The organism is Streptomyces sp. NPDC086989, from assembly GCF_044745505.1.
In the GTDB taxonomy this organism is placed as follows: domain Bacteria; phylum Actinomycetota; class Actinomycetes; order Streptomycetales; family Streptomycetaceae; genus Streptomyces.
In genome coordinates this window covers 460,743-515,521 of the sequence record NZ_JBIVAL010000006.1, presented here as the reverse complement: position 1 = coordinate 515,521, position 54,779 = coordinate 460,743, and the positions used below count along the sequence as shown (strand labels likewise).

Annotated in this window: 56 protein-coding genes and 1 pseudogene (2 of these 57 cut by a window edge); 30 read left to right on the top strand and 27 right to left on the bottom strand. The window is 71.2% G+C overall.

The features are described 5' to 3' along the window. Positions 1–47 carry the 5' portion of a copper-binding protein gene (locus tag ACIPK4_RS18010; protein ID WP_402313616.1) on the bottom strand. Its footprint begins 430 nt before the window's first position, so only the first 47 of its 477 coding nucleotides appear in the window; its start codon is at positions 45–47; its stop codon lies beyond the left edge, outside the window. A 161-nt stretch (positions 48–208) separates the two neighbouring features. On the opposite strand from ACIPK4_RS18010, the gene ACIPK4_RS18005 reads away from it, so the two are divergent. The 4 genes from ACIPK4_RS18005 (at position 209) to ACIPK4_RS17990 (ending at position 2,045) form a co-directional block, all read left to right on the top strand. Then, the gene (locus ACIPK4_RS18005; protein WP_402313614.1) at positions 209–778 is read left to right on the top strand and encodes an RNA polymerase sigma factor; all 570 of its coding nucleotides are present in this window, start codon (positions 209–211) and stop codon (positions 776–778) included. Then, positions 775–1,494, top strand: coding sequence for a zf-HC2 domain-containing protein (locus tag ACIPK4_RS18000; protein WP_402313612.1), 720 nt, complete (start codon positions 775–777; stop codon positions 1,492–1,494). The genes ACIPK4_RS18005 and ACIPK4_RS18000 overlap by 4 nt, the downstream gene beginning before the upstream one ends. A gap of 84 nt (positions 1,495–1,578) precedes the next feature. Beyond that, complete coding sequence (locus ACIPK4_RS17995) at positions 1,579–1,758, top strand: hypothetical protein (RefSeq protein ID WP_054221839.1); 180 nt, start codon at positions 1,579–1,581, stop codon at positions 1,756–1,758. Then, positions 1,755–2,045: a type II toxin-antitoxin system RelE/ParE family toxin gene (locus ACIPK4_RS17990; protein WP_402313683.1), complete on the top strand. Its 291-nt coding sequence runs from the start codon at positions 1,755–1,757 to the stop codon at positions 2,043–2,045. The genes ACIPK4_RS17995 and ACIPK4_RS17990 overlap by 4 nt, the downstream gene beginning before the upstream one ends. Positions 2,046–2,066: 21 nt before the next feature. On the opposite strand, the gene ACIPK4_RS17985 is transcribed toward ACIPK4_RS17990, so the two are convergent. Further along, positions 2,067–2,321 carry a Txe/YoeB family addiction module toxin gene (locus ACIPK4_RS17985; RefSeq protein ID WP_402313610.1) on the bottom strand — a complete coding sequence of 85 codons (255 nt, stop codon included), beginning with the start codon at positions 2,319–2,321 and terminating at the stop codon, positions 2,067–2,069. Next, positions 2,318–2,527: pseudogene (locus ACIPK4_RS17980) on the bottom strand (type II toxin-antitoxin system Phd/YefM family antitoxin); the annotation flags it as partial. The pseudogene ACIPK4_RS17980 and the gene ACIPK4_RS17985, both read right to left, overlap by 4 nt. A gap of 583 nt (positions 2,528–3,110) precedes the next feature. Here ACIPK4_RS17980 and ACIPK4_RS17975 point away from each other — a divergent pair. Both ACIPK4_RS17975 and ACIPK4_RS17970 read left to right on the top strand, forming a co-directional pair. Continuing rightward, a complete protein-coding gene (locus tag ACIPK4_RS17975; RefSeq protein ID WP_019434848.1) occupies positions 3,111–3,380 on the top strand; it encodes a type II toxin-antitoxin system Phd/YefM family antitoxin in 270 nt (89 codons plus the stop codon). Then, positions 3,373–3,636 carry a type II toxin-antitoxin system RelE/ParE family toxin gene (locus tag ACIPK4_RS17970; RefSeq protein ID WP_093677539.1) on the top strand — a complete coding sequence of 88 codons (264 nt, stop codon included), beginning with the start codon at positions 3,373–3,375 and terminating at the stop codon, positions 3,634–3,636. The genes ACIPK4_RS17975 and ACIPK4_RS17970 overlap by 8 nt, the downstream gene beginning before the upstream one ends. Positions 3,637–3,769: 133 nt before the next feature. On the opposite strand, the gene ychF is transcribed toward ACIPK4_RS17970, so the two are convergent. Further along, entirely contained in the window at positions 3,770–4,858 is a 1,089-nt protein-coding gene (gene ychF, locus ACIPK4_RS17965) for a redox-regulated ATPase YchF (RefSeq protein ID WP_054221841.1), read from the bottom strand. Positions 4,859–4,992: 134 nt separating this feature from the next. On the opposite strand from ychF, the gene ACIPK4_RS17960 reads away from it, so the two are divergent. Next, on the top strand, positions 4,993–5,520 hold the full coding sequence (locus ACIPK4_RS17960) for a DUF6542 domain-containing protein (protein WP_402313607.1): 528 nt from the start codon (positions 4,993–4,995) through the stop codon (positions 5,518–5,520). 77 nt (positions 5,521–5,597) lie between these two features. On the opposite strand, the gene ppgK is transcribed toward ACIPK4_RS17960, so the two are convergent. Together ppgK and ACIPK4_RS17950 are read right to left on the bottom strand one after the other, a co-directional pair. Beyond that, on the bottom strand, positions 5,598–6,362 hold the full coding sequence (gene ppgK, locus ACIPK4_RS17955; RefSeq protein WP_402313606.1) for a polyphosphate--glucose phosphotransferase: 765 nt from the start codon (positions 6,360–6,362) through the stop codon (positions 5,598–5,600). Between the two features lie 33 nt (positions 6,363–6,395). Then, on the bottom strand, positions 6,396–7,400 hold the full coding sequence (locus ACIPK4_RS17950; protein ID WP_054221844.1) for a 4-hydroxy-3-methylbut-2-enyl diphosphate reductase: 1,005 nt from the start codon (positions 7,398–7,400) through the stop codon (positions 6,396–6,398). 86 nt (positions 7,401–7,486) lie between these two features. Between ACIPK4_RS17950 and ACIPK4_RS17945 the strand changes: the two genes are divergently transcribed. The 4 genes from ACIPK4_RS17945 to ACIPK4_RS17930 all read left to right on the top strand — a co-directional run bounded on the left by ACIPK4_RS17945 (position 7,487) and on the right by ACIPK4_RS17930 (position 11,226). Further along, positions 7,487–8,863 carry an APC family permease gene (locus tag ACIPK4_RS17945; RefSeq protein WP_402313603.1) on the top strand — a complete coding sequence of 459 codons (1,377 nt, stop codon included), beginning with the start codon at positions 7,487–7,489 and terminating at the stop codon, positions 8,861–8,863. Between the two features lie 94 nt (positions 8,864–8,957). Beyond that, positions 8,958–10,178 carry an exodeoxyribonuclease VII large subunit gene (gene xseA / locus ACIPK4_RS17940; protein ID WP_402313601.1) on the top strand — a complete coding sequence of 407 codons (1,221 nt, stop codon included), beginning with the start codon at positions 8,958–8,960 and terminating at the stop codon, positions 10,176–10,178. A 106-nt stretch (positions 10,179–10,284) separates the two neighbouring features. Next, positions 10,285–10,539, top strand: a complete 255-nt coding sequence (locus ACIPK4_RS17935) for an exodeoxyribonuclease VII small subunit (protein WP_402313599.1) — start codon at positions 10,285–10,287, stop codon at positions 10,537–10,539. A gap of 96 nt (positions 10,540–10,635) precedes the next feature. Then, entirely contained in the window at positions 10,636–11,226 is a 591-nt protein-coding gene (locus ACIPK4_RS17930; protein ID WP_376192996.1) for a malonic semialdehyde reductase, read from the top strand. Between the two features lie 124 nt (positions 11,227–11,350). Here the strand turns inward: ACIPK4_RS17930 and ACIPK4_RS17925 are convergent, their stop codons facing one another. Beyond that, positions 11,351–11,872: a DUF4245 domain-containing protein gene (locus tag ACIPK4_RS17925; RefSeq protein ID WP_402313681.1), complete on the bottom strand. Its 522-nt coding sequence runs from the start codon at positions 11,870–11,872 to the stop codon at positions 11,351–11,353. A gap of 212 nt (positions 11,873–12,084) precedes the next feature. On the opposite strand from ACIPK4_RS17925, the gene glpX reads away from it, so the two are divergent. Beyond that, positions 12,085–13,116, top strand: a complete 1,032-nt coding sequence (glpX, locus tag ACIPK4_RS17920; protein WP_054221849.1) for a class II fructose-bisphosphatase — start codon at positions 12,085–12,087, stop codon at positions 13,114–13,116. 99 nt (positions 13,117–13,215) lie between these two features. On the opposite strand, the gene ACIPK4_RS17915 is transcribed toward glpX, so the two are convergent. The 3 genes from ACIPK4_RS17915 to ACIPK4_RS17905 all read right to left on the bottom strand — a co-directional run bounded on the left by ACIPK4_RS17915 (position 13,216) and on the right by ACIPK4_RS17905 (position 15,194). Then, positions 13,216–13,614, bottom strand: coding sequence for a WhiB family transcriptional regulator (locus ACIPK4_RS17915; RefSeq protein ID WP_376192998.1), 399 nt, complete (start codon positions 13,612–13,614; stop codon positions 13,216–13,218). Positions 13,615–13,752: 138 nt separating this feature from the next. After that, the gene (locus ACIPK4_RS17910; protein WP_402313597.1) at positions 13,753–14,352 is read right to left on the bottom strand and encodes a TIGR03086 family metal-binding protein; all 600 of its coding nucleotides are present in this window, start codon (positions 14,350–14,352) and stop codon (positions 13,753–13,755) included. Positions 14,353–14,501: 149 nt separating this feature from the next. Beyond that, positions 14,502–15,194, bottom strand: coding sequence for a DUF1707 domain-containing protein (locus ACIPK4_RS17905; RefSeq protein WP_402313595.1), 693 nt, complete (start codon positions 15,192–15,194; stop codon positions 14,502–14,504). Positions 15,195–15,344: 150 nt separating this feature from the next. On the opposite strand from ACIPK4_RS17905, the gene ACIPK4_RS17900 reads away from it, so the two are divergent. Next, positions 15,345–17,015: a fumarate hydratase gene (locus ACIPK4_RS17900; RefSeq protein WP_402313594.1), complete on the top strand. Its 1,671-nt coding sequence runs from the start codon at positions 15,345–15,347 to the stop codon at positions 17,013–17,015. Between the two features lie 453 nt (positions 17,016–17,468). Here ACIPK4_RS17900 and ACIPK4_RS17895 read toward each other — a convergent pair whose 3' ends face one another. Further along, the gene (locus ACIPK4_RS17895) at positions 17,469–19,037 is read right to left on the bottom strand and encodes a recombinase family protein (RefSeq protein ID WP_402313592.1); all 1,569 of its coding nucleotides are present in this window, start codon (positions 19,035–19,037) and stop codon (positions 17,469–17,471) included. Here ACIPK4_RS17895 and ACIPK4_RS17890 point away from each other — a divergent pair. Then, a complete protein-coding gene (locus tag ACIPK4_RS17890; RefSeq protein ID WP_402313688.1) occupies positions 19,030–19,152 on the top strand; it encodes a hypothetical protein in 123 nt (40 codons plus the stop codon). The two genes, ACIPK4_RS17895 and ACIPK4_RS17890, sit on opposite strands and share 8 nt — an antisense overlap. 198 nt (positions 19,153–19,350) lie before the next feature. After that, positions 19,351–20,115: a glycerophosphodiester phosphodiesterase gene (locus ACIPK4_RS17885; protein WP_402313590.1), complete on the top strand. Its 765-nt coding sequence runs from the start codon at positions 19,351–19,353 to the stop codon at positions 20,113–20,115. A 68-nt stretch (positions 20,116–20,183) separates the two neighbouring features. On the opposite strand, the gene ACIPK4_RS17880 is transcribed toward ACIPK4_RS17885, so the two are convergent. Then, positions 20,184–21,734 carry a ricin-type beta-trefoil lectin domain protein gene (locus ACIPK4_RS17880; RefSeq protein WP_402313588.1) on the bottom strand — a complete coding sequence of 517 codons (1,551 nt, stop codon included), beginning with the start codon at positions 21,732–21,734 and terminating at the stop codon, positions 20,184–20,186. Positions 21,735–21,839: 105 nt separating this feature from the next. Between ACIPK4_RS17880 and ACIPK4_RS17875 the strand changes: the two genes are divergently transcribed. The 3 genes from ACIPK4_RS17875 to ACIPK4_RS17865 all read left to right on the top strand — a co-directional run bounded on the left by ACIPK4_RS17875 (position 21,840) and on the right by ACIPK4_RS17865 (position 26,831). Then, positions 21,840–23,252 (top strand): aspartate ammonia-lyase, encoded by a 1,413-nt coding sequence (locus tag ACIPK4_RS17875; protein ID WP_054221854.1) that lies wholly within the window; start codon positions 21,840–21,842, stop codon positions 23,250–23,252. Positions 23,253–23,355: 103 nt separating this feature from the next. Continuing rightward, positions 23,356–24,054, top strand: a complete 699-nt coding sequence (locus ACIPK4_RS17870) for a DUF402 domain-containing protein (RefSeq protein ID WP_402313586.1) — start codon at positions 23,356–23,358, stop codon at positions 24,052–24,054. Positions 24,055–24,794: 740 nt separating this feature from the next. Further along, on the top strand, positions 24,795–26,831 hold the full coding sequence (locus ACIPK4_RS17865) for a SpoIIE family protein phosphatase (RefSeq protein ID WP_402313679.1): 2,037 nt from the start codon (positions 24,795–24,797) through the stop codon (positions 26,829–26,831). Between the two features lie 75 nt (positions 26,832–26,906). Here ACIPK4_RS17865 and ACIPK4_RS17860 read toward each other — a convergent pair whose 3' ends face one another. Next, the gene (locus ACIPK4_RS17860) at positions 26,907–29,141 is read right to left on the bottom strand and encodes a transglycosylase domain-containing protein (protein ID WP_402313584.1); all 2,235 of its coding nucleotides are present in this window, start codon (positions 29,139–29,141) and stop codon (positions 26,907–26,909) included. 233 nt (positions 29,142–29,374) lie between these two features. Here ACIPK4_RS17860 and ACIPK4_RS17855 point away from each other — a divergent pair, with 233 nt between their 5' ends. Beyond that, positions 29,375–30,283 carry an SPFH domain-containing protein gene (locus ACIPK4_RS17855; RefSeq protein WP_054224114.1) on the top strand — a complete coding sequence of 303 codons (909 nt, stop codon included), beginning with the start codon at positions 29,375–29,377 and terminating at the stop codon, positions 30,281–30,283. After that, positions 30,280–30,552 (top strand): hypothetical protein, encoded by a 273-nt coding sequence (locus ACIPK4_RS17850; protein WP_054224115.1) that lies wholly within the window; start codon positions 30,280–30,282, stop codon positions 30,550–30,552. Before ACIPK4_RS17855 ends, ACIPK4_RS17850 begins: the two co-directional genes overlap by 4 nt. A gap of 118 nt (positions 30,553–30,670) precedes the next feature. Here ACIPK4_RS17850 and ACIPK4_RS17845 read toward each other — a convergent pair whose 3' ends face one another. Together ACIPK4_RS17845 and ACIPK4_RS17840 are read right to left on the bottom strand one after the other, a co-directional pair. Further along, entirely contained in the window at positions 30,671–32,203 is a 1,533-nt protein-coding gene (locus tag ACIPK4_RS17845) for a DUF2079 domain-containing protein (RefSeq protein ID WP_402313582.1), read from the bottom strand. Between the two features lie 370 nt (positions 32,204–32,573). Continuing rightward, positions 32,574–33,521 (bottom strand): hydrogen peroxide-inducible genes activator, encoded by a 948-nt coding sequence (locus ACIPK4_RS17840; protein ID WP_402313580.1) that lies wholly within the window; start codon positions 33,519–33,521, stop codon positions 32,574–32,576. Positions 33,522–33,712: 191 nt separating this feature from the next. Here ACIPK4_RS17840 and ACIPK4_RS17835 point away from each other — a divergent pair, with 191 nt between their 5' ends. Continuing rightward, on the top strand, positions 33,713–34,267 hold the full coding sequence (locus ACIPK4_RS17835) for a peroxiredoxin (protein ID WP_402313578.1): 555 nt from the start codon (positions 33,713–33,715) through the stop codon (positions 34,265–34,267). A gap of 3 nt (positions 34,268–34,270) precedes the next feature. After that, positions 34,271–34,810: an alkyl hydroperoxide reductase gene (locus ACIPK4_RS17830; RefSeq protein WP_054224119.1), complete on the top strand. Its 540-nt coding sequence runs from the start codon at positions 34,271–34,273 to the stop codon at positions 34,808–34,810. 58 nt (positions 34,811–34,868) lie between these two features. On the opposite strand, the gene ACIPK4_RS17825 is transcribed toward ACIPK4_RS17830, so the two are convergent. The 5 genes from ACIPK4_RS17825 to ACIPK4_RS17805 all read right to left on the bottom strand — a co-directional run bounded on the left by ACIPK4_RS17825 (position 34,869) and on the right by ACIPK4_RS17805 (position 40,710). After that, the gene (locus ACIPK4_RS17825) at positions 34,869–35,552 is read right to left on the bottom strand and encodes a hypothetical protein (RefSeq protein WP_402313576.1); all 684 of its coding nucleotides are present in this window, start codon (positions 35,550–35,552) and stop codon (positions 34,869–34,871) included. Beyond that, positions 35,536–36,921, bottom strand: coding sequence for an AI-2E family transporter (locus tag ACIPK4_RS17820; RefSeq protein WP_402313574.1), 1,386 nt, complete (start codon positions 36,919–36,921; stop codon positions 35,536–35,538). The genes ACIPK4_RS17825 and ACIPK4_RS17820 overlap by 17 nt, the downstream gene beginning before the upstream one ends. Before the next feature lie 100 nt (positions 36,922–37,021). Continuing rightward, on the bottom strand, positions 37,022–37,741 hold the full coding sequence (locus ACIPK4_RS17815) for a transglycosylase SLT domain-containing protein (RefSeq protein ID WP_376201292.1): 720 nt from the start codon (positions 37,739–37,741) through the stop codon (positions 37,022–37,024). A 423-nt stretch (positions 37,742–38,164) separates the two neighbouring features. After that, positions 38,165–39,481, bottom strand: a complete 1,317-nt coding sequence (locus ACIPK4_RS17810) for a PhoH family protein (RefSeq protein ID WP_054224123.1) — start codon at positions 39,479–39,481, stop codon at positions 38,165–38,167. Positions 39,482–39,948: 467 nt separating this feature from the next. Beyond that, positions 39,949–40,710, bottom strand: coding sequence for an isoprenyl transferase (locus ACIPK4_RS17805; RefSeq protein ID WP_054224124.1), 762 nt, complete (start codon positions 40,708–40,710; stop codon positions 39,949–39,951). Positions 40,711–40,839: 129 nt separating this feature from the next. Between ACIPK4_RS17805 and mgrA the strand changes: the two genes are divergently transcribed. Further along, a complete protein-coding gene (gene mgrA / locus ACIPK4_RS17800; protein WP_402313572.1) occupies positions 40,840–41,877 on the top strand; it encodes an L-glyceraldehyde 3-phosphate reductase in 1,038 nt (345 codons plus the stop codon). 131 nt (positions 41,878–42,008) lie between these two features. On the opposite strand, the gene ACIPK4_RS17795 is transcribed toward mgrA, so the two are convergent. After that, on the bottom strand, positions 42,009–42,836 hold the full coding sequence (locus ACIPK4_RS17795; protein ID WP_402313570.1) for a prepilin peptidase: 828 nt from the start codon (positions 42,834–42,836) through the stop codon (positions 42,009–42,011). Positions 42,837–42,907: 71 nt separating this feature from the next. On the opposite strand from ACIPK4_RS17795, the gene ACIPK4_RS17790 reads away from it, so the two are divergent. From ACIPK4_RS17790 to ACIPK4_RS17780, 3 genes are all read left to right on the top strand, one after another. Then, the gene (locus tag ACIPK4_RS17790; protein WP_402313568.1) at positions 42,908–43,288 is read left to right on the top strand and encodes a DUF192 domain-containing protein; all 381 of its coding nucleotides are present in this window, start codon (positions 42,908–42,910) and stop codon (positions 43,286–43,288) included. Positions 43,289–43,347: 59 nt separating this feature from the next. Beyond that, positions 43,348–43,965, top strand: coding sequence for an SMI1/KNR4 family protein (locus ACIPK4_RS17785; protein WP_402313566.1), 618 nt, complete (start codon positions 43,348–43,350; stop codon positions 43,963–43,965). A gap of 273 nt (positions 43,966–44,238) precedes the next feature. Then, positions 44,239–45,525: an extracellular solute-binding protein gene (locus ACIPK4_RS17780; protein WP_054224129.1), complete on the top strand. Its 1,287-nt coding sequence runs from the start codon at positions 44,239–44,241 to the stop codon at positions 45,523–45,525. Positions 45,526–45,776: 251 nt separating this feature from the next. Here ACIPK4_RS17780 and ACIPK4_RS17775 read toward each other — a convergent pair whose 3' ends face one another. Beyond that, positions 45,777–46,400 (bottom strand): hypothetical protein, encoded by a 624-nt coding sequence (locus tag ACIPK4_RS17775; RefSeq protein ID WP_402313564.1) that lies wholly within the window; start codon positions 46,398–46,400, stop codon positions 45,777–45,779. Positions 46,401–46,545: 145 nt separating this feature from the next. On the opposite strand from ACIPK4_RS17775, the gene ACIPK4_RS17770 reads away from it, so the two are divergent. Next, positions 46,546–47,712, top strand: a complete 1,167-nt coding sequence (locus tag ACIPK4_RS17770; protein WP_402313562.1) for a serine hydrolase domain-containing protein — start codon at positions 46,546–46,548, stop codon at positions 47,710–47,712. Here ACIPK4_RS17770 and ACIPK4_RS17765 read toward each other — a convergent pair. The 3 genes from ACIPK4_RS17765 to ACIPK4_RS17755 form a co-directional block, all read right to left on the bottom strand. Beyond that, complete coding sequence (locus ACIPK4_RS17765) at positions 47,703–48,026, bottom strand: nuclear transport factor 2 family protein (protein ID WP_402313560.1); 324 nt, start codon at positions 48,024–48,026, stop codon at positions 47,703–47,705. The two genes, ACIPK4_RS17770 and ACIPK4_RS17765, sit on opposite strands and share 10 nt — an antisense overlap. A gap of 224 nt (positions 48,027–48,250) precedes the next feature. Further along, entirely contained in the window at positions 48,251–49,201 is a 951-nt protein-coding gene (locus ACIPK4_RS17760; protein ID WP_402313558.1) for a polysaccharide deacetylase family protein, read from the bottom strand. Between the two features lie 245 nt (positions 49,202–49,446). After that, entirely contained in the window at positions 49,447–51,027 is a 1,581-nt protein-coding gene (locus ACIPK4_RS17755) for an MDR family MFS transporter (protein WP_402313556.1), read from the bottom strand. 120 nt (positions 51,028–51,147) lie between these two features. Here ACIPK4_RS17755 and ACIPK4_RS17750 point away from each other — a divergent pair, with 120 nt between their 5' ends. Then, complete coding sequence (locus ACIPK4_RS17750) at positions 51,148–51,726, top strand: TetR/AcrR family transcriptional regulator (RefSeq protein WP_376205460.1); 579 nt, start codon at positions 51,148–51,150, stop codon at positions 51,724–51,726. A 255-nt stretch (positions 51,727–51,981) separates the two neighbouring features. Further along, on the top strand, positions 51,982–52,992 hold the full coding sequence (locus ACIPK4_RS17745) for an SGNH/GDSL hydrolase family protein (RefSeq protein WP_402313554.1): 1,011 nt from the start codon (positions 51,982–51,984) through the stop codon (positions 52,990–52,992). 3 nt (positions 52,993–52,995) lie between these two features. Here ACIPK4_RS17745 and ACIPK4_RS17740 read toward each other — a convergent pair whose 3' ends face one another. Further along, positions 52,996–53,826, bottom strand: coding sequence for an alpha/beta fold hydrolase (locus ACIPK4_RS17740; protein ID WP_402313552.1), 831 nt, complete (start codon positions 53,824–53,826; stop codon positions 52,996–52,998). A gap of 92 nt (positions 53,827–53,918) precedes the next feature. Next, on the bottom strand, positions 53,919–54,365 hold the full coding sequence (locus ACIPK4_RS17735) for a nuclear transport factor 2 family protein (RefSeq protein ID WP_402313550.1): 447 nt from the start codon (positions 54,363–54,365) through the stop codon (positions 53,919–53,921). Positions 54,366–54,479: 114 nt separating this feature from the next. Between ACIPK4_RS17735 and ACIPK4_RS17730 the strand changes: the two genes are divergently transcribed. Then, positions 54,480–54,779, top strand: partial view of a TetR/AcrR family transcriptional regulator gene (locus tag ACIPK4_RS17730; RefSeq protein ID WP_402313548.1) — the 5' portion only. The gene runs 258 nt beyond the window's last position; 300 of the gene's 558 nt are visible here — the first part of the coding sequence; its start codon is at positions 54,480–54,482; its stop codon lies beyond the right edge, outside the window.

The following is a 54,779-nucleotide window of genomic DNA, read 5'->3' as shown; positions in this document are numbered from 1 at the left end:
GCCAGCCCCGGCCCCACGCGGCCGGTCCGGGTGAGTGTTCCTGTCATGGCTCGGCCCTCCGGTGTTCTCGTACCCACGGGATACGGCCGAGCGGCGCCGGCGGATTGGGCACAGGAACGGGAGGCGGGGGCAGAATTAAGGGGTGTTTCCCCATGAACCGGAACCAATCCATCCGGGGAGCCCGAACGTATCTCCTGATGTGCAGAGAATGGGCCTCCCGCTCGGGCGTGCACCGGACGAGGCATTGCTGTCGGGCTTGGCGACGGGTGATCCCGAGATCGCCGTCGCGTTCGTGCGCCGCTTCCAGGGCACCGTCTTCGGCGTGGCCATCGCAGTGGTCGGCGATGCGCAGCTCGCCGAGGACATCGCGCAGCAGACGTTCGAGCGGGCGTGGCAGCACGCGCAGGTCTACGACTCTCGGCGCGGCTCCGTACGGACCTGGCTGACGGCGATCGCACACCATCTGGCGATCGACGCGGTCCGGGCCCGCCGGGCCAGTCCGGTCGCCCCCGAGGACCTGGACGCCCTCATCGACATCATGACGGAGACCCCCGAACAGCACGCGGTCGCCGCGGAGACCTCGGCCGGGATCCGGGCGGCCGTGGCGGCCCTGCCCCGGGAGCAGGCCCGCGCCCTGGTGATGGCCGGCATCTACGGGCTGACCGCGCAGCAGATCGCCGACATGGAGCAGGTCCCGCTGGGGACGGCCAAGACGCGGATCCGGACTGCGATGCACAAGCTGCGCAGGACCCTGGGGGCCGAGGAGATCCGGCGATGAGCGAGATGAGCTGCGAGCAGCTGAGGGAGCTCGACGCCGAGCTGGCGTTGGACATCCTCCCGGCCCGGGAGCGCGCCCGTGCGGTCGCCCACCTGGACCACTGCGCCGGCTGCCGGGGACACATCGAGCAGCTGGCCCTGGTCGGCGACGGGCTGCTCGGCCTGCTGCCGGGCACGGAGCCTCCGGTCGGCTTCGAGAGCCGCGTCACCGCCGCCCTCCTGCCGCCCCCGGCGCCGGAGCCGTCCCGGGTACCGGCGCCGGCGCGGTCGCCCGGCCGGCGGTGGCTGATGCGGCCCCGGGTCGCGGCCGTGGTGGCGGCCCTGGCCGTGGCCTGCGGTTTCGGCGGCTGGGCGGCGGGCACGGCGATCGAGCAGGCCGCGGCGCCGGTGTCCCCGGCGGCCCGCGCGAACGCCCAGCTGATCCAGGCGCCGCTGATCACGAACGGCCGGGAGGTGGGCCAGGTCTTCGCCCATCCGGGCACGAAGGGCTGGGTGTACATGTCGGTGGACCTGGAGAAGCCGATGCCCGAGGTCAGCTGCGTCCTCGACCACACGGACGGCACGATGACCCGCCTCGGCACGTTCTCGCTCCAGGACGGCTACGGCTACTGGGTCGCGACGGCCGACGTCAACGCCACGACCCTGGCCGGCGCCCGCCTCCTCACCCCGGGGGGCTCGGTCCTCGCGTCGGCCCACTTCACCCGGCCGATCACCTAGAGTGAGGCTCCGAGATGCGTGAGTGACGCCCCGGTGCCAGGGTGGTGGACGTCCCCCTCACCCTCTTCGAGGAGCGAAACCGGCATGGCGAAGAAGCAGCCGCCCCAGGACAAGGCCAACAAGCTCAAGGAGCAGGCCAAGCAGAAGATGCAGGAAGCCAAGCAGGGGAAGAACCCCATGTCCGAGGACATGGACCGGGAGGACATGGGCATGGAGATGCCCCAGGACCGCCCCCGCCCGTCCGACTCCCCCCGCAGCCGCTGACCGCACCCCGTCACCCGGAAGGGGTCGGACTCGTCGGAGTCCGACCCCTTCCGGCTCGCGCGACCGCGACGAAGCCCGTCGCCCGCGCCATGGCACTGCGCATCCTGGCCAAGCTGACCGAGCTGGAGACCGCCCCCCTCGGCTTCAACACCACCGCACTCGTGTCCCAGCCCGAACGGCGCCGTCTGCGCGTCGGTGACCACCGCGTCGTCTACACCCTCGACGACAGAGAACTGGCGGTGTGGGTCGTTCACGTGGGACACCGGTCCACCGTTCACGACACCTGATTTCTGACTCGTAGCCAGCCATCAGTAGCGGTAGCGGGCGGCCAGAACGATGATCTCCCGGTCCGTCACCAGGTAGGCGAGCCGGTGCTCGTCATCGATCCGCCGCGACCACGCGCCAGGCAGGTGGTACTTCAAAGGTTCGGGCTTGCCGATCCCCGAGAACGGGTCACGCCTCACGCCCTCGATGAGCTTGTTGATTCGAGCGAGCACCTTGCGGTCGTTCTTGAGCCAGGACGTGTAGTCCTCCCAGCCCTGATCCTCGAAGACAAGCCTCACGCGGCACCCGCACCCGCGTCCGCCGAGTCCGGATCAATCAGCTCGCGCTCCGACACGTTGATGTTCGCCAGGGCGTTCTCGTACGCCTTGAGGAGCCGGCGAGCGTTCGCCGGAGAGCGCAGCAGATACGAGCCCTCGCGCAGCGCCGCGTAGTCCTCTGCCGAGACGAGCACAGCATTGCCGTGCTTCGAGACGATCTCGATGGCCTAATAACGTACCACTCCCCACACCCCTCGCGCAGGGTGAAGCAGCCAGGGGGACGTCGCTGCGGCACCGAGCGACTTCAGCCCCCGCGACGGACCTGCAAGCACCCCGCAAACGGCCACGATGCAGCCATAAAGAGCAATTGCCGGCTGCGCTACACCCAGTAGGGCCTCGCCGAGATGCGCGTCGTGCGCCCGGCGATGAGGTGACGGACCAGGCGAAGGCGCGGACGGCAGCGCAGAAGCCTCGCCTGCATCCCAGCACGACAGGAGTGAGCAGGGGTGATGAGAGTGACGTGGGGTCACATTTCCCAGCACCATCCCAGCACGGGAAACAGTCAGGGGTCCGACTCCGAAGAGCCGAACCCCTTTGACCTGCACGTTTGCTAGATCATCTGCGTTGCGGTACATAGCTGGCTACACGTTGAAGCGGAACGTTCAGCTCAGAGCTCCGACCTGCGCAAACACGGTTCCGGAAGTGGCTATCCAGCACCTATCCAGCACGGTGCGAGTTCATCCAGCACATCCAGCACCACGCCGCCCGGCAAGGTGGTGTACACATGGCACACTCGGTACGCTTGAGCGCATGACGCAGCCGCTGCCCATAGAGTCCATCCGCGACGTGCGCGCACACCTGGCTGAGGTGGTAGAGCGCGCGGATCGCGACGACGTACCCACAGTGATCACGCGCCGAGGCAAGGAAGTCGCCGCCGTGGTCTCCATCGAGGTGCTGCGCAAGTACCAGGAGTGGGAAGAGCGCGAGATCAACCGGATCATCGACGAGCGCATGGCCAACCCGGCACCTGGCATCCCGATCGAGGACATCATGAGGGAGACGCTGGCGCGCGGTGAGTGAGTACCGAACCGTCTTCCGGCCAGAGGCGCAGGCCGAGCTTCGGAAGATCCCGCGCGACATGGCGCTGCGCATCCTGGCCAAGCTGACCGAACTGGAGAGCGACCCTCTCGGCTTCAACACCACCGCGCTCGTGTCGCAGCCGGAACGCCGTCGGCTGCGGGTCGGCGACTACCGCGTCGTCTACACGATCGACAACGGGGAGCTCGTGGTGTGGGTCGTGCACGTCGGGCATCGCTCCACCGTTTACGACACCTGACGCCAGCTGATCAAACGTCAGAATATCCAGCACCCATCCAGCACGGTGACGGCGAAGGGGTCGACTCCCCGAGGAGTCGACCCCTTCTGACCTGCCCGCTTGACGGATTATCTAGCGTGCAGTAACTGTTCGATTACACGTTGAAGCGGAACTCGACCACGTCGCCGTCCTGCATGACGTAGTCCTTGCCCTCCATGCGGGCCTTGCCCTTGGCGCGGGCTTCGGCGACCGAGCCGCAGTCGACCAGGTCCGCGAAGGAGATGACCTCGGCCTTGATGAAGCCGCGCTGGAAGTCGGTGTGGATCACGCCGGCGGCCTCGGGGGCCGTGGCGCCCTGCTTGATGGTCCAGGCGCGGGTTTCCTTCGGGCCGGCCGTCAGGTAGGTCTGCAGGCCCAGGGTGGCGAAGCCGACGCGGCCGAGGGTGGCCAGGCCGGGCTCGTCCTGGCCGACCGACTGGAGGAGTTCGAGGGCTTCCTCGTCGTCCAGCTCGGAGAGGTCCTGTTCCAGCTTGGCGTTCAGGAAGATGGCCTCCGCCGGGGCGACCAGTGCGCTCTGCTCCGCCTTGAAGGCGTCGTCCACGAGCTCGTCCTCGTCCACGTTGAAGACGTAGAGGAACGGCTTGGTGGTTAGCAGGTGCAGCTCGTGGAGGAGGTCACCCTGCTCCGTGCCCTTGGTGATGCCCTTCGAGAAGAGGGTGTCGCCCGCCTCGAGGATCTTCTTCGCCTCGACGACGGCGGCCAGGACCGCGACCTTGTCCTTCTGGAGGCGGGACTCCTTCGTCAGGCGCGGCTCCGCCTTCTCGATGGACTGGAGGTCGGCCAGGATCAGCTCGGTGTTGATCGTCTCGATGTCGTCCTTCGGCGAGACCTTGCCGTCGACGTGCACGACGTTCTCGTCCTTGAAGGCACGGATGACCTGGCAGATCGCGTCCGACTCGCGGATGTTCGCGAGGAACTTGTTGCCCAGGCCCTCGCCCTCCGAGGCGCCGCGCACGATGCCCGCGATGTCGACGAAGTCGACCGTCGCCGGCAGGATGCGCTGCGAGCCGAAGATGCCGGCGAGGACGGCCAGGCGCGGGTCCGGGACGCCGACGACGCCGACGTTCGGCTCGATGGTGGCGAACGGGTAGTTGGCCGCCAGCACGTCGTTCTTGGTCAGGGCGTTGAACAGGGTCGACTTGCCGACATTCGGCAGGCCGACGATTCCGATCGTGAGCGACACGTTGGCGACTTCCCGTAGCTGGAGGGGGCGGCGGCCCGGGGTGGGCCACCGGACAGTTTACTTTCCGATGAGTGGCAGTCGTTGTACGCGTGTCCCCACACCGGAACCGTGCTCGCCCCGCCTAGCGTGGTGGGGTGGAGCAATACAGGACGCGTTCGGCGGATCACCCCCAGCGACAGCAGCCGGAGCGGGCGCAGGAGCGGCGCCCGGACCGGCCCGTCGGCGGTGTGCCCGCCCAGGGCGGCCGGCCCCGGCCCGCGCCGGCCCGCCGGATGCCGCGGCCCCGGCTGACCGGGCTCGGCGGCGGGCTGTTCGCCTGCGTCGCGATGAACCTGGCCGCCGGGATCGCCTGGCTCCTCTTCGACGGCTCGCTGCTCGCGTACGGGCTGCTCTTCCTGCCGGTCGCGGCCGCCACCGCCCTCTGGGTGCGCCCCGCCGACCTGATCACCGCGCCGGTCTCCGCGCCGATCGCCTTCGCCGCCGGGGTCTGGCCCCTTTCGGGCGGCTCCGGCGGCTTCGGCGCGGAGGTGATGGGACTCGTGTCCGCCCTGTCGCTGCACGCCGGCTGGCTGTACGGGGGAACCCTCGTCTCCGCGCTGATCGTCGTCGTGCGGAAGGCGGTGCTGATCTCCCGCCGGAGGCTCCCCCGCCGGACCGCCTGACCCGGCCGGACCGCCTGACCCGGCCGACCCGCCTGACCCGGCCGACCCGGCCGACCCGCTCGCCGCGCCCGACGCGGCTAGCCCGCCGAACCCCGTCCGGCCTGCGCCGCCCGCGCCGCCATCGCCGCACCCACGATGCCCGCGTTGTTCTGGAGCCTCGCCGGGACGATCTCGGCCCGGATGCCCTCGATCAGGGGGAGGAACTTCTCCGGTTTGCGGCTGACGCCGCCGCCGATGATGAAGAGGTCCGGGGAGAAGAGCATCTCCACGTGCTCCAGGTACCTCTGCACCCGGTGCGCCCAGCGCTCCCAGGTGAGGTCCCCGTCCTCCTTGGCCTTGACCGAAGCCCGCTTCTCGGCGTCGTGGCCCTTGAGCTCCAGGTGGCCGAGCTCCGTGTTCGGCACCAGCCGGCCGTCCGTGAACAGGGCGCTGCCGATGCCCGTGCCCAGCGTCAGCACGATCACGGTCCCGCCCCGGCCCTTGCCCGCGCCGTACGTGATCTCCGCGATCCCGGCCGCGTCCGCGTCGTTGAGGACGGTGACCGGCTGTCCGCCGAGCCGCTTCGACAGCAGGGACGCCGTGTCGACGCCGATCCAGCCCTTGTCCATGTTGGCCGCCGTACGGGTCACGCCGCCTGTGACGACTCCGGGGAACGTCACGCCCACCGGCCCATCCCAGTCGAAGTGGCGCACCACCTCGACGACGCAGCCGGCCACCCCGTCGGGGGTGGCCGGCTGCGGTGTCAGTACCTTGTGGCGCTCCTGCGCCAGCTCGCCACGGTCCAGGTCCGCGGGAGCGCCCTTGATCCCGGAACCACCGATGTCCACGCCGAAGATCTGCATGGAGACACCGTAGGGAACTTCGCGGGCGGGGGCCTACTTCTCGGCGACCAGCGCGGCCGCTTCCGCGCGCAGGTCGCGGCGCAGCTCCTTCGGCAGGGAGAAGGTGATGGACTCCTCCGCCGTCTTGACGATCTCGACGTCGCCGTAGCCGCGGGCCGCCAGCCACTCCAGGACCTCCTCGACCAGAACCTCCGGCACCGAGGCGCCCGAGGTCAGACCGACCGTGGTGACGCCCTCCAGCCAGGCCTCGTCGATCTCGCTCGCGAAGTCGACCAGGTGGGCGGCCTTGGCGCCGGCGTCGAGGGCGACCTCGACCAGCCGGATCGAGTTCGAGGAGTTCTTGGAGCCGACGACGATGACCAGGTCGGAGTCGGCGCCCATGACCTTGACCGCTGCCTGGCGGTTCGAGGTGGCGTAGCAGATGTCGTCGCTCGGCGGGGAGACCAGCAGCGGGAACTTGGTCTTCAGCGCGTCGACGGTCTCCATGGTCTCGTCGACCGACAGGGTGGTCTGGGAGAGCCAGACGACCTTCGACTCGTCGCGGACGGTGACCTTCTCCACGTCGTGCGGGCCGTCCACGATCGTGATGTGGTCCGGGGCCTCGCCGGAGGTGCCGATGACCTCCTCGTGGCCCTCGTGGCCGATGAGGAGGATGTCGAAGTCCTCGTTCGCGTACCGGATGGCCTCCTTGTGCACCTTGGTGACCAGCGGGCAGGTCGCGTCGATCGTCGCGAGCTTGCCGGCCGCCGCCTCCTCGTGCACCACGGGCGCCACGCCGTGCGCGGAGAACATCACGATGGAGCCCTCGGGGACCTCCTCCGTCCGCTCGACGAAGATGGCGCCCTTCTTCTCCAGGGTCTGGACGACGTACTTGTTGTGCACGATCTCGTGCCGGACGTAGACCGGCGCACCGTACTGCTCAAGGGCCTTCTCGACGGCGATCACGGCTCGGTCCACGCCTGCGCAGTAGCCGCGCGGGGCGGCGAGCAGGACGCGTCGGGAAGCGGGAGCAGGGGCGGCAGCAGTCATGTGGTCCATCGTACGGGGGTCTCCAGGAGGCCGGGCGTCGCCCGTTCGGCACAGACTGGGTCGAACGTACGAGCCGACCGCCCCCCGGAGGAATGATGGCGTCCGTGACGGACCCCGGCACGGCGCCGAAGCCGGCCCTGCGGCGGAGCCTCGGCTTCCGGGACCTGGTGGTGTACGGGCTCCTGTTCATCGCCCCCATGGCCCCGGTCGGGGTCTTCGGCACCCTCGACGCGAAATCGCACGGCGCCGTCGCGCTCGTCTACCTCTTCGCGACGGTCGCGATGGCCTTCACGGCGTTCTCGTACGCGCAGATGGTCCAGGTGGCCCCGCAGGCCGGGTCGGTCTTCACGTACGCGCGCAAGGGGCTCGGCGAGGGGGCCGGCCTGATCGCCGGCTGGATGGCGATGCTCGACTACCTCCTGATCCCGGCGGTCGCGTACCTGTTCTCCGGGATCGCGATGAACGCGCTGGTCCCGGAGGTCTCGCGGTGGGTGTGGACGGCGCTGGCCGTGCTGGTGACCACCGCGCTGAACCTGTGGGGCGTACGGGCGGCCGCCCGCGTGGGGTTCGCCGTGCTGGCGATGGAGATCGCGGTGCTGCTGGTGTTCGTGGTGGCCGCGGTGACGGTGCTGGCCCGGGGCGGGGCGCAGCGCGGCTGGCTCTCGCCGCTGACCGGGGACGGTTCCCTGGGGTTCTCCCTGACGGCGGTCCTGGGCGCGGTGTCGGTGGCGGTCCTGTCGTACCTCGGCTTCGACGCGATCGCCTCGTTCGCGGAGGAGGTGACGGGGGGTTCGGCGCGGGTGGCGCGCGCGGTGCTGTTCTGCCTGGTGCTGGCCGGGACGCTGTTCGTCGTGCAGGGCTACCTGGCGGCGCTGCTGATGCCGGTGTCCTCGGCGGAGCTGGCCGCCGATCCGGCGCAGCAGGGGCCGGCCTTCTACGACGCGGTGGAGTCCTCGGCCGGCTCCTGGCTGCACGACCTGGTCGCGGCCAGCAAGGCGGTCGGGGCGGCCTTCGCGGCGCTGGCCGGGCAGGCGGCGGCGGGCCGGCTGGTGTTCGCGATGGCCCGGGAGCGGCGGCTGCCGGGGGCGCTCGCGCGCACCTCGGACGGGACCCCGCGGCCGGCGCTGCTGGTGGCGGCGACGATCACGCTGGTCGCGGCGGTGTGGGCGGCCCGGCGCGACGACGGGCTCGACCAGCTGGTCTCGGTGGTGGACGTCGGCGCGCTGGTGGCGTTCACGCTGCTGCACGCCTCGGTGGTCGGCTGGTTCGTGGTCAGGCGCGGGGCGGGCGACCCGGTCTGGTGGAAGCACCTGCTGGTCCCGGTGCTCGGGGCGGCGGTGACGGTCGCGGTGATCGTGGAGGCCTCCCGGACGGCGCAGGTGGTGGGCGCGGTGTGGCTGGTGGCGGGCCTGTGCGTGCTGACCGCCCAGCGGGGCCGGCGCCCGGGCCCCGGCGACCCGGCGCACGCCTGAGGGCTGTCCGACCGGGGGCGGCGCGGGGCGGCCGGATCCCGACACCCTCGTCGCACCCTGAGACGCTGTCAGCGCGGGCGGATAGCCTGCGTACATGGGTCTGAATACGTCGGCTGACGCGCCGCTGCCGGTCGGCCGGGTGTCCCGGCTCATCGGGGGCTGGATCGACAGGCTCGGCCAAGTGTGGGTGGAAGGGCAGATCACGCAGCTCTCGCGGCGGCCGGGGGCGGGGGTGGTCTTCCTGACGCTGCGCGATCCGTCGCACGACATCTCGCTCAGCGTCACCTGCTTCCGCCAGGTCTTCGACGAGGTCGCGGACGCGGTGACGGAGGGCGCGCGCGTCGTCGTCCTGGCCAAGCCGGAGTGGTACGCCCCGCGCGGGCAGCTGTCGCTGCGGGCGACCGAGATACGGCCCGTCGGCATCGGCGAGCTCCTCGCCCGGCTGGAGAAGCTCAAGCGGTCGCTCGCCTCCGAGGGGCTGTTCGCGCCGGACCGCAAGAAGCCGCTGCCGTTCCTGCCGCAGCTGATCGGGCTGGTGGTCGGGCGGGCATCGGCGGCCGAGCGCGACGTGCTGGAGAACGCCCGGCGCCGCTGGCCGGCGGTCCGCTTCGAGGTGCGCAACGTCGCGGTGCAGGGGGTGCACGCGGTGCCCCAGGTGATCCGGGCGGTCAAGGAGCTCGACGCCCTGGACGAGGTCGACGTGATCATCGTGGCGCGCGGCGGCGGCAGCGTGGAGGACCTGCTGCCGTTCTCCGACGAGGAGGTCGTACGGACGGTCGCGGCGGCCCGTACGCCGGTGGTCTCGGCGATCGGGCACGAGCCGGACTCCCCGCTGCTGGACCTGGTCGCGGACCTGCGGGCCTCCACGCCCACGGACGCGGCGAAGAAGGTCGTCCCGGACGTCGGCGAGGAGCTGGAGCGGGTACGCCAGCTCCAGGGCCGCGGGCTGCGGGCCGTGCGCGGGCTGCTCGACCGGGAGGAGCGGGGTCTGGCACACGCCCTCGCCCGGCCGGTCTTCGTCCATCCGCAGCGGATGGTGGAGACCCGCGAGGCCGAGGTCGAGGCCCTGCTGGGGCGCAGCCGGCGGACGCTGGGGCACCTGCTGGACCGGGCCGATTCGGAGCTGGCCCACACCCTGGCCCGGGTGGTGGCCCTGTCACCGGCGGCCACCCTGGAGCGGGGGTACGCCGTGCTCCAGCGGGCGGACGGGCACGTGGTGCGCTCGCCGGAGGACGTCTCGGCGGACGAGGTGCTGCGGGCGCGCGTGGCCGAGGGCGAGTTCTCCGTACGCGTCGCCGGGCAGCGCGACGAGTGAGCCGCACGCCCGGCACGCCCGCGAGGCCCCGCACGCCCGCGAGGCCCCGCACGCACGCGATCCCCTGCACGGACAAGATGCACTGCACAGACAAGGTGGGACGGGAATGACGGAAACCGATACCTCGTTGGGGTACGAGCAGGCCCGGGACGAACTCATCGAGGTCGTCCGGAAGCTGGAGGCCGGGGGCACCTCGCTGGAGGACTCGCTCGCGCTCTGGGAGCGCGGCGAAGAGCTCGCGCGGGTCTGCCGGCACTGGCTGGAGGGTGCCCGCGCCCGGCTCGACTCCGCGCTGGCGGCCCGCGAGGCGGGGGACACCCCGGCCGACGGGGACGGCGGGGCGGAGGAGGACGAAGGGTGATTCAAGTCACCTTCAAGCCGATTTAGTTGAATCTTCTACCACTTTGGGGCTAAAGTCGGACCATCGCTTCACCTCCGTATGGAAGAAGGCTTTCCGATGTCTCTCGTTCTTGACTCCGCCGCTCAGGACCTGCTGTTCCGCGAGGCCCGCACCGCCAACTCGTTCTCCGACGAGCCGGTGACCGAGGAGCAGGTCCAGGCGATCTACGACCTGGTCAAGTACGGCCCCACCGCCTTCAACTCGACGCCGCTGCGCATCACCCTGGTCCGCTCCCCCGAGGCCCGTGAGCGCCTCGTGAAGCTCATGGCCGAGGGCAACCAGGCCAAGACCGCCGCCGCGCCGCTCGTCGCGATCCTCTCCGCGGACAACGAGTTCCACGAGGAGCTCCCGGCCCTGCTCCCGCACTTCCCGCAGGCCAAGGACGCCTTCTTCAGCGAGCGCCCGGTCCGCGAGCAGTCGGCCCTGATGAACGCCGCCCTGCAGGCCGCGTACTTCATCGTGGGCATCCGCGCCGCCGGCCTGGCCGCGGGCCCGATGGGCGGCCTGGACTTCGCGGGCGTCCAGAAGGAGTTCCTGGACGACGACCACACCCCGCTGATGGTCGTCAACATCGGCAAGCCGGGCGAGGACGCGTGGTTCCCCCGCGGCCCGCGCCTGAGCTTCGACCAGGTCATCACCACCGTCTGAGGCCGGTCCGGACACCCTGGACAGCTAAGCGGAAGGCCGCTCCCCGATGATCCGGGGAGCGGCCTTCTCGCATGTCACCGCCGGCGCGCGGTCGCCCGCTCCGGCCGGCGCCGGCGCCAGCCCGCTACTGCGCGCCCTGCTTGAACTCCAGCGCCGCCGCCATCCTGCCCAGGTCCTCGAACGAGGCCGTGCCCGTGACGACCGTGGCGTAGCCCTGCTCCTGCCGGACGAGGGCGTCGTACTTCTCGCCCTCCCAGCGCTCCCAGGCCAGGTCGCCGACCTGCTGCAGCTGCCCGGTGGCCTTGGCCCGCTGGGTGACGGACGCCAGGTGCTTGGCCGACGCGTCGCTGGACTGCTCGACGGCGACGTACTGCCCCTGCGGGTCCAGGAAGCCCAGGTGCCAGGCGTTCGCGGCCTTGCGGTCGAACGTCACCGAGGTCGCCCGCCACTCGGCCGGGAGCCCCACGGGCGCGGCCACGGGGTACGGCGCCGCGCGCCGCGCGGTGATCGTCTCCACCCGGTAGTCGACCACGTGTGTCGGATCGGCCTTGTCGTCGTGCGGGATGAAAATGTAGATCCCCGCGACGACGACACCGATCACCGCCAGCGACCGGACCATGTCCCAGACCGTCTGCTTGCCCTTCATACCTGCCACGGCACCATCGTCCCCCATGGCCCGGAGCGATCTCCGGCGGGGTCGGCGCGGCGACCGCAGCAGTCCGCAAGATGTCCGCTCACGCCAAACGCCTGACCGATATTCCGCTCATACGTGACCCGGTCTGCTCAATTTGTCGACGTGACGATAGAGTTCCAGCACCCTCACTTCCCGGCCGTCGCCGTACAGAAAGGTGCGCTCCGATGACCGAGCACAACCTGCCGCCCCAGCTCGAAGTCTCTCCGGAGGCCCCCGACCGCAACCTGGCCCTGGAACTCGTCCGGGTGACCGAGGCCGCCGCCATGGCCGCGGGCCGGTGGGTCGGGCGCGGCGACAAGCTCGGCGCCGACGGCGCCGCGGTCAACGCGATGCGCACCCTGATCTCCACCGTCTCGATGAACGGCGTGGTCGTCATCGGCGAGGGCGAGAAGGACGAAGCGCCCATGCTGTTCAACGGCGAGCGGGTCGGCGACGGCACCGGCGCCGAGGTCGACATCGCCGTCGACCCGATCGACGGCACCACCCTGAACGCCAAGGGCATGCCGAACGCCATCGCCGTGCTCGCCGCCGCCGACCGCGGCACCATGTTCGACCCGTCCGCGGTCTTCTACATGGAGAAGCTGGTCACCGGCCCGGAGGCCGCCGACTTCGTCGACATCAACGCCCCGGTGTCCGTCAACATCCGGCGCGTCGCCAAGGCCAAGAACATGGCCGTCGAGGACGTCACCGTGGTCATCCTGGACCGGCCCCGCCACGAGGGCATCGTCAAGGAGATCCGCGAGACCGGCGCCCGCATCAAGTTCATCTCGGACGGTGACGTCGCCGGTTCGGTCATGGCCGTCCGCGAGGGCACCGGCGTCGACCTGCTCCTCGGCATCGGCGGCACCCCCGAGGGCATCATCTCGGCCTGCGCCATCAAGTGCCTCGGCGGCACCATCCAGGGCAAGCTGTGGCCGAAGGACGAGGCCGAGCGCCAGAAGGCCATCGACGCGGGCCACGACCTGGACCGGGTCCTGCACACCAACGACCTGGTCTCGGGCGAGAACGTCTTCTTCGTCGCCACCGGCATCACGGACGGCGAGCTGCTGCGCGGCGTGCACTACCGCTCGGAGACCGCGACCACGTCCTCCCTGGTCATGCGCTCGAAGTCCGGCACGATCCGGCAGATCGACTCCACCCACCGCCTGTCGAAGCTGCGCGCCTACAGCGCGATCGACTTCGACCGCGCCCAGTAGGAGCGCGCCGAGCACCAGCGCCGGCCGGCGGCCGGCACGGCGAGAGGGGCGTCACCGCGTGCGGCGGTGGCGCCCCTCTCGTCTGCCTGCGTACGGGGTTCAGCCCGCGGCGGCTATCGGCCCTGCTCCCGGCGCTTGGCGCAGCTCCGCCGCCCGGCGCCTGCGGCGGGCCAGCACCACGCGGCGTTCGGCCGCGGTGAGCCCGCCCCAGACCCCGTACGGCTCCGGCTGGAGCAGGGCGTGCTCGCGGCAGGCGACCATCACGGGGCAGCGGGCACAGACGCGCTTGGCGGCCTCCTCGCGGGAGAGCCGGGCCGCGGTCGGTTCCTTGGAGGGGGCGAAGAACAGCCCCGCCTCGTCCCGGCGGCACACCGCCTCCGCGTGCCATGGTCCGTCCTCTTCCCTCGCCGGCACCCGCGGCTTCGGTACGGCGGCCGGACGCGCCTGAAGGCTCTGTACGGCTGCTACCTGCAGGGACTGATGCGGCGGATGCTGCACGGTCTACTCCTGACGACGTATACGCAAGCGAGAGACGATGCACCTGTCCCTACCCGCTGTGCGCGCCCCTATGCACTGTGTGGAGCCCGCGCGCCGCCCCGGCGGAATTCGACCGAAACGCGACGCCGCCGTGCGCTCTCAGACCTCCGGCGGCGTCCAGTCGGGGCGCCGGCCCAGGAAGGCGAGTAGCGAGCCGACCGGGTCGGCGGCGGCATCGGGGGCGGGCTCGACCGCCGGGGCGTAGGCGAAGCCGCGCAGGGGCTCGACGAGGGCCTCCGCCGCAGGCCGCAGGCCGGCCGCGAGGGCGGGGGTGAGCGGGGAGGGCCGGCCCGTGGCGACGGCGATGTCCCAGGCGTGGACGGCGGCGTCGAGGGCGGCCGCGCCGACCGCGGTCTCGGCGGTGACCGTGAACGGGGGCAGCGGTACGGCGACCTCCGCCGTACCGGGCGCGACCGCGGCGAAGGCCGCGGCGGCGGCGTCCAGGGCGGGCTCCAGCAGCTCCGCGGGGACCCCGGCCGGGGCGGCGGAGGGCTCGAAGGGGTCCTCGGCCGGGCCGGGGCCGCCGGTGAGGCGGGCGGCGTAGGCGAGCTGGTCGCCGGCGGCGTGCCGGAGCACCTGGCCGGCGTTCCACCGGTCGCAGGGCGTCGGGCGGCTCCAGGCGTCGGCGGGCACGCCGTCGACGGCGGTGCGCAGCGCGTCGTGCGCGTGATCGAGCAGGTCCCACGTGGATGCGGTCATGGGCCGATCGTACGGGCGCCGTTTCGGCCAAGTCGGCTGATTCCCGGGAGCAGTTGCCCGCACCCGGCGGCCCCGCTGCGGACCGTGCCGGGGGCGCCGGGGCCGCGCCTGGGCCGTCTGGTCCGCCCGGGCTGCGCCGGGGCCCCGGGCTAGCCGTCCAGGCGCTTGCGCAGCCTGAGGGCCAGGTCGACCAGGCGGGCGCCGAGCTTGGGCCTGGCCTCGATGTTGCCCAGCAGGGCGAAGCCGCGGACGATCACGACCGGCGCGTGCGGGTCGGTGGTCTCGGCGCGTCCCTCGCCGTGCACCTCGAAGTTGCCGAGGACCCCGCTGCCGTAGCCGCGGAGCGTGACGTTCTCCGGGACCAGGACCTCGACGTTCCCGAGCACGCTCGTCACGTTGATCTCGGTGATCTGCTGCTCGAAGACGGCCTCGGTGAGGTCGATGGTCACGTCACCCAGGACGGAGACCACGCGGGTGTGCGCCCCCGGCCGCCAGCGACCCTTGCGGGTGGAGCTGCTGCACACGGCGACCACGGTCTCCGAGACCGGGGCCACTGCGCCGGGCACCGGGGACGGCGCCGGAGCCCGTCCGTATGCGGGCGCCGCGGCGGCGCCGCCGGGCGCGGGGAGGTCCCGTACGAGCACCTCCAGCTCCCCGACCGTCTTGACGGCGTACAGGGAGTCCAGGCGGTCGGAGTGCTCCTCCGCGGTGAGCCGGCCCTCGGCGAGGGCGTCGGCCAGGATGGCCGCGATCCGGTCGCGGTCGGCGTCGGAGGCCCGCAGTTCGGCGGGGGCGGCTCCGGGGGCGGCGGCGGCCGCGGCGGGCTTCTTTTCCAGGTCCACGCCAGCCAGCATAGCGACACGCGATAGATCGCGATAGTCGGGAGTGAGCCTTACCTCACAGACACAGCCCGGGACGGAGGTCCTACGCTTGATAGCCGCGCTGCCAATTGGTCGCCAGCGCCGTCTGCCGAGTGAGGAATGACTGCCGTCATGCCAGAGTTTGCGTACACCGACCTGCTGCCCCTGGGCGAGGACACCACCCCCTACCGGCTGGTGACCTCGGAGGGCGTCTCGACCTTCGAGGCCGACGGCCGTACGTTCCTCAAGGTCGAACCCGAGGCGCTGCGCAAGCTCGCCGAAGAGGCCATCCACGACATCCAGCACTTCCTGCGCCCCGCGCACCTCGCGCAGCTGCGCCGCATCATCGACGACCCCGAGGCCTCGTCGAACGACAAGTTCGTCGCGCTCGACCTCCTCAAGAACGCGAACATCGCGGCGGCCGGCGTCCTGCCGATGTGCCAGGACACGGGCACGGCGATCGTGATGGGCAAGCGCGGCCAGAACGTCCTCACCGAGGGCGGCGACGAGGCGGCGCTCTCGCGCGGCATCTACGACGCGTACACGCGCCTGAACCTGCGCTACTCGCAGATGGCCCCGCTCACCATGTGGGAGGAGAAGAACACCGGCTCGAACCTGCCCGCGCAGATCGAGCTGTACGCGACCGACGGCGGCGCGTACAAGTTCCTCTTCATGGCCAAGGGCGGCGGCTCGGCCAACAAGTCCTTCCTCTACCAGGAGACCAAGGCGGTCCTCAACGAGGCCTCCATGATGAAGTTCCTGGAGGAGAAGATCCGCTCGCTCGGTACGGCGGCCTGCCCGCCCTACCACCTGGCGATCGTCGTCGGCGGCACCTCCGCCGAACACGCCCTGAAGACCGCCAAGTACGCCTCCGCCCACTACCTGGACGAACTCCCCCGCGAGGGCTCGGCGCTGGGCCACGGCTTCCGCGACGAGGCCCTGGAGCAGCAGGTCTTCGAACTGACCCAGAAGATCGGCATCGGCGCGCAGTTCGGCGGCAAGTACTTCTGCCACGACGTCCGCGTCGTCCGCCTGCCCCGCCACGGCGCGTCGCTGCCGGTGGCCATCGCCGTGTCCTGCTCGGCGGACCGCCAGGCCACCGCGAAGATCACCGCCGAGGGCGTCTTCCTGGAGCAGCTGGAGCGCGACCCGGCCCGCTTCCTGCCGGACACCACGGACGAGCACCTGTCGGAGTCCTCGGACGTCGTCGCCGTCGACCTCAACCAGCCGATGGACGACATCCTCGCGACCCTCACGCAACACCCGGTCAAGACCCGCCTGTCCCTGACCGGCCCGCTGGTCGTGGCGCGCGACATCGCGCACGCCAAGATCAAGGAGCTGCTGGACTCGGGTGCGGAGATGCCGCAGTACCTGAAGGACCACCCGGTGTACTACGCGGGCCCGGCGAAGACCCCCGAGGGCTACGCCTCGGGCTCCTTCGGCCCGACCACGGCCGGCCGCATGGACTCGTACGTCGAGCAGTTCCAGGCGGCGGGCGGCTCGAAGGTCATGCTGGCCAAGGGCAACCGCTCGCAGCAGGTGACGGACGCGTGCGGCCGGCACGGCGGCTTCTACCTCGGCTCGATCGGCGGCCCGGCGGCGCGGCTGGCCCAGGACTGCATCAAGAAGGTCGAGGTCCTGGAGTACGAGGAGCTCGGCATGGAGGCGGTCTGGAAGATCGAGGTCGAGGACTTCCCGGCGTTCATCGTGGTGGACGACAAGGGCAACGACTTCTTCACTTCGCGTGAACCCGAGCAGCCGACGTTCACCACCATCCCGGTGCGCGGCCCGGGCCTGGCGTAGCGGCCCGCCTGCGGGTCCACTGACCCGCGCCGCACATTCCTGCGCGCACAGAGCCCCTGGCAGCCGTCAGGGGCTCTGTCGTTGCATTATGCGACAGGGAAAGTAATCGCGGAGGTTCCGGAACTGCCCCCAGAGGATCGGTATCGCCAACCTCTAGAAATGAGGGAGCGTCAGGCGGTTTCCCCAGCCGAGGGCGGCGAAGTACACGCGGAACGCCAGAGGCCGTATGCGATGGTCTCGGGCTTTCGCCCGGCAGTCGAGCTGCGAAACCGCCCCCCAAGGGGCGCCGGGTCCAAATCCAGTCAATCAGGGTCCTTCGGTCTCTGGACGAGGTGGCGTCCTAGCGGGTGGACAACAGATGTGTTGTACCTCGGGTGGGGTGGCGAGCTCAAGGAGAGAGCATGAAGAGACCCCGGAGCGTTTACCCGCACCGGGGTCATGGGGTCAAGCCTGCTAGATCCGCTTGTAGGACTTTCGGGCCGGAAGGATGAACTCGGCCTCAGGGGCGGTCCATTCATAGCCGTCGGGTACGTGCAGGCCGGTTTCCTCAGCGATCTCGGCCACCTCAGGAACCCGAACGAGGACACGGCGAGAACCGTTCTCCGTGCTCCCGACGGTCACAGCAATCCGGTGCCGTTGCAGAAACACGCGCTTCTGCTCGTCATCCTTAGTACCCCACTCCTCGGAGTAGGTCCGTCCCGTAGCCGTCCAGGCCGGGGCATCCTCAGCGGCCTTGATCTCGGCCCGCAGTCGCTCGACCTTGGCCGACTGGAAACCGTGCTGGCCCCAGTAGCGTTCAACCTGAACATCTGTCTTTAGGCGTCCAGCGAGGTAGTCGGCTTCCAGCCTGTCCAGGATCGCCTCAGCCTCAGAAAGTTCCACTTTGGCTTGACTGATCGAATTTCCGGCCCGCTCCATCACGGGCAGCGGGCCGAGAGTGACGTTTATGAAGGAGCCCACAGCGACATCGAGGTCATCGCGGCGGATACGGTTGGGGCTGGGGCAGGTTCCGGTGTTGACGTTGTTGCAACCGTAGTAGTGGTGCACAGTGCCGTTCGCCTTCACCTTCTTATTGGAAGACATCCGAGAACCGCAACTCTGACAAGTAGCCACACCACCGAGCATCGACCTTGAAGGCGTTGCCCGTCGAACCGGACGGTCACTCTTCAGGGCGGCCACGAACTCGGACCACTCCGCGAAGTCCATCAGCGGGCTGTCGCTAATCCGGACGCTCTCACCGTTCTCGTCTACGACGTTCTCCCCCTTGTGCGTGTAGATCCCCGCCACAGTGGGGTTCATGACGATCGCGCGAATGGCGTTCGCCGTCCACGCGACGCCCCTCGGTTCCTCACCCTTGACGATTCGAAGGTGGTCCCGCCAAGTCGGGACGCCACGCTTGTTGAGATCAACGGCAATCTTGTAAGCGGACCAGTCACCCTTCAGGCGTTCCAGGATTTCACGGAACAGCTCCGCGTAACCGGGGTCCTGCACGAGCTTCTTTCCTCCGCCTTCCTGCCGCTCAAAGCGGTATCCGTACGGCTCTACGCCACCGATCCAAACACCCTTGGCCTTCCGGGCGGCCGAACCGGAGAGGGCGCGGGCCCGGATGGTGTCCAACTCACCCTCGGCAAAGGCCGCGATGATCTGAGCGAACATCTTCCCCATCGGGGTGCTCATGTCGATGCCCTCGGTCACGGAGACGATTGACTTGCCGTGCTGCTGGCACCACTCGAAGATCTCCGCGAAATGACCGGCCTTCCGGCTGAGCCGGTCCAGCTTCCAGACGGCCAGCACGTCCCACTCGTCAGCCCGCTCGGTGAACCAGGGGCCGAGGCCGGGGCGCTTGAAGGGGTGCATCGCACCGGACACGTCCAGGTCTTCGGCCCAGCCGACTATCCGGCCGTCGACGGCCGGCCCTGCGGCCCAGTGCTCGATGGCATGCCGCTGCTTCTCAGGACTGGTCGTGTCGTCCTTCAGGATCGACAGCCGGACGTTCCCCAGGACCCTCGGATGCTTGATCATGGCCGCAAGCTATCGGAGTCCCCGCGAGAAGAACAAGCCAAGCGACTTCTTCCAGAACCCGGCCCCGGAGCCGACGTTCACCCACATCCCGGTCCGCGGCCCGGGCCTGGCGTAACGCCCCGGTGCCGGGTGCGCCGCCCAGACCGCCGGCGCACCCGGCACACCCGCAGAGCCCCTGGCCCCCGGCCAGGGGCTCTGTCGCGCGCGGTTGCGGGCGGGCCGCCGGTGCTGCGATGCGATGTCACGGGGAATTCGGCCATCGGTGCGGCACGCGGTACCGGGCCGGTCACCGCATCCGGTTAACGTCTGTTCCATGACACAGCTGCTCTCCTCCGCCCGCGACGTGCGGGTCATCGCCCACCGGGGGGCCTCCCACGAGCACCCCGAGCACACCCTCGCCGCCTACCGGCAGGCCATCGCCGACGGCGCCGACGCGCTGGAGTGCGACGTACGGCTCAGTGCCGACGGGCGGCTCGTGTGCGTGCACGACCGGCGGGTGGAGCGGACCTCCGACGGGCGCGGGGTCGTCTCGGCCATGACGTACGAGGAGCTGACCGCGCTCGACTTCGGCGGCTGGAAGGGCGACGCGCACCGCGGGGCGCAGGTGCTGCTCTTCGAGGACCTGCTGAAGGAGGCGCTGGCCGCGGACCGGCCCGTCGGGCTGGCCGTCGAGACCAAGCACCCCACCCGGGCGGGCGGCCGGCTGGAGGCCGAGCTCGTGCGGGTGCTGAAGGACCACGGGCTCGCCGACGGCGCGGACGGCCGTGTCGAGGTGATGAGCTTCTCCCGCAACGCGCTGACGCGGCTGCACCGGCTGGCGCCCGGGCTGCCCGCCGTGTACCTGATCGAGCGGGCGCTGCGGCCGCCGCGGCCGCCGTTCGCGGGCCATGCCGGGCCCGGTATCGATCTGGTCCGCCGGGATCCGGGGCTGGTGGGGCGGCTGAAGGCCCAGGGGCTGCGGGTGCGGGTGTGGACGGTGGACGAGCCGGAGGACGTGGAGCTGTGCCTGCGTCTCGGCGTGGACACGCTGATCACCAACCGGCCGCGGGAGGTACGGGAGTACCTGGGCAGGCTGTGAGCCCCTGGGGCGGCACCCGGCCGGTCGCGCCGGCCGGGTGTGGGGGGTCCGGATCGTGCGGGGCGGGGTTACGCGAAGCGCTGGTTCGCGGAGCCGTTGCAGGTCTGCAGGCGCAGCCGGTCGTGGGCGGCGGCCACGGTCAGGCACATGCCGGACGCGGCGGCGGGGCGCAGGGTGGCCCCGTTGCGGGCCCATTGCTGGTTCGCGCCGCCGTGGCAGTTCCAGAGGATCAGGCCGGTACCGGCGCCGTAGTTGCCGCCCGGGGCGTCCAGGCAGCGGTCGTGGGTGAGTTCGACGTGGACGGACTTGTTCGCGGAGTCGTACCACCAGCCCTGGTTGCGGCCGCCGTGGCAGTCCCAGCCGAGGACGGCCGTCTCGTTGGCGCTGGAGCCGCCGTTGGCGTCGAGGCAGTTGCCGGTCGCCTCGTTCTTCAGCGGCCGGTACAGGTCGTCCCAGGCCCCGGCCTGGAGTACGGGCGTGCCGGTGCTGGCGGGGTCGGCGCAGGATCCCTCGCGCAGGCCGGAGTTGTAGAGCTGGGTCAGGCAGGACGCGAACGCGCCGTGGCCGCGGTAGTTGGGGTGGAAGGACTGGCGGGCGGTGTTCTCGTCCCACGGGAAGTGGTCGCCGAGGTCCAGGTAGAGGCCGCGGGCCCAGGCGTCCTCCATGCACACCTCGTGGCCCTGGAAGAGCCGCGAGTTGTCCAGGTAGGTCGCGCCCGAGGCGAGGGCGGCTTGGCGCATGCCCTTCTCGAAGGCGGGTACGGCGTGGTTGCGGCCCCAGGCGGCGTCGGAGTCGTAGCCGGCGCAGCCTCCGGGGAGCTTGCCGGGGAAGTTCGGGTTGTCGTAGAAGTCGGGCCCGATGGGGCTGGGGTAGCCCATCACGACCAGCTTGTAGTCGGAGTCGGCGTAGCCCGCGTCGCGCATGACCGTCTTGAGGTCGGCGACGGTGGCTTCGACCTTGGGTGCGAGGCCGTCGACGCGCGCCTGCCAGCTGGGGCCGTACTTGGGCTCGCAGGTGCCCTGGCTGAGCACCCAGCGGGTGACGCAGTCGGTCATGACGGGGCCGAACTGGAGGTCGTCGTTGGCGCCGGCGACGAGCAGCACCATCTTGATCTTCGTGTTGCGGGCCTTGATGGCGAGGCTGTCGCTCTGCACCAGCTCGTCGGCGTACTGCTTGCTTCCGCCGATGCGGATGTTGCCGGTGTAGCCGCCGGAGCACGCGACGTTGAAGGTCAGGTCGGCCGGGATGCCGGTCCGGTGGATCGCGGAGTCCGGGGAGCGGTGGCACTGGTTGGCCGCCGTGTTGGTCGCCGGGTCGTAGTTGCCGACGCCCTCGCCCGAAATCTCGCTGTCGCCGAGCGAGATCAGGCCGGTCTTGCGTTCGTTCAGCGGGCGGATCGCCGGGTCGCCGTAGATCTTGGTGGCCTCCGCCGCGCGGACGGCCTCCAGTTCGGGCGGGAGCGGCGTCGCCGCGGCTGCGGCGCCGGTGACGGCGGCTGCGGCGCCGGTCGCCGCGTGGGCCATGGGGGTGATGGCGCCGAGACCGCCGAGGGCGGCCGCGAGGGCGGCGACGGCGGCGAGGGTAGATCTGAGCCCGGGTCTCGTACGTACACGTGTCATGAACGTCTCCCCTGTCGGTGTTACCCCCGGTATTTACTGGCCGGTAGGGGACTTGGGAACACTTCGAACAAGACAATTGCTCAACTTTTTCAGGAGGCAACGCACATGACTGACGATCAGAACCAGGACCACCAGGACCTTTACCGGACCGAGCACGACTCGATGGGCGAGGTACGGGTCCCCGCGCACGCCAAATGGCGTGCCCAGACCCAGCGCGCGGTGGAGAACTTCCCCCTCTCCGGGCAGCGCCTGGAGCGCGCCCACATCGAGGCCCTCGCGCTCATCAAGGCGGCGGCAGCGGCCGTGAACGCGAAGCTGGGGGTGGTCGACGAGGACGTCGCCGGCGCCATCCGGTTCGCCGCCGCCGAGGTGGCCGAGGGCCGCTGGGACGAGCACTTCCCCGTCGACGTGTTCCAGACCGGGTCCGGGACCTCGTCCAACATGAACACCAACGAGGTGATCGCCACCCTGGCCGGCGAGCGGCTCGGCCGGGACGTCCACCCCAACGACCACGTCAACGCCTCGCAGAGTTCGAACGACGTGTTCCCCTCGTCCATCCACATCGCCGCGACCGCCGCCGTCACCCGCGAGCTGATCCCGGCCCTGGAGCACCTCGCCGTCGCGCTGGAGCGCAAGGCCGAGGAGTTCGCCGAGGTGGTCAAGGCCGGCCGGACCCACCTGATGGACGCCACGCCGGTGACCCTGGGCCAGGAGTTCGGCGGGTACGCCGCCCAGGTGCGCTACGGCATCGAGCGCCTGCGGGCGGCCCTGCCCCGGCTCGCGGAACTGCCGCTGGGCGGGACCGCGGTGGGCACCGGCATCAACACCCCGCCCGGGTTCTCCGCCGCCGTGATCGCCGAGGTGGCCGCCGCGACCGGGCTGCCGCTGACCGAGGCCCGCAACCACTTCGAGGCCCAGGGAGCGCGGGACGCGCTGGTGGAGACCTCGGGGATGCTCCGTACGATCGCCGTCTCCCTCACCAAGATCTGCAACGATCTGCGCTGGATGGCCTCGGGGCCGCGCACGGGATTGGCCGAAATCAATCTGCCCGATCTCCAGCCGGGCTCCTCGATCATGCCCGGGAAGGTCAATCCGGTGGTCCCGGAGGCCGTACTCATGGTCGCCGCACAGGTGACCGGGAACGACACCACCGTCGCCGTGGCGGGCGCAGCGGGCAACTTCGAGCTCAATGTGATGCTCCCTGTGATGGCCAAGAACCTGCTGGAATCGATCCGGCTGCTGGGCAACGCGAGTCGTCTGCTGGCCGACCGCACCATCGACGGGATCACCGCCAACGAGGCGCGGGCCAGGGAGTTCGCCGAGTCCTCCCCCTCCGTGGTGACCCCGCTGAACCGGTACATCGGCTACGAGGAGGCGGCCAAGGTCGCCAAGAGGGCGCTCGCCGAGCGGAAGACGATCAGGGAGGTCGTGCTGGAGTCCGGCTACGTGGACCGCGGCGACCTGACCCTGGAACAACTGGACGAGGCGCTCGACGTCCTGCGGATGACCCGGCCCTGAAAACGTTTCCGGACTGGGGCCGGATTCGGTCGTTTCTCGTCCCCGCGCACCTCCGTGACCTGCACCGCAGCGGGCGCGGGGGCCTCAGCCCTAAGATCTGCGCATGACAGGTACCGGAGGCCGCGGGGGCGGCGACGACGCGCAGGGCACCCGCTGGCGGCCCGGGGAGCAGATCCTGTGGCGCTACCGCGATCTCGCCCCGGACCTGAAGGGCGCGGTCCACATCTGCCGTCCGGTGACCGTGGTGCAGGACACCGACGAGCTGCTGGCGGTGTGGATGGCCCCGGGCACCGAGTGCGTCAAGCCCGTGCTGGCCGACGGCACCCCCGTCCACGAGGAACCGCTCGCCACCCGGTACACCGCGCCGCGCACCACCGTACGGGCGCGCTGGTTCGGCGCCGGCGTGCTGAAGCTGGCCCGGCCCGGGGACCCCTGGTCGGTGTGGCTGTTCTGGGAGCACGGCTGGCGGTTCAAGAACTGGTACGTGAACCTGGAGGAGCCGCGCACGCGGTGGTCCGGCGGGGTTGACTCCGTGGACCACTTCCTGGACATCTCCGTCTACCCGGACCGCACCTGGAGGTGGCTCGACGAGGACGAGTTCGCGCAGGCCCAGCAGTCCGGTCTGATGGACGCGGAACAGGCCCGCCGGGTGCAGGCCGCTGGGCGGGCGGCGGTTGACGTGATCAAGGCGTGGGGGGCGCCGTTCTCCGACGGCTGGCAGGACTGGCGGCCGGATTCCGCATGGGACGTTCCGGCCCTGCCCGAGGACTGGGACCGCACCCCGGCGCATATGACCTCATGAGACCCTTGATGCGCCCCCGGGGTTCAAACGTAAGATCTGCCTCCGCAGGTCGCGCGCGAGAGGGGCGCCCGGCTGCACATCCGTAAATGTCGTGCCGTACGCGGGACTTGACCGGAGGTCAACGCAGAGCGAGAGGTAACGAGCGGGACGCGGAACCGCGGGCGATGGTGCCCCCGCCGCTGAGCGGGTATACCGCGACTGACCGAGTTGAGTGCAGCGCACATCGAGCGCAAACGGACGGAATTCCACGCGTGACGGAGTACCCCACCTCGCAGGAGGGCCCGCAGCCTGCCGCGGCCGCCGCGACACCGGCCCCGGGCGGCCCCGCCGTGCCTGCGCGCGGCGCGGGTGCGGACGAACTGGGCCACGGCAAGGCCCCCGTCCCCGCGGCCGAAGCCGTACGCGGTGCGGCCGCGCCCGGCGACGAACCCGTCCGCTCGGACGTCCCGCACCCTCGTGCCGAGGGCGCGGCCGCCCCACAGGACGGCAGCCCCCGCCCGGCCCGCGGCCGCTCCCGCGCGGCCGCCGCCCAGGGCGCGGCCGGCCGCCGCGGCCGGGACGCCGAGGCGGCCCGGAACACCGCGGCGGGCGGCTCCCGTTGGCGCGACGGCGAAGCCGCACGGAACGCAGCGCACGGGGCGAGCGCCCCGGACGGGGACCCGGCCGCAGGGCGCGCCCACGAGGCCCGGGGCGAGGCCCCGGGCCGGGCCGCCGACGGCCAGGACCGGCCGGCGGCCGCGCTGCCGGGCGGCCCGCACCCCCGCACCGAACAGCCCGCCCCGGACGGGGCCGGGCCCACGGCGCGCCCCCGCACGGCCGGGGCGGAGGCCACCGCGCCCGCCGCCGCGCCCGTACCCGTCCCCGTCGACGCCGACGGGGACGGGTACGCGGACGTGGACGGCACCGGCACGGCCGGCCTCGCCCCCGGTACCTCCGGCACCGGCACCGCCGTCGACAGAGCCGGCGGGGCGTCGGACGCGGTGTCCGCGGGCGCCGACGGCCCGGCTCCGGACGGCGCAGTGGCCCGGCGCGAAGGGGACCGGCTGCGGTTCGTGGGCGCCGCGACCCGGCGGATCGCCCGCGGCATCGACCTCGACGAGATCGTGCTCGGCCTGTGCCGGGCCACCGTGCCGACCTTCTCGGACGCCATCCTCGTCTACCTGCGGGATCCCCTGCCGGTGGGCGACGAGCGTCCCGTCGGCTCGGTCGTTTTAAGGCTGCGCCGCACCGACCGGCTCCGGCCGATCGACGATCTGACGGGAGCGGAGGGCGCCGGGGCCGCGGGGGCCGCGGGCGAGCTCGACTTCAGCCAGCTGCCCATGGTCGGCCCGCAGGGTGACCTGCCCGCGGCCGAGCTGTGCGAGATCCGCCACGGCGGGGCGCTCGCCGAAGTGCTGCGCGGCGTCCGGCCCGTGTTCGGGTCCGCCGCCGGGGCCAAGGACGCGCTGCCGGAGCTGCTCGGTGCGGAGCACCCCGTACCGCGCGGCCAGCGGGCCATCCTGGCGCCGCTGCGGGGCCGCCGCCGCGTCATCGGCGCCGCGGTGTTCCTGCGCAGCCCCGAGCGGCCCGCGTTCGAGCAGAACGACCTCCTGGTCGCCGCCCAGCTGGCCACGCACACCGCGCTCGGCATCGACAAGGCGGTCCTGTACGGCCGCGAGGCGTACATCGCCGACGAGCTCCAGCGCACCATGCTGCCCGACAGCCTCCCCCAGCCCACCGGGGTCCGCCTCGCCTCGCGCTACCTGCCCGCCGCCGAGACGGCCCGGGTCGGCGGCGACTGGTACGACGCGATACCGCTGCCCGGCAGCCGCGTCGCGCTGGTCGTCGGCGACGTCATGGGCCACTCCATGACGTCCGCCGCGATCATGGGCCAGCTCCGCACCACCGCGCAGACCCTGGCCCAGCTGGACCTGCCGCCCGCCGAGGTCCTGCACCACCTGGACGAGCAGGCGCAGCGCCTGGGCTCCGACCGGATGGCCACCTGCCTGTACGCGGTGTACGACCCGGTCTCGCACCGGATCACCATCGCCAACGCCGGCCACCCGCCGCCCGTGCTGCTGCACCTCGGGGGCCGCGCGGAGGTGCTCCGCGTACCCCCCGGCGCGCCCATCGGCGTCGGCGGCGTGGACTTCGAGGCCGTGGAGCTGGACGCCCCCGCGGGGGCCACCCTGCTCCTGTACACCGACGGCCTGGTGGAGTCGCGGCTGCGCGACGTGTGGACCGGCATCGAGCAGCTGCGCGAGCGGCTCGCCACCACGGCCCAGCTGACCGGCCTGGACCACCCGCCGCCGCTGGAGGCGCTCTGCGACGACGTCCTGGACATGCTCGGCCCCGGTGACCGGGACGACGACATCGCGCTGCTCGCGGCCCGGTTCGACGGGATCGCGCCCAGTGACGTCGCGTACTGGTTCCTGGACCCGGAGGAGACCGCTCCGGGCCGGGCCCGCCGGTTCGCCCGCCGCGCGCTGACCCGGTGGGGCCTGGAGGAGCTCGAGGACTCGCTCGAACTGCTGGTCAGCGAGGTGGTCACCAATGCCGTCCGGTACGCGGAGCGGCCGGTGACGCTGCGCCTGCTGCGGACCGACGTACTGCGCTGCGAGGTCGGCGACGACTCCCCGCAGCTGCCGCGCCAGCGCCGGGCCCGGGAGACCGACGAGGGCGGCCGCGGGCTGTTCCTCGTCAACCGGATGGCCCGGCGCTGGGGCGCCACCCGGCTGAGCAGCGGCAAGGTGGTCTGGTTCGAGCTCCCGCTGCCGGGGGCGCACGACCGGCGCTGATCCCGGCCGTGACACGCCGCCGCCCCGCAGCACGGATGCTGCGGGGCGGCGGTGTGTCAGGGCGTTGTGCTCCCGCTACGGGAGCGTGAGCGGCGGGCTCTTCGACGGGTCCGGGCTCTTCGACGGGTCCGGGCTCTTGGACGGGTCCGGGCTCTTCGAGGGGCTCTTGCTCGGGCCCTGCGAACTCTTGCTGGGGTCCGGGCTGTTCTGCGACGGCGAGACCGGTGCGGACGGCGTGGAGGCGGACGTGGAGCTCGACGGGGAGCTGCTGCGGCTCGGCGCCATCGTGGGGCCCATGTTGGCCTCGGAGAGGTCGAACTCGCCGGTGTCCACGCCCTTCAGCGCGGCCAGCGTGTACGCCTTCCAGATCTCGGCCGGGAAGCTGGAACCACCCGCACGGCCACCGCCCGCGGTACCGGTGAGGGTGGTCTGCTTGGCCGTGCCGGGCTCCTCGCCGAACATCGCGACGACGGTGACGAGTTCGGGCGTGTACGCGGTGAACCAGGCGGCCACGTTGGACTCGGTGGTGCCGGTCTTGCCGGCGGCCTCGTAGGCCGAGCTGCGCACGGCCTTGCCGGAGCCGTCCTGGACGACGCCGGTGAGCACCTTGGTCACCGTGTCCGCGGTCTCACGGGTGATGGCCTGGCCGCCGACGGACTCGACCGGCTTGAAGTCGCGGTCGGCGTGCTTGGCGCTCTTGATGACCGTCGGGGTGATCTTCTTGCCGTGGGCGTCGAAGGTGGCGTAGACGCCGGCCATCTCCAGGGTGTTGGCGCTCATCGTGCCCAGCGACATGGCCGGCTTGTCCTCCGGCCAGCCCGGACGGTCCTTCATGCCGAGCTGGAGGGCCGTCTTCTTCACGGCCGGCGGACCGACGTCCACGATCATCTGGGCGTAGACCGAGTTCACGGAGGAGTTGGTGGCCGCCTGGACGGTCAGCAGCGGGTCGCCGTAGTTCGCGTTGTCCTGGTTCTGCGGTGCGAACGGGGTGTCGCTGCCGACGACGGGGCGCTTGCTGGTGCCGTCGTACAGCGCGTTCGGCGTGATGAGCTTGCCGTCGTGCGTCTTCGCGTGGTTCTCCAGCGCGGAGGCGAGCACGATCGGCTTGAACGTCGAGCCGGGCTGGAAGTCCTGGCGCAGGGCGTTGCTCGACCAGTGGTCGCCGAGGCCGGTGCCGCCGTACATCGCGACGACCGCGCCGGTCTTCGGGTCCACGGACGTGGCGCCCGCCTGCACGGCGGCGTCGACGGGCCGGTCCTTGCGGTCGAGCTTGGACTCCAGCTCGTCCTGCACGGCCTTCTCCAGCGCGGCCTGCTTCTTGGGGTCGATGTTGAGGGTGATCTCCCAGCCGCCGGCCTGGAGCATCTGGGCGGTCATATTGGTCTGCCTGCGCAGTTCGGCGTCGGCCGCCTGCTTCAGGTAGCCCTTCTGGCCCTCCATTCCGGGGGCGGCCTTGGGCTTGACCGGCTCCTGGAACTTCAGTTCCTTGCGCTTGGCGGGGTCCAGGGCGCCCATCTCGACCATGTTGTCGAGGACACCGTTGAAGCGGACCATGACCAGCCGCTTGCCGTTCGGGCCGGCGGTCGCCCAGTCGTAGTCGCTGGGCGCCTGGAGGACGGCCGCGAGGTAAGCGCCCTGCTCCAGGGTCAGCTTGTCGACGTCGACACCGTAGTAGGCCTGGGCCGCGGCCTGGATGCCGTAGGCCCCGCGGCCGAAGTAACTGGTGTTCAGGTACCCCGCGAGGATGTCCGGCTTCTCCATGCGCTGGTCGACCTTGAGGGAGATCACCAGCTCCTTGAGCTTGCGGGTCGGCGTCTGGTCCTGGTTCAGGTAGAAGTTCTTGACGTACTGCTGGGTGATCGTCGAACCGCCGGCCGTGCCCTTGCCGGTGACCGTGTTGAACAGGCCGCGCGCGATGCCCAGGAAGTCGACGCCCTGGTCCTGGTAGAAGGACTTGTTCTCGATGGCGATGAAGCCGGTCTGGACTTCCTTGGGAACCCGGCCGATCGGCACGATCTCGCGGTTCATCTTGCCGTCGCGCGCCATGATCGAGCCGTCGGCGTACTTGTAGACGTTGCTCTGCGTGAGTGCGTCGGCGTTCGGGTCGGGCTCGTCCACGTAGAAGTACAGGGCGACGAGGGCGCCCATGCCGAGCAGGACCATCCCGAAGAACGCCCCGAGGATCTTCTTCCAGGTGAAGAAGCGACGTATGCCGGCCTGCTTGCCGGTGCGCCCCTTCCCCGTGGCGCGCCCGCGCGGCGCCCGTCGCGTACTGCGCTGCTGCGCCTTACGCGCTTCTGCTCGGCCCATCGCTCCCGCTCCGCTCGATTTCCCCCCCGACGTCAGCTCAGAAAGCTAACACCGCAGGTTGTGACAAAGGTCAGCCAACCATGGCCAATATTGGTCATTTCGGACGTGAGAATCAGCACCCACATCAAGGGAACCGACGCGCGGAACGCCCGGAGGGTTGCGGCGACCCAAAAAAGTGATATCACTTTGCTAGACGGCTCGACCGGCCGCGACCAAGCGAATCGGGGCAGAACATGACGAAGACGACGGCGCCCGCCGCAGGCGTACGGGAGTTCACGGCGCGCAGCGTGGGCGGTGGACTGGCCCTGCTGCTGGGCCTGTTGGGGGCGGTGGCGGGTGCGGCTCTGATAGCCCTGGGCGTGACCGCGGGCGGGGACGTCATGCACGCGTCCCTGATACCGCCGGGCGTGCTGCTGATCATCGTCGCGGTCGTCTCGATGAGCGGACTGAACACGGTGGCGCCGGGCGAGGCCCGCGTGGTCCAGCTGTTCGGCCGCTACCGGGGGACGATCCGCACGGACGGCCTGCGCTGGGTCAACCCGCTGACGTCGCGGGAGAAGATCTCCACCCGGGTCCGCAACCACGAGACGGCCGTCCTGAAGGTCAACGACGCGTACGGCAACCCGATCGAGCTGGCCGCGGTCGTGGTGTGGCGGGTGGAGGACACCGCGCGGGCCACGTTCGAGGTGGAGGACTTCACCGAGTTCGTCGAGACCCAGACCGAGGCGGCGGTCCGGCACATCGCGATCGAGTACCCGTACGACGCGCACGAGGAGGGCGGGCTGTCGCTGCGCGGCAACGCCGAGGAGATCACCGAGAAGCTCGCGCTCGAACTGCACGCCCGGGTCGAGGCCGCCGGCGTCCACATCATCGAGTCCCGGTTCACGCACCTGGCGTACGCTCCGGAGATCGCCTCCGCGATGCTCCAGCGCCAGCAGGCGGGCGCGGTCGTGGCGGCCCGCAAGCAGATCGTCGAAGGGGCCGTCGGCATGGTCGAATTGGCCCTGACCCGGCTGGCGGAGGAGGACATCGTGGACCTGGACCCGGAGCGCAAGGCCGCCATGGTCTCGAACCTGATGGTGGTCCTCTGCGGGGACCGGGCCGCCCAGCCGGTCGTCAACGCGGGCACGCTCTACCAGTGAGTCCCGCCGGCGAGCCGCAGGACCCGCAGCCGGGCCGGGGGCGGGAGAAGGCCCCGCGGGCGGGGCGGCAGGCGCGCAAGCAGGTGCTGCTGCGGCTCGACCCTCAGGTGTACGACGCCCTCGCGCGCTGGGCGGGCGAGGACCTGCGCAGCGCCAACGCGCAGATCGAGTTCCTGCTGCGGCGGGCCCTGGCCGAGGCCGGGCGGCTGCCGGGCGGGGCCGCGCCCATCCCGCCGCGCGGCCGGCCCCGCATCCCGCCCGAGTCCTGACGGCACGGATCCGGGAACCGGCCCGCACGGCCCGCGGGGCGTGACCGGACCCGGACCGGACCAGGACCAGACCGGGGACCGGACCAGGGCCGATCAGGGCCGATCGCCGCAGGACCGATCAGGGCCGCCTCAGGAGGACGAACCCGTTCTCCTCGGCCACGGTGCGGTACCCCCGCTGCCGGGCCTGGTTGAGGGAGACGGCCTCGGCCACGGGCGACAGCGGCCAGTGCAGTTGGGGGGCCACCGCCGTGTCCACCATGATCCATTCCGGGTCGGGCCGGCTGTCGGCCCAGCCGTAGAGGCTCACGCTCGTCCGGTCCGCCAGGTGGGGCACCAGGTAGTCCGAGGCCTGGACCCTGGCGCCGTCCGGGATCCGGTCCATCAGCCGGTGAGCCACCGCCACCCGCGGATCCGTGTCCCAGAACGGCGGCTGGAGCATCTGCCCGAACGCGTGCGAGGGCAGCAGCAGGGCACAGACCCCGGCCGCCCCCGCCAGGTACCGGCGCAGTCCGGCGGCCGTCGTGCCCCGCCGGTGCAGGGCGTCGATGAAGGCCGCGAACAGGATCGGCATCAGCGTGAGCGAGTACTGGAAGCCGGTGCCCCAGTGGGACTGGTAGTCCGAGACGCCCCGCCACAGCACGGTCGGCAGGGCGATCAGGACCAGAGGCGAGCGCAGGGCCAGGAAGAGGGTCGGCGCGAGCAGCAGCGCGAGGGTCGCCACCTTGGTCTCGGGGATGACGAGTCCGATGGTGAGCTTCTGCAGCAGCGCGCCGAAACCGCCCCCGGCCGCGCCGGCGCCACCCGCACCGCCCGCGGGGCCGCCGCCCAGGAAGGCGGCGTAGAAGTACGAGCCGCTCGGGTTGAGGGCCGGCAGCCACACCAGCATGGCCAGCCCCGTGCACACCAGACCCGCCGCGGCGAGGGCGATCCCCCGCCGACGCCCGCGCCAGCCGGTGCGCCAGCCGCTGCCACGACTGCCCTGCCAGGCGATGACCAGGCCGATCGCCGCCACGGTGAGCCCCATGTCCTCCTTCACGAGCACCAGCGGCAGCGCCCACAACGCCGCCGCGCGCCGCCGTCCCTCGCCCAGCGCGGCGAGCGAGCAGGCCAGGAGCGGTACGGCGAACGCCCATTCGTGGAAGTCGAACCCGACGGCGCTGGCAATGCCCCACGAGAGCCCGTAACAGACCCCGAGGACCAGGGCGGCGGTGGAACCCAGCGCCCGGCGCGCCCACTGGGCGAGCGGCAGGACGCTGACGGCGATCAGCGCTGCCTGCGCGACCAGCAGGGTCCGCGCCGACGGCCACAGCCAGTACAGGGGGGCGAGCGTGACGAGGACCGGCGAGAAGTGATCGCCGAGGACGGGGAAGTCCGGCCCCTTGACCTCGGAGACGGGCAGGTGACCCTCCGCGTAGGAGCGGACGGCCTGCTCGAAGATCGCCAAGTCGAAGCTGTGCGACAGCAGCCGCTCATGGGTGCGCAGCGACAGCAGCATGTAGACGAGGAAGAGCCCCGAGGCCATGGCCCACATCCACCAGGCGGGCCCGGCCCCCTTGCCGAGGGGTTCGCCGGAGGGCTGGGAGGCCGTCCGGGCGGGCTCGCCCGACTGCTGGGGCGGGAGGGCGGCGACATCGGTGGGGGGTGCGTGCATGGCGCGCCTTTCGAGAGCTTCCGGGAACAGGGCCCTTTGCCCTCAAACTGCCAGCCGCTCCCGGGCACCGCGGCGAACCGTCGCGCGCGGGGCGAAAGTCCCTACGAATGGCCGCAGGGCGGGCGGGACGCCGACGCCGGCGTCACCGAAGTCGAGGGCCGGCCCCCGCCCGGGAGGCCCGAGCCGCGCTGCGGTCGACGCTCCGCGCCAAGGCCGTCCTCGCCCTGCCCGCCGGACGCAGCGCCGTCTCCACCGGCCCCGCGCGCCCGGTGCGGCGCCGTCCCGGATGACCGGCGTACCGGTCCGGATCGGCCGGGCCTCGGTGCCCGCCCCGGCGGGTCCGCCCTGCGCGACGGGCCACAGGTCCGTTCTACGCGGCGGGCCACACCGGGAGCGGGCGCACGGCCTCGCGCAGGGCGCCGGCGATGGCCCGGAACTCCTCCTGGCGGGCCGTCCCCGTGCGCATCGCCAGCGCGATCCGCCGCGAGGGCGCGGGCTCGGCGAAGTAACCCGTGGCCAGGTACTCGTTGCGGGCGGTCTCCAGCCGCAGCGCGGTGCGCGGCAACAAGGTCACCCCCATTCCCCCGGCGACCAGTTGTACGAGGGTGGACAGCCCGGCGGCGGTCGTGGTGACGTCCGCCCCGTCGGTCCGCCCCGCCTCGCGGCAGATGTCCAGGGCCTGGTCGCGCAGGCAGTGCCCCTCGTCGAGCAACAGCAGTTGCAGGCCCCGCAGTTCCTCCCGCGGAATGTCCTTGCGGCCGGCCAGCGGGTGTTCGCGGGGCGCGAGGAAGACGAAGTCCTCGTCGAAGACCGGCAGTTCGGTGACCCCTGGGACACCCAGCGGCACCGCGAGCAGCAGCAGGTCGAGCCGCCCGGCGGCCAGCCCGTCCAGCAGCGAGGAGGTCTGCTCCTCGTGCACCTGGAGGTCCATCCGGGGGTAGCGGCGGTGGAACAGCCCGAGGACGGTCGGCAGCAGGTAGGGCGCGACCGTCGGGATCACCCCGAGCCTCAGGATCCCGGTGAAGGGGGCCCGTACCGCCTCGGCCTCCTCCAGCAGCCCGCCCATGGCGTCGAGGACCGCCCGGGCCCGGGCGGCGATCCGCTCACCCGCGGGGGAGAGCAGCACCTTGCGGGTGGTGCGCTCCAGGAGCTGCACGCCGAGGGCCTCCTCCAGGGCGGAGACGGCGCCCGAGAGCGCCGGCTGGCTCATCCCGATGGCCGCGGCGGCGTCCCTGAAGTGCAGGTGTTCGGCCACGGCGGCGAACGCGCGCAGCTGTGCGAGCGTCGCCTGCTTCGCTCCCCTGTTGCCGACAGCCACTGATAGGCACCTCCGATCACCGACCACAAGGCTAGCTGCGCCCGCGCGCACATTGATAGGGAAGCCTGATCAGCGCGACCACCCTTTGCGATTTCCGCGATCAATGATGCCTGTGCCAGCATGTGAGACCGTCCAACCCCTCAGGGAAAGCCCCCAAAAGGGACCCCTTTCCCGTCGCGCAAGGAGAGCACGTGCTCACTGTCGGTGACAAGTTCCCCGCCTACGATCTGACCGCTTGCGTCTCGCTGGAAGCCGGCAGCGAGTTCGCCCAGATCGACCACAAGACCTACGAGGGCAAGTGGCGCGTGGTGTTCTTCTGGCCGAAGGACTTCACCTTCGTCTGCCCGACCGAGATCGCCGCCTTCGGCAAGCTGAACGACGAGTTCGCCGACCGCGACGCCCAGATCCTCGGCGTCTCCGGCGACTCCGAGTTCGTCCACCACGCCTGGCGCAAGGACCACGCCGACCTGCGTGACCTGCCCTTCCCGATGCTGGCTGACTCCAAGCACGAGCTCATGCAGGCCTGCGGCGTGCAGGGCGAGGACGGCTTCGCGCAGCGCGCCGTGTTCATCGTCGACCAGAACAACGAGATCCAGTTCACGATGGTGACCGCCGGTTCCGTGGGCCGTAACCCCAAGGAGGTCCTGCGGGTCCTCGACGCCCTGCAGACCGACGAGCTGTGCCCCTGCAACTGGAACAAGGGCGAGGGCACCCTGGACGCCGGCGCGCTGCTGGCCGGTGAGTGACGGATGTCCCTCGACTCCCTCAAGTCCGCCATACCGGACTTCGCCAAGGACCTGAAGCTGAACGTCGGCTCGGTCATCGGCAACCAGGACACCCTCTCGCAGCAGCAGCTGTGGGGCACCGTCCTGTCCTGCGCGATCGCCGCCCGCTCCCCGCGCGTCCTGCGTGAGCTGGAGCCGGAGGCGAAGGCGGCGCTGTCGCCGGAGGCGTACACCGCCGCCAAGTCCGCCGCCGCGATCATGGCGATGAACAACGTCTTCTACCGCACCCGCCACCTGCTCTCCGACCCGGAGTACGGCACGCTGCGGGCCGGTCTGCGGATGAACGTCATCGGCAACCCGGGCGTGGAGAAGGTCGACTTCGAGCTGTGGTCGCTCGCGGTCTCCGCGATCAACGGCTGCGGCCAGTGCCTGGACTCGCACGAGCAGGTCCTGCGCAAGGCCGGCGTCGACCGCGAGACGATCCAGGAGGCCTTCAAGATCGCCTCGGTGATCCAGGCCGTCGCGGTCACGCTCGACGCCGAGGCCGCCCTCGCCGCCGAGTAGAACCCGGTACGCGCACCAGGGCCCCCGCAGCCGTTCCCGGCCGCGGGGGCCCTGTCGTTCACTTCCGCAGCGCCGCCATGAGGGCGCGCATGTCCTCGAGCATCGCCGCACGGACGGCGTCCTCGTCCGGGTCCGCGGTGTCCGGCCCCCCGTACCACTGAACGGTGAGGCTGAAGACGGCGCCCCCGTCGAGCACTTCGAGCCGTGAACCGCCGACCCGGCTGGTGAGCAGCGCCCGTTCGCCGAGTCCGGGGACCTGCTCCACCTCGCCGCCCGAACCGGCCATGGCCCCGATGCCCCCGAGGCCGGTGGGGCCCGCACCGAACTCCGTGCGGGGATCGTCCTTCTTGTGCAGCTGGACCAGCACCTCGGCATCGAACGACAAGCGGCCTTCGGTGTACGGCGCGCCGTGCGCGCAGTACGCCCAGTCCAGCGCGGGGTGCTCCTCGTGACGCCCGTAGTCCCCCGTGAGCTGCGTGGTGGACGCGGACACCGCGGGCAGCTTGAGCTTGCACAGGTCCTCGACGTGCCGGTAGGCGATCCGCGGCGCGGCGTCGCTGAAACGATCCTGCACCGTCAGGACACCGGCCCAGACGACCGAGGCCGCCACAGCCCCGCCGAGGGCCCATGACCAGGCCCTGCGGGGTCCCCGTACCCGCTCACGCGGAGCCTCGGGCTCCACCGCCGGGCCGGGCGGCCGGCCGGCCTCCCACTGCCCGTCGAGCTCAGGCTCGCTGATCATGCCCGGGGTCATGGAGGGCCTGCTCCACGGCCGTCGACCCGTGCGGGCCGGGACCGGCCGGGGCGGCGCCGTGGAGGAGCTGGTCGCGCGAGTAGGCCCTCAGGTAGACGACCACGGTGTTCGTGACGGCGACCAGCGGAACGGCGACCACCGCTCCGCCGATGCCCGCGATCATGCCGCCCGCGGCCACCGACAGCACCACCGCGAGCGGATGCACCCGTACCGCCCGGCCCAGGATGAACGGCTGGAGCACGTGCCCCTCGATCTGCTGCACCGCCAGCACCACGGCCAGCACCATCAGCGCGGTCCACGGCCCCTGCGTCACCAGGGCGACGACCACCGCCAGGGCCCCGGAGACCACCGCGCCGACGAGCGGGATGAACGCGAACAGGAAGATGAACACGGCCAGCGGCACCGCCATCGGCACCTTGAGGAAGTAGATGCCGAGACCGATGAAGATGGCGTCGATGAGGGCGACGAGCACCGTGCCGCGCACGTACGCCGTCAGCGTGCGCCAGGCGCGCGGACCGGCGCCCGCGACACCGGGCCGGGCAGCGGCCGGCACCAGGCCCTGCACCCAGGTCCAGATGCGCTTGCCGTCGTAGAGCAGGAACAGCGTCGAGAACATCGCGAGCAGGATGCCCGTGAGCACCTCGACGAGGACCGTCACGCCCTGGAGGCCGGCGGAGGTGATCTGCTCGGTGTTGGTGCCGATGGTCTCGCTGAGGTTCTTCGCGATGTCGTTGATCTGCTTCTCGGTCACGTGGAACGGACTGTCCAGTGCCCAGAGTTTGAGCTCGTTGATGCCGTCGCGGACGCGGGCGGAGAGATCGTCCAGGTTCTCCATGACCTGCCAGACCACGAACCAGCCCACCAGGCCGATGATCACGAACCCGAGGATCGCGGTGACGGCGGTGGCGAGCCCGCGCGGCAGCCCGAGGCGGCGCAGCCGCACCACGAACGGCTGGAGCAGCGCGGTGACGAGCAGGGCGGCCGCGAAGGCGAGGACGACCAGGCGGACTTCGCTGATCACCTTCATCACCACCCAGAGCATCCCCGCGAGCAGCAGCAGCCGCCAGCTGACCTCGGCGGCGACCCGCATCCCCCACGGGACGACGCTCACCGGGTCGGGGCGCCCGCCCTGGACGGGTGGGTACGGGTGGGCCGGGTGCCCGGGGTGTACGGGGTGCTCGGCGGCGGTGCCGGGTGACGGGGTGGCCGGAGCCGCCGGGACACCCGCGGCGACGGCCGGCACGGGCACGGGGACGGCGTTCTCCGCCTCGACCTCGGCCCGCCGCTCGTTGAGCCGCGCCTCCATGCGGCTCAGCCTGTTGCCGAGCCGGCCGATCCAGCCTGCCCTCTTCGTCATGTCTTTCCTCTCCCCCGCCCGTGGACCCACCTCGAAAGACCGTACACGCGAGGAGCCCCGCACCGTATGACGGTGCGGGGCTCCTCGAGGTTGAGCGGTACTAGTACCAGCCGTTGGCCTGGTGGAAGCTCCACGCGCTGCACGCGCTGCCGTAGCGGCCGTTCATGTAGTTGAGGCCCCACTGGATCTGGGTGGCCGGGTTGGTGCGCCAGTCGTCGGCGACCGAGGACATCTTCGAACCCGGCAGGGCCTGGACCAGACCGTACGCGCCCGAGGACGAGTTGACGGCCTTGTAGTTCCAGGTGGACTCCTCGTTGATGATGTTCGAGAAGCACTGGAACTGCCCGGCCGGAACGATCTGGCGGGCGATGTCCTTGACCTGGGCGACCGTGTAGGAGCTCTGGACGGCGAAGTCCCCGGCGCTGCGGGCGGCGGAGCGGCTTGCGATCTGCTCCTTCTCCTCGCGGTCCTTCTTCGCCTTCTCGTCGGCGGCCTTCTGCGCCTCGGCCTTCTTGGACTTGGCGTCCTCGGCGGCCTGGATGCGGGCGGCTTCCTCGGCGACGCGCTTGGCGTCGGTGTCGGCGCCCTGGGCGATGGCGTCGGCCTGCTGCGTCAGGGACGCGTTCTGGACCTGCGCCTGCTCGCCGACCGGGATGTCGCTGAGGAGGGTCGCCCCGGACGCGGTGGTCTCGAGATCGTTCGAAGCTGCGGGGTCGCCAGCGGCAACGCCCACGACTGCGCCGACGGTGGTGACTGCGGTGGCCGAAGCCACTGCGAATCCCCGGACCGAGATCCGGCTCACACGGTGTCCTTCCAGCAGCGTCCGCAGTGACCGGGCGGGCGCAATAGTGCCCCTTGACACTGGCCTCCGTGGTGCTGCGATCACTGGAGACGCGGGCCCGTGGGCAACTCCCTTGCGGGGGCTGCCGCGTGAAGCTCGGGCGGCATACGGCGAACGACTGTGGAGTTGTGGTGCTGCGGTCGTACCTCACGGGAGGTACTGGGGTCCCCCCGGACGAAGTCCGGGGGAGTGCCGTATGCGGGGCCTGACGGAAAACAGACTCTGCCGGACCCGTGCGCCGCAAGGCAATTCTCCATTGCGTGGGAAAGGTCACACCTGGCATGCTGCCGTTGTTTTCGACAAAGGCCTGTGCAGCACGACGCCGCCCGGCTAGGCTCTCGGGCCTTTGCCGGGCGGCCCCAACTCTCGCTCCCGCTATGGGGGTTTTGCCCCCGTTCCCGGTTACAGGGATTCGAGCATCTCGGTGACCAGTGCGGCGATCGGGGAGCGCTCGGAGCGGGCGAGCGTGACGTGGGCGAAGAGCGGATGCCCCTTCAGCTTCTCGACGACGGCGACCACTCCGTCGTACCGGCCGACCCTCAGGTTGTCCCGCTGGGCGACGTCGTGGGTCAGAACGACCCGCGAATTGGCCCCGATCCGGGACAGAACGGTCAGCAGGACATTGCGCTCCAGCGACTGCGCCTCGTCCACGATCACGAAGGCGTCGTGCAGCGAACGCCCTCGGATGTGCGTGAGCGGCAGGACCTCCAGCATCCCGCGGTTCAGCACCTCCTCGATGACCTCGCGCCCGGCCACCGCCGAGAGGGTGTCGAACACCGCCTGCGCCCAGGGGCTCATCTTCTCGTTGGCGTCACCGGGCAGGTAGCCGAGGTCCTGGCCGCCCACCGCGTACAGCGGCCGGAAGACCATCACCTTCTGGTGCTGCCTGCGCTCCAGCACCGCCTCCAGGCCCGCGCACAGCGCCAGCGCCGACTTTCCGGTGCCGGCCCGGCCGCCCATGGAGATGATGCCGATCTCCGGGTCGAGCAGCAGGTCCAGGGCGATGCGCTGCTCGGCGCTGCGGCCGTGCAGCCCGAAGGCCTCGCGGTCGCCCCGTACGAGCCGCACGTTGCCGTCGGGGGTGACCCGGCCCAGGGCCTTGCCGCGTTCGGACTGGAGGACCAGTCCGGTGTGCACCGGCAGTTCGGCGGCCTCCGGTACGTAGAGCCGCTCCTCGGAGTAGAGCAGGTCGACCTGCTCCCCGGACAGCGCGAGCTCGCTCATGCCGGTCCAGCCGGCATCGGTGATCGCGAGCTCCGCCCGGTACTCCTCGGCGAGCAGCCCCACGGAGGAGGCCTTGATGCGCAGCGGGAGGTCCTTCGAGACGACCGTGACGTCGTAGCCCTCGGCCTGGAGGTTGCGGGCGACCGCGAGGATGCGCGAGTCGTTGTCCCCCAGTCGGAAGCCGGCCGGCAGGACACCGGGGTCGGAGTGGTTGAGCTCGACACGCAGGGTGCCGCCCAGATCGCCCAGCGGGATGGGTGCGTCGAGGCGACCGTAGCGAACCCGGACGTCGTCGAGCAGGCGCAGGGCCTGACGGGCGAAGTAGCCGAGTTCGGGATGGTGCCTCTTTGCCTCCAGCTCGGTGATCACCACGATCGGGAGCACGACCTCGTGCTCGTCGAAGCGGGAGATCGCGTTGGGGTCTGCCAGCAGGACGCTGGTGTCGAGGACGTAGGTCCGCCTGTCGGGCAGGCGGCGCTTTGTGCTGGTCACCACGGAAGGACGTACCCCCTCGGAAGAGGTCGGGCCATGAAGACCGGACCGGTCATCGGCACCCATGCAGGGGCCGATTTCCGGCCCTCCCACTCCGTCCGTGCGATGGCACGTTCGTCCTGGCGCAAAGGGCCTCCCGGGCGGACGGCCCCATGCCGTCCGCTGAGACTCGACACCCGTGGATCGGGCATCGACCTGAAAGGGATATTCCCCGATCAGGCCCGGCCATGCCATGGCATATGACGGACGCTCGGTGAATCCCTGGTGAAGGCCTTGCCCCGAGGACTGGAGGGGGTGGAGGGGCTGCCGGGGCGATGCGCGAGGGGGCCCGGGGACTCCCGAGGGGGCGTCAGGTCATGGCCGGAACCTGGAGACAGGGAGCCCCGAGGCAGGCGCCCGGGAGGCAGGCGCCCGGGAGGCAGGGCCCCGGGGCGGCAGGGGCCCCGGGGTGGCGGCCGGGCCGGCCTGGATCAGGTCCCGTACCGCCGGTGGCGCGCCGCGTAGTCGCGCAGCGCGCGCAGGAAGTCGACCTTGCGGAAGGCGGGCCAGAACACTTCGCAGAAGTAGTACTCGGAGTGGGCGCTCTGCCACAGCATGAACCCGGACAGCCGCTGCTCACCGCTGGTGCGGATCACCAGGTCCGGGTCGGGCTGGCCGCGCGTGTAGAGGTGCTCGGCGATGTGGTCGATGTCGAGGACCTCGGCGAGCTCCTCGAAGGAGGTGCCCTTCTCCGCGTGCTCCAGCAGGAGCGAGCGGACCGCGTCGGCGATCTCCTGGCGGCCGCCGTAGCCGACGGCGACGTTGACCAGTATCCCGTCCACCTCGCGGGTGGCCTCTTCGGCCTCCTTGAGCACGGACTGGGTCCGCCCGGGCAGGATGTCGAGGTTGCCGACGTGGTGCACGCGCCAGCGGCCGTCCGCGGCGAGGCCCCGGACCGTGTTCTCGATGATGTTGAGCAGCGGGCGGAGCTCGACTTCCGGCCGGTCCAGGTTGTCCGTGGACAGCATCCACAGGGTGACGACCTCGACGTCCGTCTCGGTGCACCAGCCCAGCATCTCGGAGATCTTGTCGGCCCCCGCCTGGTGGCCCTGCTCCGTGGTGCCTCCGGACGCCTTCGCCCAGCGCCGGTTCCCGTCCAGGATCACGCCGATGTGCTTGGGCGCCGCGTCATGGTCGAGGCGGCCTTCCACCCGGCGTGCGTAGAGCCTGTACACCAGGTCGCGCAGCTTCACGATCTTCCAGCCCCTCCGTGCAGTGCCCCCGTGAGAAATGCGGTCCCTCCCCCGAGGCCGCCACATTACTGCGCGGCGGGATCGGGTACCCAACTCGGTCGGTCACAGGTCCGTGATAGGGAGGACAACGTGACTGATAACAATCCCTATCGGGCAGAGCCCTCGCGCTACGACTCCATGCAGTACCGGCGCACCGGCCACAGCGGCCTCAAGCTCCCCGCCATCTCCCTCGGCCTCTGGCACAACTTCGGTGACGACAAGTCCCTGGAGACCCAGCGCGCGATCCTGCGGCGTGCCTTCGACCTCGGCATCACCCACTTCGACCTGGCGAACAACTACGGCCCGCCCCCCGGCTCGGCCGAGCTCAACTTCGGCAAGATCTTCGCGCAGGACTTCGCGTCGTACCGCGACCAGCTGATCCTCTCCACCAAGGCCGGCTACTTCATGCACGAAGGCCCCTACGGCGAGTGGGGCAGCCGGAAGTACCTGATGAGCTCGCTCGACGCGTCCCTGAAGCGGATGGGCGTGGACTACGTCGACATCTTCTACTCGCACCGCTTCGACCCGGACACCCCGCTGGAGGAGACCATGGGCGCGCTCGCGTCCGCGGTGCAGCAGGGCAAGGCGCTGTACGTGGGCGTGTCCTCGTACACGGCCGAGCAGACGGCCGAGGCGGTGCGGATCCTGCGCGAGATGGGCGTACGCCCGCTCATCCACCAGCCCTCGTACTCCATGATCAACCGCTGGACGGAGGACGACGGCCTGCTGGACACCCTGGAGGACGCCGGCATGGGCTGCATCTCCTTCGCGCCGCTCGCGCAGGGGCTGCTGACGGGCAAGTACCTGAAGGGCATCCCGGAGGGCTCGCGGGCCGCCTCGGGCAAGTCCCTGAACCCGATGCTGCTCTCGGAGGACGTCGTCCGGCGCCTGCACGGACTGAACGAGATCGCGGGCCGCCGCGGGCAGTCGCTGGCGCAGCTGGCACTGAACTGGGTGCTCCGGGACGAGCGGATGACCTCGGCGCTGATCGGTGCGTCGAGCGTGTTCCAGCTGGAGGAGAACGTGGCGGCACTGGCCGGCGCGCCGCTCTCGGAGGAGGAGCTGAGGGAGATCGACTCCTTCGCCGTGTCCACCCCCGGCACCAACATCTGGGCCCAGCGGGGCTGACCTGCGGTTTCACCCGGGGATTGGTGGAAACAAAAAACGGGCCGGTCCGTGGGGGGGATACGGACCGGCCCGAGGGGGGGGTTCCACCATAACCCTTCGTAAAGCGTTATGCGTGCATCGGCGCAAGATGATTACGCTCCGAAACCGGCCAGCAGCACTCCGGTGAGGGCTCCAGCGGCCATGAAGGGGCCGAACGCGAAGGCCGTCTGACCCCCGCCGGGGCCCTTCAGGACAAGGCCGAGCCCGTACAGGGCCCCGTAGAGGAACCCGAGGAAGGCCCCGGCGGCCCATACCCCCCAGCCGTACCACCCAAGGATGACCCCGAGGGCGAGCGCCAGCTTGACGTCGCCGAAGCCCATGCCGGCGGGGTTGATCAGGAAGAGCCCCAGGTACGCGGCTCCGAGCGCGGCCCCGCCGAGGAGGGCGCCGCGCCAGGACCCGCCGGCGCCGGGCACGAGGGCGGCGGCGCCGAGGCCGAGTGCGGTGGCGGCCGCCAGGGGCAGGGTCAGTACGTCGGGCAGCCGCTGCACGGCGAGATCGACGAGCCCCAGCAGCAGCAGTACGGGCGCCACCCCGACGAACACGACCCCTTCGGGCCGGCCCCCGCACGCGGCGGCGAGGGCGCCGCACACCACCCCGGAGCCGAGGACGGTCCCCACCACGGACACCCCGTACCCGTGCGGGGCCGCGGCCGCGTCCCGCTCCCGCCGTCCGGCGGCGCCGCCCCGCGGGTCCCGCTGCGCGGAGGCGTCCGCCCGGTACGGGCGGGGCGGGGGCCCCGCGGGGGCGGGACGGCAACGGGGCGGTCCCAGCCAGCCCGGGACCGGGTGGCCCTCGGGACAGCGGTCACGCCACCCGGCCCCCGGCTCGACCGACAACCGGTACGCCGCCCGCGGCAACAGCAGCCCCGCCGCCGCGCCGTAGGCGACCGCGGCAACGATGATCACGACCAGCCCCATCCGCCGAAGGTAGGCGCAGACACCGGCACCCGCATGGGCCCGGGGGCCCAACCGCCCCTACCCTGGCGGCCATGACCACCAGCAACGGCCTGCTCCGCCTCGGGCCGGGGCGGGCGCCGGTGCCGCTGGAGATCGCGGCGTCCTACCGGGCCCGGACCCGCGGGCTCCTGGGCCGCGACGGCATCCCCGGCGCCGCCCTGCTCCTCACCCCGGCCGGGAGCGTGCACACGTTCCGGATGCGGTTCGCGATCGACGTGGCGTACCTCGACCGCCGCCTGCGCGTCATCGCCCTGACCACCATGGCCCCGGGCCGCCTCGGACTCCCCCGGCTCCGCTCCCGGCACGTCCTGGAGGCCGAGGCCGGGGCCATGGCGGCATGGGGCCTGCGGGTCGGCTCGCAGCTCGACATCACCGTCCCCGAAGGCCGGGGCGGCCGCCGCGGCCACGGCTAGGCCCCGCGCCGCCCCGGCGGTAGGTTGGGGCGGTTGAGCTGGGGTCTCAGGGGAGCGGCATGACGGAGAACGCGCGGATCAAGGCGCTGGAGCAGATCATGCCGGCGACGCACGGTGCCGACGAGGACGTCGACTGGCCTGCCGCCGAAGCGGTTTGGCGGACCCGGTTCCCGGCCGATTTCATCGCCTTCATGGGCCGCTTCGGTGCGGGCTCCATCAACGGCGAGGCCAGCATCCTCCTTCCGCTGCCCAAGCCCGGCCTCCAGTGGGATCCGGCCGAGATGGCCGAGGAGACCGCCAACGCCCGTCAGCTCTGGGAGGCGGAGGGCGGCCGGGCCGCCTTCGACGTGGACCCCGAGTCGATCATCGCGTGGGGGGTGACCGGCGGCTCGGACATCCTCTGCTGGCTCACGACCGACCCCGATCCGGACCGCTGGCCCGTCCTGGTGGTCGGCCGGCACACCGCGGACTCCTTCGCGGTCCACCCGTACGGCATGGCCGAGTTCCTGTTCCGGCTCTGCTCCGACGAGTTCGACGTGAGTCCGGTCAGCATCACTTTCTGGGACGGCGGGCACCTCAGTTTCGTGCACTGGCGCAAGGCCCAGCGCCGCTGGCAGGAGGGCCGCAACCCGGAGACGGGCGAGCCCGACCCGTACGCCGGCGAGTTCGCCGACTGACCTGATCCGTACCCCTCCACCCGTTCCGCGGAGCCAATGTGCCGGAACCGGGCGTTTCGGCATGTCTACGCGCGTCCGATTTGTGGATCACATATCGGAAAACACCAGCCGGAAAAGCCGCACTTGGAGCATTGCCCACAAGTTCCGCCCCAATGGAACCAACCGCCCCCGCGCAGGAGAGAATTCCGGCCAACGGGTCGTGGACGGACACCCCGGCCCGGAGCAACTCATAAGCAGTAACGGGAATCAAAAGAAATTCAGGGGAATACACCCGTGCGACGAAGAATCTTCGGAACGGGCACGACCGCGGTCGTGTTCGGTCTGCTGCTCCCGCTGTCCGGATGCAGCGGTTCAGGAAACAGCGCAGGTGACAGCGGCACACTGCGCCTGGTCGCCGCCGAATACGGAGACAACCAGGCCACCAGTTCCAAAGCGTTCTGGGACAAGGTGACGGCCGATTTCACCAAGACCAACCCCGGCATCAAGGTCGAGGTCCAGCTCCTGCCGTGGGCCGACATCGACCGCGAGGTCTCCCGCATGGTCAAGGCCGGCAATGCACCCGACATGGCCCTCATGGGCTCGTACTCGGACTTCGCGGCGCAGGGCAAGCTCTATTCCGCGGACGAACTCCTACCGGTCACCGCCGAGGCGAACTTCCTCCAGCCGCTGGCCGAAGCCGGTTCGGTCGGGAACACCCTGTACGGCCTGCCCTGGGTGGCGAGCAGCCGGCTCCTCTTCTACAACCAGGGCCTCTTCCGGCAGGCCGGCGTCAGCGAGCCGAAGACCTGGTCCGACCTGAAGTCCGCCGCCAAGGCACTCAAGGACAAGGGCGTGAAGTACCCGTACGCCCTGCCGCTGGGCCCTGAGGAGGCGCACGCCGAGGCGATGATCTGGGAGCTCAGCAACGGCGGCGGCTACGTCGACAGCGGCGGCAACTACAACCTGGCCTCCGACCAGAACATCCAGACGTTCCGCTGGCTGAAGGACAACCTGGTGGGCGCCGGCCTGACCGGCCCCGTCCCGCCCTCGCAGCTGAACCGCGCCGACGCCTTCGCCGCCTTCGTGCGCGGTGAGGTCGGCATGCTGAACGGCTACCCGCAACTCCTGCACGAGGCACGGGCCAAGGGCATCGACGTCCGCACCGCGCCCATGCCGGTGGCCGACACGATCGGCGCCGGGGAGACTCCGCCGGCCGTGGGTGTCGCCGACTGGATGATGGCGTTCAAGCAGAACGGCAAGCGCACCGAGATCGGCAAGTTCCTGGACTTCATCTACCAGGACAAGAACCTGTCGGACTTCGCGGGCCGCTACCACCTGCTGCCGTCGACCGTCTCCGCCTCCCGCACCCCGTCCGGCGGCGGCCTCGACAGCAACGACCAGTTCTTCCTGACGGCCCTGCGCGGGGCGCAGCTGTACCCGGTGAACGACCCGTCGTGGGTGACGGTCAGCGACACCATCAAGCGCAGCGTCGGCCGCGCCGTGGAGCCGGGCGGCGACCCGAAGAAGGTGCTGGAGGAGATCGCCGCGAAGGCGACCGAGGAGACCAGGAAGAAGCACTGACCGTTCGGCGCCGGGCACCGGACGCAGAAACGTCGAAACATCCGGTCCGACACGGGACTTCCGCCCCTGCCGCATCCCATCCCGTGCGGCAGAATGGCTGCCACGGCTCTTGATCCAAGGCCGCGGACCAGTCGCCCGCCGAGCGCCCACAAGGTGCGCAGGGCGGCCGGCCCCTCTCTTCCCCCGCTCCCCCTCTTCCCCCGGCTCCCCTCTTCCGCGCCCGCTCCGCGCCCCCTGTGCCCGTGCCGGGTTCAGACCTTGCCGTTCTCCGTCGAGAACGCCGTCCGGTACTGCTCACAGCTGGAGTTCCAGGGCAGCGTGCCCGTGAGCGTCCCGTAGCCCGAGCGGGTGACCGACCACTCGACCGTGTACTCGCCCGTGTCGCAGGCGACCCGCTTGCCGCCCGGGACCCTGACGCGTCCCGTCGCCGGCTGTCCGGTCAGCTCCTTGTGCACCTCTGCCGCCTTGGCGTGGTCCGACGAGCGCCGCAGTACGGCGTGCACGACGATCGGGTGCCTGCCGTCCTTGGTGGTCACGGCCTTCTTCACCAGCGTCGAGTCCGACACCGCCCAGCCGAAGTCGAACGAGGGCTGCCACGCGAGGGTCTTGGGGTCGGCGGCCTTCCGCTCGTACTCGGGGGCGCCCGAGGGTCCGGGGCGCGTGACCGTCTTGTACTGCACGCCGGGGTAGAGGCGGAACTGCCCTTCCACCTTGTGCATCTCGTCCTTGGTCCACTGCGACTTCATGCTCTTCTCGCCGCCGGACGGGTCCTGGAGGTACGTGCCGTCCGCCGCGGTGGCGGCCTGGCAGAGGGCGGGGAGGGCCGCCACGGCGGTGACCGCGAAGGCGAGAGCGGCGGTGCGGGTGCGCTTCATGCCCGGTCCAACGGGGGCCCGCGGCGGGCCGGAACGACGCCGGGGGCGCTTTCACCCGTACGGGATGCGCTCACCGGAATATCCCATGATCATCTTCCGTTCCCCGTGAGGACGCGACGGTACGGAACGGACTGGGGAGCCCCGGATGAGCGTGAGTGCGAGCGTGAGGGTGAACGGCACGGTGGCGGCGGGCTGGGAGCCCGTGCGCGAGGAGTTCGAGGCGTTCGTCGCGGCCGAGGCGCACTCCCCGGAGGCGCAGCTGGCGGTGTACCGGGACGGCCGCCGCGTGGTCGACCTGTGGGCCGGCGAGGACACCGACGGCTCCACCCTGACCGGGGTCTACTCGATCAGCAAGGGCGCAGCGCACCTGGTGGTGGCGCTGCTCGTGCAGGACGGCGTACTGGACCTGGAGCGCAGGGTGTCGGCGTACTGGCCGGAGTTCACCGGCGGCGGCAAGGAGCGGCTGACGGTACGGCAGCTGCTCTCGCACCAGTCCGGGCTGATCAACACCCCCGAGGGCTTCGACTACGCCGAGCTCGCGGACGACGCGGTGGTCGCGGCGCGGCTGGCCGCGCAGGAGCCGTACTGGGAGCCGGGGACGGCGTACGGGTACCACGCGCTGGTGATCGGCGCGCTGACCGGCGAGGTGGTCCGGCGGGCCACCGGGCGGTCGCTGCAGGAGGTGTTCGAGGAGCGGATCCGGGCCCCGTACGGGCTGGACCTGTACCTGGGCCTGCCCGAGGAGCTGGAGGGCCGCTGGAAGCCGGTCCTGGACATGCTGCCGACGCCGGAGCAGCTGGCCGCCCGCGCCGCGGCGGACACCCCGCTCCCTGAGCTGCTGCCGGTCGCCTTCAACGCGCACCGCGGGACGCCGACGGACCTGGTGGCGTACGCCAACCACCCGAAGGTGAAGGCGCTGGGCCCGGCGTCGGCCGGCGGGATCGGCACGGCGCGCGCGGTCGCCGCCCTGTACGCGGCGGCGATCAGCGGGGTGGACGGCCGGCCAGCGCTGCTGGAGCCGGGGACGGCGGCCGAGTTCGCGCGGCCCCACACCCCGGGCGAGGACCGGGTGACCGCGGAGACGGACCACTTCGGGCTGGGCTTCGAGCGGCAGCACGCGGTGGGCCCCCGGGTCTTCGGGCACAGCGGCGCGGCGGGCGGGCTGGGCTGGGCGGACCCGGCGACGCGGATCGGGTACGGGTACACGCGCCGCCGGTTCGGCTTCCCGGGCGGGGCCGCCCCCGAGAACGACCGCCTGGCGGAGGCGGTCCTGCGGGCGGCGGCGGGGCAGGACGGCGCGGGTCAGGCCTGACCGGTCTCGAAGCGGCTGATGCGCCCGTCGCCGTTGGTGGTGAACCGCCAGGCGGTGCGCATCTCGCCCCAGGTGTCGTTGCGGTAGTTGACGACGAGGGAACGGCCGCCGTCGGCCTCGGCCTCGACGTCCATGTGGCCGGCGGAGGACCAGATCTCCCTCTCGGCCCACTGGGCGAGGTCGCGGTCCGAGCCGTCGTCGGACATGGTGGCGCCCTCGGTGAGGACGGCCCGGAAGGCGTCCTGGTCCCCCGCGTTGACGGCGGTGACGAAGGCGCGGACGGCGGGGTCGGTCAGCTGGCTCGACGGGATCACGGTGCCTCCTGGGCGGTCGTACGGGCTGCGTACGGGGCGGGTGCGCGGCCGGCGCCGCCGGGCGGGTGCGGGGCTGGTACGGGTGCGGGGGCGGTACGGGTGCCGGCGGGGCGGGTGCGGCTGGCGGGCGGGTGCGGCTGCGGGTGGGGCTGTGTGCGCGACCAGGGAACACCGCGGGCGGCGCCGGTGCGACGACCCTCACCCGTTCGCCACCGGACGGCGTGTCAGGAGGCGTCGGGGGCGGTGCGCACGGGGAAGCCGGTGGGGCGGCCCTGCTGCTTCAGCCAGGCCAGCACCTGGTCGAGGGCCTCGACGGTCTGCGCGCGGTTGCCGCCGCCGTCGTGGAAGAGGACGGTCGGGCCGTTGCGGATCTCGTTCTTGACGGCGTTGACGATGGCGGCGACGCCCGGCTTGCCGAAGTCCTTGGTGTCGACGTTCCACCCGAGCGGGCGCATGCCGTTCGCGGCGGCGATGCGGCGGCTGTCGGGGGTGAACGCGCCTCCGGGGGCGCGGTAGTACTCCACCTTGGCGCCGCCGCCCGCCGCGTCCTCGATCATCTTCTTCGCGTCCAGGATCTGCTTCTCCTGGTAGGCGACGGGCTTCTTGTCCATCGCCGTGTCGTGGTCCGCGGTGTGGTCGCACAGCCGGTGGCCGGCGGCGACGACGCGCTTGACCAGGTCGGGGTGGGCCTTGGCCTGCGGCCCGATCATGCAGAAGGTCGCCTTCACGTCGTACTTCTTCAGCACGGCGAGGACCTTGGGGGTCCACTGCGGGTCGGGGCCGTCGTCGATGGTGATGTTGACGGCGTTGCCCCCGCTCTCGGAGGCGTGGGCTATGCCGTCGGGTATCCCCGCGTGCGGCGAGCCGCCCGCGCCTTGGGCCGCGCCTCCCTTGGAGCCGTCGTCCCTGCCCCCGCCGCGGTGCGAGCCGTCGTCCTCGCCCTCGCCGCGGTGCGATCCGTCGTCCTTGCCCTCGCCGGCCGTGGCGCCGTCGTCCGTACCGGCGCCCCCGCCGCCGGTACGGAGCGCCGCGTTCCCCTGCCCCTGCCGTCCGTGCCCAAGTTCGACGAGGGCCGTCACGCCCCACGCCGTCCCCGCGACGGCGACGGCCGCCGCCACGACGACCGCCCCGGCGCGGATGCCGCCCTGCCCGTTCGTGCGCGTCGTGAAGCCCATGAACCGTCCCCTCCCCAACCGGTTTTCCGTGCGCTCTCTCCTCCATGACGACCCGTGAGGCAGAGGGGTTCCCGCCCATTGCCCCATAAAATTCAGTTAATAGAACCTTGGTCCTTGATCGTCCCGATTTCGACCCCATGCGAAACGGGACGAAACCACAGCCACTCCTGTAACCGCTTCGGCGCATGCAAAAACCCGGCCCCGGCGGGAAATCCGCCGGGGCCGGGCTGCCCGTGTCGTACGCGTCAGTGCGAGAAGGACTCGGCCGGAGCCGGAGCGGCCTTGCCGTCCGCCGCACCCGCGGCCTGGGGACCCGCACCGCGCAGCGGGACCTCCTTGACGAACCAGGCGGCCGCGAAGCCCAGTACGGCGATGAACGCGCCGAGCAGGAACGCGGAGTGCGTACCGGCGGCGACCGCGTGCTGGTAGGCGTCGCGCACCGCCTCCGGCAGCTTCGCCAGGCTGGCGGCGTCGAGCTGGGCGGAGCCGGCGGCCTGGGCGGCCTGCGGGCCGAGGCGCTCGCTCATGGTGTCCGTGACCCGGCTGGTGAACAGCGAGCCCATCAGGGCCACACCGAACGAGCCGCCGAGCGTGCGGAAGAGGGTGGCAGAGGAGGACGCGACGCCCATGTCCTTCATGTCCACGCTGTTCTGCGCGACCAGCATGGTGATCTGCATCAGGAAGCCGAGGCCGGCGCCGAGGATGGCCATGTAGACGCCCGAGACCAGTCGGGTCGTGTCCGTGTCCATCGTGGCCAGCAGGTACATGCCGACGACCATCAGGGCGCCGCCGAGGATGGGGAAGATCTTGTACTTGCCGCTGCTGGTGGTGATCCGGCCCGCGATCAGCGAGACGACCATCATCGACAGGAGCATCGGGAGCAGCAGCAGGCCGGAGTTGGTCGCCGAGGCGCCCTGGACCGACTGCTGGAAGAGCGGGAGGTAGAGCACCCCGCCGAACATCGCGAAGCCGACGAGGAAGCCGATGACCGACATGAGCGTGAAGTTGCGGCTGCGGAAGATGTGCAGCGGCATGACGGGCTCGGCGGCCCTGGTCTCGGCGAAGAGGAACGCGGCGATCGACACGATGCCGACGACGATCAGGCCGATGATCTCCGCGGAGCCCCAGGCGTACTCGGTGCCGCCCCAGGTCGTGACCAGCACGGTCGAGGTGATGGCGATCGTCAGCAGCGCGGCGCCCAGGTAGTCGATCTTGCCCTGGGCCTTCTTCTTCGGCAGGTGCAGGACGGCGGTGACCATCGCGAGCGCGACGGCGCCGAGCGGCAGGTTGATGTAGAAGGACCAGCGCCAGCCCATGTGGTCGGTGATGGTGCCGCCGACCAGCGGTCCGCCGATCATGGCGAGGGCCATCACGCCGGCCATCATGCCCTGGTACTTGCCGCGTTCACGGGGCGGGATCAGGTCGCCGATGATCGCCATGACGCCGACCATCAAACCACCGGCGCCGAGGCCCTGGACGGCGCGGAAACCGATCAGCTGACCCATGTTCTGGGCCATGCCGCTGAGCGCGGAGCCGATCAGGAAGATCACGATGGAGGTGAGGAAGGAGCCCTTCCGCCCGTACATGTCGCCGAGCTTGCCCCAGATGGGGGTGGAGGCCGCGGTGGCCAGCGTGTACGCGGTGACCACCCAGGAGAGGTGCTCCAGACCACCGAGCTCGCCGACGATCGTCGGCATCGCGGTACCGATGATCATGTTGTCGAGCATGGCCAGGAGCATTGCGATCATGAGGGCCATGAGGACGACACGGACGCTGCGCGGCTTCACCTCCCCGGAGACCTCTGCCGTCTTAGTTTTTTCAGCCATGTCCACTCCCCGTTTACCCACCTGCTCCGGGCCCTTACTTGCCGCCCGGCTAGTTCACTACACTAGGGGAAGGTAGACCCGTAACTAGCCGGGCGTCAAGTAAGCAATTTGGGGAGAGCCATGTCCAGCAGCAGTCCGCAGGCGCGCCGCGGCAACACGCGTCAGCGCATCCAGGACGTCGCACTGGAGCTCTTCGCCGAGCAGGGGTACGAGAAGACGTCGCTGCGCGAGATCGCGGAGCGGCTGGAGGTCACGAAGGCGGCGCTGTACTACCACTTCAAGACCAAGGAAGACATCATCATCAGCGTTTTCGAGGACCTGACCAGGCCGATCGACGAGCTGATCGAGTGGGCGCAGCAGCAGCCTCCGACGCTGGAGACCAAGCGCGAGGTGCTGCGGCGCTACAGCGAGGCGATGGCGGCGGGCGCGCCGCTTTACCGCTTCATGCAGGAGAACCAGGCGACGATGCGGGAGCTGAGCATCGGCGAGACGGTGAAGCGCCGGCTGTTCACCCTGGTCGAGCTGCTCCGCACGGAGGACGGGCCGCTGGCGGACCAGGTCCGCTGCGTCAGCGCCCTGTTCACGCTGCACGCGGGGATGATGTTCCTCCAGCACGTGGAGGGCAACCCGGAGGAGACGCGTCTGGCGGCCCTCGAGGTCGCCACGGACCTCATCACGCAGGCCCACCAGAACCATTGACGCCGGGTCGGCCGGCGCAGCGCGGCGCGGCGGCATGGCACGGCCCGGCGCGGCGGCGCGGCGCGGCACAGCCCGGCGCGGCCCGGCGGGATTCGAGTTCGCCGCGAACCGGCCTGTGACGGCCTCCAAGCCCCCCGCGTCACCCGATCCGGGGGTTTGCAGGGCGGTTGACTACTCTCAGTAATCGAATCGGCTACCTTCAGTGAAGAGCGCACCGCGGATCGGCCGTACGGCGCCCGAGCGAAGGACACCGTCATGCCATCCCGCACCCGGTCGGCCCTGGTGAGCGCGCTCGCCCTGATGGCCCTCACCGCCGCCCCGACGCCCGCCACGGCCGCGCCGCTTCCCGTCCCCCTCGACTACACCGCCCTCGGCGACTCCTACAGCGCCGGTTCGTTCGTCCGCCCCTGGTCCACCGATGACGGCTGCGGCCGTTCCGCCTCCAGCTATCCGCGGCAGAGCGCCCGCCGCCTCAACCTGCACCTGACGGACGTCACGTGCGCCGCCGCCGAGGTCAGAGCCGGGGTCCTGGAGCCGCAGACCGAGCTGACCGGTCCCCCGTCCGTCCCGCCCCGGTCCGGCTGGGCGCCGCGGCCGGCCCAGATCAAGGCCGTGACCGCCGCCACGGATCTCGTCACCCTCGGCATCGGCGGCAACTCGGTCGGGTTCGTCGAGATCGTCAAGAGGTGCATCGAGCAGGGCATGGCGGCCTTCGGGATCGGCAGCCCCTGCTCCACCCACTACACGCGGGGTCCCGGCGCGGCCCCGCTGAACGCCAGGTTCACCGCCCTGGAGGCGGACTTCACGACCACCCTGAAGGAGATCCGGACCCGCGCGCCCCGCGCCAAGGTGGCGGTCGTCGGCTATCCGGCCGTCGTCGCGGACCGCGCCGGCTGCTCGTTCGGCTCGTGGCGCCAGCTCGGCACCGTCACCAAGGGGGACATGTCCTTCCTCGACAGCCTGGAGCGCCGGGTCAACGCCGTCCTGCGCAGCCAGGCGGAGCGCGCCGGCGCCGTCTACGTCGACACGTACGCCTCCAGCACCGGGCACGGCGTCTGCGCCGGGCCGGACCAGCGGTGGATGTACGGGATCAAGGACGACCTGACCGGCCCCGGCACCCAGAGCGACCCGCCCTCCGGCCTGTGCCGGATGGTCCCGGGCGAGGGGGAGGCGTGCACGGTCCTGCACCCCAACCTCCGCGGCGCCACCCACCAGGCCGACCTGGTCACCCGGGCCCTGACGGGGCTGGGGGCAGCCGGCAGATGAACCTCACCCGGCCGGCGGCCGGTCCGAGGAGTGGATGAAGGCGGCGAGGGAGTCGGCGTAGCGGTCCGGGTGGGTGAGGTGGGGGACGTGGCCGTCCTCCTCCAGCGTCCGCATCCGTGCCCGGCCGAGCGCGGTCGCGAGCTTGCCGACGATCACCGGGAACCACGGCGGGCTCTCGCTGCCGAAGGTCAGCAGGGCGGGGCCCTGGTAGTCGCGGAGGCCGGCGAGGTCGATGTGCGACCAGTCCGGGTCGGCCATTTCGTCCGCGAAGGTGGAGGCGTTGGCGGCGAACGTCTCGCGGACCCGCTCCGGCACCTGCTCCCAGCCGCCCGGCCCGACGGCGACGTCGTCCACGAACCGCTGGGCGCCGGCCCGGTCCTCGCCGGCCCGCAGGGCCGCGAGGACGCGGTCGAGGGCGGCCTCCATGGCCTGCATCAGCAGGCGCAGTTCGCGGTCCTCGTCATCCACGACGTCCATGAGCGGCGGCTCGTGTGCGGTCAGCGTGCGCAGGAGTTCGGGGCGGCGGGAGGCGAGGCCGAGCGCGGTCGAAGCCCCAAAGGAGCTCCCGGCCACGTGGGCCGGGGGGCCGAGGAGCTCGATGAGCGAGGCGAGGTCGTCCTCGTCCTGCCGCCGGCTGCCCCGGCCCGGCGGACAGGCGCTCCGGCTGTGGCCGCGCCGGTCGTAGACCAGCACCCGGAACGACTGCGCGAGCCGGGGCACGACGCGCCGCCAGGTTTCGTGGTCGACCCACGAGCCGTGGACGAGGACCAGGGGTTCGCCCTCGCCCACGACCTCGTAGTGGAGGTCCGCTCCGTTCACCCGTGCCCGTGCCATGCCGAGTCTCCTCACCTGAGCCGCCGCGAGGGGGCCCGAGCGCCCGCGCACAGACATACCGCGGGCCGGTGCACGGCACACCTGGCGGCGGCTCAGGTGAGGCGGCGGTCCGCGGGGCTGATCGGTACGTCGTTGATGCTGGCCTCGCGGCGGCGCATCAGCCCGTTGGCGTCGAACTCCCACTGCTCGTTGCCGTGGCTGCGCCACCACTGGCCGGTGGTGTCGTGCCACTCGTACTCGAAGCGGACGGAGATGCGGTTGCCGGTGTACGCCCACAGCTCCTTGCGGAGGCGGTAGTCGAGCTCGCGCTCCCACTTCTCGGCGAGGAACGCCCGGATCTCGGCGCGGCTGGTGAGGAAGCGGTCGCGGTTGCGCCAGACCGAGTCCTCGGTGTAGGCGAGCGCCACGCGCTCGGGGTCCCGGCTGTTCCAGGCGTCCTCCGCGGCCTGGACCTTGACCAGGGCGGATTCCTCGGTGAACGGCGGCACGGGCCGGCGCACGGCGGTGTCGGGGGCGGGGACGGGGACGGGGGCGGTCATGGGTGCACCTCTGCCGAAGGAGGGAACAGGAAGAGAGAACGATCGTTCTCTCCGAAGGGCGACGATAGAGAACGACCGTTCTCGCCGCAAGGGGTCCTGGGTTACGCTGCCGTCATGAACGACGAAGAGGCCCGCACCCGGCTGCTGGACGCGGCGGAGGCGCTGTTCTACGCCGAGGGCGTCCAGGCCGTCGGCATGGACCGCATCCGCAGCACGTCGGAAGTACCGCTCAAGCGGCTCTACAAGATCTTCCCGGCCAAGGAAGCCCTGGTCGCGGCCTACCTCGAACGCCGCGACCAGCGCTGGACGGCAAGCCTGCGCGATGCGGTGGCACAGGCCCCCGGCACAGGCGAGGCGATCGGGGCGGTCTTCGACTGGCTGGCGCGTTGGTTCTCGGAGCCGGACTTCCGGGGC

Bases quoted from the DNA above. Each gene is read 5' to 3' on its own strand.
- ACIPK4_RS18005 (WP_402313614.1), top strand. From the start codon at position 209: ATGGGCCTCCCGCTCGGGCGTGCACCGGACGAGGCATTGCTGTCGGGC.
- ACIPK4_RS18000 (WP_402313612.1), top strand. From the start codon at position 775: ATGAGCGAGATGAGCTGCGAGCAGCTGAGGGAGCTCGACGCCGAGCTG.
- ACIPK4_RS17995 (WP_054221839.1), top strand. From the start codon at position 1,579: ATGGCGAAGAAGCAGCCGCCCCAGGACAAGGCCAACAAGCTCAAGGAG.
- ACIPK4_RS17975 (WP_019434848.1), top strand. From the start codon at position 3,111: ATGACGCAGCCGCTGCCCATAGAGTCCATCCGCGACGTGCGCGCACAC.
- ppgK (WP_402313606.1), bottom strand. From the start codon at position 6,362: ATGCAGATCTTCGGCGTGGACATCGGTGGTTCCGGGATCAAGGGCGCT.
- ACIPK4_RS17950 (WP_054221844.1), bottom strand. From the start codon at position 7,400: ATGGACCACATGACTGCTGCCGCCCCTGCTCCCGCTTCCCGACGCGTC.
- ACIPK4_RS17945 (WP_402313603.1), top strand. From the start codon at position 7,487: ATGGCGTCCGTGACGGACCCCGGCACGGCGCCGAAGCCGGCCCTGCGG.
- xseA (WP_402313601.1), top strand. From the start codon at position 8,958: ATGGGTCTGAATACGTCGGCTGACGCGCCGCTGCCGGTCGGCCGGGTG.
- ACIPK4_RS17935 (WP_402313599.1), top strand. From the start codon at position 10,285: ATGACGGAAACCGATACCTCGTTGGGGTACGAGCAGGCCCGGGACGAA.
- ACIPK4_RS17930 (WP_376192996.1), top strand. From the start codon at position 10,636: ATGTCTCTCGTTCTTGACTCCGCCGCTCAGGACCTGCTGTTCCGCGAG.
- ACIPK4_RS17925 (WP_402313681.1), bottom strand. From the start codon at position 11,872: ATGAAGGGCAAGCAGACGGTCTGGGACATGGTCCGGTCGCTGGCGGTG.
- glpX (WP_054221849.1), top strand. From the start codon at position 12,085: ATGACCGAGCACAACCTGCCGCCCCAGCTCGAAGTCTCTCCGGAGGCC.
- ACIPK4_RS17910 (WP_402313597.1), bottom strand. From the start codon at position 14,352: ATGACCGCATCCACGTGGGACCTGCTCGATCACGCGCACGACGCGCTG.
- ACIPK4_RS17900 (WP_402313594.1), top strand. From the start codon at position 15,345: ATGCCAGAGTTTGCGTACACCGACCTGCTGCCCCTGGGCGAGGACACC.
- ACIPK4_RS17895 (WP_402313592.1), bottom strand. From the start codon at position 19,037: ATGATCAAGCATCCGAGGGTCCTGGGGAACGTCCGGCTGTCGATCCTG.
- ACIPK4_RS17885 (WP_402313590.1), top strand. From the start codon at position 19,351: ATGACACAGCTGCTCTCCTCCGCCCGCGACGTGCGGGTCATCGCCCAC.
- ACIPK4_RS17880 (WP_402313588.1), bottom strand. From the start codon at position 21,734: ATGACACGTGTACGTACGAGACCCGGGCTCAGATCTACCCTCGCCGCC.
- ACIPK4_RS17875 (WP_054221854.1), top strand. From the start codon at position 21,840: ATGACTGACGATCAGAACCAGGACCACCAGGACCTTTACCGGACCGAG.
- ACIPK4_RS17870 (WP_402313586.1), top strand. From the start codon at position 23,356: ATGACAGGTACCGGAGGCCGCGGGGGCGGCGACGACGCGCAGGGCACC.
- ACIPK4_RS17860 (WP_402313584.1), bottom strand. From the start codon at position 29,141: ATGGGCCGAGCAGAAGCGCGTAAGGCGCAGCAGCGCAGTACGCGACGG.
- ACIPK4_RS17855 (WP_054224114.1), top strand. From the start codon at position 29,375: ATGACGAAGACGACGGCGCCCGCCGCAGGCGTACGGGAGTTCACGGCG.
- ACIPK4_RS17845 (WP_402313582.1), bottom strand. From the start codon at position 32,203: ATGCACGCACCCCCCACCGATGTCGCCGCCCTCCCGCCCCAGCAGTCG.
- ACIPK4_RS17830 (WP_054224119.1), top strand. From the start codon at position 34,271: ATGTCCCTCGACTCCCTCAAGTCCGCCATACCGGACTTCGCCAAGGAC.
- ACIPK4_RS17825 (WP_402313576.1), bottom strand. From the start codon at position 35,552: ATGATCAGCGAGCCTGAGCTCGACGGGCAGTGGGAGGCCGGCCGGCCG.
- ACIPK4_RS17820 (WP_402313574.1), bottom strand. From the start codon at position 36,921: ATGACGAAGAGGGCAGGCTGGATCGGCCGGCTCGGCAACAGGCTGAGC.
- ACIPK4_RS17795 (WP_402313570.1), bottom strand. From the start codon at position 42,836: ATGGGGCTGGTCGTGATCATCGTTGCCGCGGTCGCCTACGGCGCGGCG.
- ACIPK4_RS17790 (WP_402313568.1), top strand. From the start codon at position 42,908: ATGACCACCAGCAACGGCCTGCTCCGCCTCGGGCCGGGGCGGGCGCCG.
- ACIPK4_RS17785 (WP_402313566.1), top strand. From the start codon at position 43,348: ATGACGGAGAACGCGCGGATCAAGGCGCTGGAGCAGATCATGCCGGCG.
- ACIPK4_RS17775 (WP_402313564.1), bottom strand. From the start codon at position 46,400: ATGAAGCGCACCCGCACCGCCGCTCTCGCCTTCGCGGTCACCGCCGTG.
- ACIPK4_RS17770 (WP_402313562.1), top strand. From the start codon at position 46,546: ATGAGCGTGAGTGCGAGCGTGAGGGTGAACGGCACGGTGGCGGCGGGC.
- ACIPK4_RS17760 (WP_402313558.1), bottom strand. From the start codon at position 49,201: ATGGGCTTCACGACGCGCACGAACGGGCAGGGCGGCATCCGCGCCGGG.
- ACIPK4_RS17755 (WP_402313556.1), bottom strand. From the start codon at position 51,027: ATGGCTGAAAAAACTAAGACGGCAGAGGTCTCCGGGGAGGTGAAGCCG.
- ACIPK4_RS17750 (WP_376205460.1), top strand. From the start codon at position 51,148: ATGTCCAGCAGCAGTCCGCAGGCGCGCCGCGGCAACACGCGTCAGCGC.
- ACIPK4_RS17745 (WP_402313554.1), top strand. From the start codon at position 51,982: ATGCCATCCCGCACCCGGTCGGCCCTGGTGAGCGCGCTCGCCCTGATG.
- ACIPK4_RS17740 (WP_402313552.1), bottom strand. From the start codon at position 53,826: ATGGCACGGGCACGGGTGAACGGAGCGGACCTCCACTACGAGGTCGTG.
- ACIPK4_RS17735 (WP_402313550.1), bottom strand. From the start codon at position 54,365: ATGACCGCCCCCGTCCCCGTCCCCGCCCCCGACACCGCCGTGCGCCGG.